The organism is Gordonia sp. CPCC 205515 (assembly GCF_048537925.1).
GTDB lineage: Bacteria > Actinomycetota > Actinomycetes > Mycobacteriales > Mycobacteriaceae > Gordonia.
On the sequence record NZ_JBCLVJ010000021.1, the window covers coordinates 55443 to 113113 of the forward strand.

A 57671-nucleotide genomic window follows, 5' to 3' on the forward strand; every position below is an offset into this window, starting at 1 on the left:
GCAGCAACACCCATCATCGATCCCCGCGACCCCGAGGTCGTCTTCGACGACGACGACTTCGAGATGGTCTCCGACGACGAGAACACCGCCGACCCCCGGGTCCGTGGGCTCGCCGATCCCACCACCGGTGAACTCCAACTCTCCGAGCGCGCATCCCTACAGCGCGTCGCGGGGCTGTCCACCGAACTCACCGACGTCACCGAGGTCGAGTACCGCCAACTGCGGCTCGAACGCGTGGTGCTCGTCGGGGTATGGACCGAAGGCTCCGCGGCGCAGGCCAAGGCCAGCATGGCCGAACTGGCCGCGCTCGCCGAGACCGCTGGCTCCCAGGTCCTCGACGCCCTCATCCAGCGTCGATCCAAACCGGACTCGTCGACCTACATCGGTTCCGGCAAGGCCGACGAACTGCGTGAGGCCGTGCTCGCCTCCGGCGCCGACACCGTCATCTGCGACGGTGAACTCACGCCCGCGCAGCTGACCGCGCTGGAAAAGGTGGTCAAGGTCAAGGTGATCGACCGCACCGCCCTGATCCTCGACATCTTCGCTCAGCATGCCACCTCCCGCGAGGGCAAGGCGCAGGTCTCCCTCGCCCAGATGGAGTACATGCTGCCGCGGCTGCGCGGTTGGGGTGAATCCATGTCCCGGCAGGCCGGTGGCCGGGCCGGCTCCAACGGCGGTGTCGGGCTGCGTGGTCCGGGTGAGACCAAGATCGAGACCGACCGCCGACGCATCCGCGAGCGAATGGCCAAGATGCGTCGCGAGATCCGCGAGATGAAGAAGTCCCGCACGGTGATGCGGGCCGCCCGTGAACGCAACGCCATCCCGCGCCTGACCGTCGCCGGCTACACCAACGCCGGCAAGTCGAGTCTGGTCAACGCGATGACCGGATCCGGTGTGCTGGTACAGGATGCGCTGTTCGCCACACTCGACCCGACCACCCGCCGCGCCACCCTCGACGACGGCCGCGCCGTGGTGTTCACCGACACCGTCGGCTTCGTCCGGCACCTGCCGACCCAACTCGTCGAGGCCTTCCGCTCGACGCTGGAAGAGGTCGTCGACGCCGATCTGGTCCTGCACGTCGTCGACGGCGCGGATCCATTTCCCGCCGAACAGATTTCGGCGGTGCGACAGGTGATCAACGAGATCGTCGCCGAGGAGAAGGTGGCACCTCCGCCAGAGTTGTTGGTGATCAACAAGATCGACGCGATCGACGGTCACCGGATGACCGAGCTGCGCGGCGCCTTCGGTGACGCGGTGTTCGTGTCCGCGCGCACCGGCGAGGGACTGCCCGAGCTGTTCGACCGCATCCGCGAGTTCGTCGGACGCGCAGATGTCGAGCTAACCATCGACGTGCCCTACACCCGAGGCGATCTCGTCTCCCGCATCCACGAAGAGGGCGAGGTGCTCTCGGCCGAGCACACCGCCGACGGCACCCGCATGACGGTGCGGGTACCGCGGGCGTTTGCCGGGCAGCTCGAGGAACTGGCGATCACGTAGTCGCCACCACTAGCGGCTCGGGCTCCCGCAACCCCGTCGACAATGCCAGCGCCACCAGTGGGATCAGCCCGAGGACGACGAACACCGCCGGCGTGCCATGCCGGTCCGCGATCCACCCCAGGATCGGCATGAACAGTCCGCCGGCGCTGACCGCGAGCCCGAGGGTCACCCCGGCCGCGGTGCCCGGCCGGTTCGGCAGATAATCCTGACCGAGTTTCACCAGCACCGCGAACGGGATGTTGGTGGCCAGACCGACCAGGAAGACCAGCGGCAGCGCGGCAATGGCGCTCTGGCAGGCCAACATGGCGAACAGTGCGGGGATCACCGCGAGGTTGCCGATCTGCACGGTGCGGACCATGCCGAACCGATCGCCCAGCCGTCCGCCGAGCAGGGTGCCGGCGACGCCGCCGACCAGTTGCAGGGTCAGCGCGAAACCGGCCAGGCCGCTCGTCGCACCCAGGTGGCGAATCCAGTACAGGGCCACAAAGGTGTTGATGCCGAACGAGATCGTCGAGCGCACGACCTCGACGGCGGTCAGTGTGCCGAACATGCCCCAGCGATCCCGTCCACCGGAGCCCATCGCCGCGCGAGTGTGCGCGTGCACCCGTCGTTGGGCCCGCCACAACACCCACGCCATCAACACGGCCGGCGGAATGAACACGGCGGTCGCACCGACACCCCACGCGTCGAGAGCGGGCGTCGCCAGCGCCGGGGCGAGGAAGAACCCGACGCTGCCGCCCGCTGCGAAGTAGCTCATCGCGCCTGCGCTGTCACCGGCGACGACCCGTGCGTCGCGTCCGGCCGGCGGATGGAACATCGCGACCCCGAAACCCGACAGCAGCAACAGGGTCCACACCGCCGCGTATGTGCCGGCCACTCCCGACAACCCCGCACCGATACCAGCCAGAGCCAGCCCGAGCGGTGACATCCACACCATGCGGCGCTTGTCGGCGATGGCGCCGATCAGGATCTGCGGCAGCGCACTGCCCAGCGTGGCCGCGAGCGCGAGACCCGATGCAGCCGTGTAGGAGTAGTGCCGTTCGAGGACGAAGAACGGGACCGCGGCGGGTACCAGCCCCTGGTAGAAGTCGTCGACCATGTGCGCGGTGGCCCACAGTCGCATGCGCCGCCAGCCCGATGGGGTGGCGGTCGCCTCGTGCTCGGCGGTGTCGCCCCCAGCTGTGTCGTCGTCAACGCTCATGGCAGACGATGCTGCCGCGTGAACCGGCTTGCTGTCTTCCGATATTCTGTCAACTCATGTCGGATAACCGCCACCACGAGGTTGCGCCCACCCAAACCTCGGTGCGGGCGGCGGGCGAGATCGTCGACCGGCACCGGCACGACGACGATCAGCTGATCTACGTCAGCAGCGGGGTCATCGCGGTGCAGACCGACGCCGGGCACTGGGTGGCGTCGTCGAACCGCGCCGTATGGGTGCCGGCCGGTGTCTGGCATCAACATCGGTTCCACGGCTCGAGCGACTTCCACACCGTCGGGTTCCTGACCGGCGATCGGGTCCTCGACGCCGCCGGGCCGGCCGTCATCTCGGTGACGCCCCTGGTGCGGGAGCTGGTGATCGCCTGCACCGACACCTCCTTGGGCGACCCGGAACTCGGGCGTATCCGTGCGGTGCTGCGCGACCAACTGCGCCGGGTGCCGCAGGAGCCGGTGTCGCTGCCGGCCCCGCGCGATCCGCGGCTCGCGGCAGCCTGCCTGGCGGTGATGGCGGATCTCTCGGTGCTACGCCCACTGCGAGACCTGGCCCGCGCTGCCGGAACCAGTGAACGGACCCTGGCGCGACTGTTCCGCACCGAGATGGGACTCACGTACCCGCAGTGGCGCAACACCATTCGCGTCTATCACGCGATGATCCACCTGGCCGAGGGGCGGTCGATCGCGGCGACCGCGCATCTGTGCGGGTGGGCCACGCCGAGCGCATTCATCGCCGCGTTTGGGCAGGCGACCGGACAGACACCGCGGGCCTACCAGCAGATGAGTGCTGGTAGGCCCGCGGTGCGATGAGGTCGTCGACTAGTCGGCGTCGAGATCCTTCGCGACGAGTCCGGCGATCTTGTCGAGGGTGTTCTGATCCTCGGCGGTGATGACCACCTTGGTGCCCTTCTCGGCGCCGAGGGTCATGATCATCAACGCCGACCCGGCGTCCACCGGATCGCCACCCTCGAGACCGATGGTCACCTCGCTGCCGGCCTCGGCAGCCGCCTCGGCGATGATCGTCGCGGGTCGGGCGTGCAGTCCGACGGCCGAACCGACGGTGACGGTGGTGCTGGGCATGGTCGCTCCTTCTGGTGTGTGGGACGTGCTTGTACTCAACCTAGCGAATCAGGCTCAGGCGGGTACGGTTTCGAGCTCGGGCGCCACCACGGCGTCCTTGCGGGTGTGTCCGACCTGCTTGGCCGCGATCACCAGGACGGCCGAGAGCACCGTGCCGGCCGCCAGTGCGACGAAGAACAGGAACCAGTGGTTCATCGTGAAGAACACGAAGATACCGCCGTGCGGAGCGCGCTGGGTGACCCCGAACGCCATGATCAGGGCGCCGGAGAGAGCGCCACCGGCCATCATCGACGGAATCACCCGGAACGGATCGGTCGCCGCGAACGGGATCGCACCCTCGGAGATGAACGACGCACCGAGCAGCCAGGCCGCCTTGCCGTTCTCGCGCTCCGGCTCGGTGAACAGGCCGGGGCGCAGGACGGTGGCCAGTGCCAGCGCCAGCGGCGGAACCATGCCGGCGCACATGACCGCGGCCATGATCTCCAGCTGTGCGGTACCGGCGATCGCGAGGCCCGCGGTGGCGAACAGGTAGGCCGCCTTGTTGACCGGGCCACCGAGGTCGAAGCACATCATCAGGCCGAGCACGATGCCCAGGATGATCTTGGACCCGCCGGACATGCTGTTGAGACCGTTGGTCATCTCGGTGGTGACCCATGCCAGCGGCTTGCCGAGCAGCATGTAGAGCAAGGCACCGACCACGAGGCTGCCCAGCAGCGGGATGATCACCACCGGCATCAGACCACGTGCCCACTGCGGCAGCTTCAGTCGTGAGATCCACAGGCAGACGAATCCGGCGATCAGACCGCCGACCAGACCGCCGATGAAGCTTGCGCCGACCGCGACCGATACCAGGCCGGCCACGAAACCGGGGGCGATACCGGGCCGATCGGCAATGGCGAACGATATGTAGCCCGCCAGCACGGGCACGAGCATGCCCATCGCCAGACCACCGATCGCGAACAACACCGCGCCGATGTACTGGCCCAGGCCACCCGGTGGTAGATCCCAGAGACTGAAGTGCAGGGCGATGAACTGGCCGTCGCTCAGCGACTTGGTCGTGTCCAGGGTCTTGTTGGCGATCTCGTATCCGCCGAGGAACGGCAGGAACGCGAGTGCGATCAGCAGGCCACCGGCCGCGACGAACGGGATCATGTAGCTGACACCGGTCATCAGGGCCTGTTGGATCTGCTTGCCCCAGCCGACGCCGCCGGCCTCGGCCGAGGCATCCGGCGCCGCGCCGCCGTCCCCGGCGGTGACCACCGTCGCGTTCGGGTTATTCGCTGCCGCAACGGCTTCGGCGATCATCTTGTCGGGCTCGTTGATTGCGCGCTTGACACCGGAGGCGATCACCGGCTTGCCGTGGAAGCGTTCCTTGCCCTTGACCCCGACGTCGGTCGCGAAGATCACCGCGTCGGCGTTGGCGATGACGTCCGAGGCGAACGGGGTGGTGGCCGACGATCCCTGCGTCTCGACGTGGAAATCGACATCGGCACGTTCGGCGGCGTACTTCAGCGCATCGGCGGCCATGTAGGTGTGCGCGATGCCGGTGGGGCAGGCGGTGATCGCGACGACCGACGGACGCTTGCCACCCGCGGTCGCCCCGGTGGTCGAGGCCGCCGCACCTGCCGCGGCCGGGGCGGCGACCGCGGTGGCCGCCGCTGCGGTGGTCGTGGCGGTGGAGCTCGTGGCCGGTGCCGGGTTGATGGCCTCCTCCACGAGTTCGACGATGCGCTCGTCGCTGTCCGCGGCACGCAGCTCGGCGACGAAGTCCGGCCGGACGAGGGCGCGGGCGAGGGCACTGAGCAGCTTCATGTGTTCGCTCGCGCCGCCTGCGGGGGCGGCGATGAGGAACACGATGTCGGCCGGTCCGTCGGGGGCGCCGAAGTCGACCTTGTTCGACAGGCGGGCCATCGCGAGGCTGGCGTCACCCACGGACTCGGCGCGGGCGTGCGGGATGGCGATGCCGCCGGGCAGTCCGGTGGCGGATTTGGCCTCGCGAGCGAGGGCCGCGCGGGTGAGCTCGGCCGGGTCGCTGGTGCGGCCGGCTGCCGCGAGCGCATCGGCGAGATACCCGATCACGGCCGCTGGGTCGTTGCCCGCGTCGACGTCGAGACTCACCGTCTGCGGCGAGATGATCTGTGTGGTCATCGGTTTTCCTTTTCCGTGGGGGAGAAGTCGGTGGGGTTGTCGGGGTGCTGCGGTGTCATCGGACCGGGGCGGCTCCTGAGAGATCGGTGATCCGCACGCCGTCGAGATCGAGTTGGTCGGGGGAGGGAGGTTGCGTGCCGGCCAGCGCTGTTGCGGCCGAGCCGTAGGCCACCGCGGTACGCAGGCGATCGGGTTCGGCGTCGCCACGGGTCTCGGCGATCAGGTAGCCGGCCAGCGAGGAGTCGCCGGCGCCGACGGTGCTGCGCGGCACGATCGGCGGGGGCGTGGCGAACCAGGTGCCGGCATCGGTGATGAGCATTGCGCCGGCCGCGCCGAGGGTGGCCAGGATCGCGGCGCCGGTGCGCTCGACCAGCGTGCGGGCCGTGTCGACCAGCGGTTCGTAGTCGCCCCGGCTCGTCGCGGAGACGAGGACATCCGGATCGGTGCCGGTCGCGGCGGCGAGTTCCTCGTCGTTGGGCTTGAGGAGATCGACCCGGCCGGTCACCGTGGCCGCGAGCGGAGAACCTGATGTGTCGACCGCGATCCGGCACTCCAGTCCGGCGAGCTCGTCGATGACGGTGCGATACCAGGAATCGGGCAGTCCCGGTGGGAGCGAACCGCACAGCGCGACCCAGGCGGCGCCCTGCGCGTGCTCGACGACGAGGTCGGTCAGACGTCGGGCCGCGGCGGCGTCGAGGGCGACACCGGGCGCGTTCAATTTGGTGGTCGTACCGTCGGGGTCGGCGATGGTGATGTTGGAGCGGACCTCCCCGTCGGTCGGCATCGCCACATACGGCAGGGCGACGTCGTCGAGGGCGGCCAGCAGCGGATCACCGACCCGCGCGGGCAGAATCGCGCGGGTGGCCAGGCCCGCCTGCGCGACCACGCGGGCCACGTTGACGCCTTTGCCGCCGGGCTCGGCGCGCACCGCGACGGCGCGCTGCACCTCGCCGTGGTGCAGCGGGGAGGCGAGTTCCAGCGTGCGGTCCAGGCTGGGGTTGGCGGTGACGGTCAGGATCATCGGGCTGCTCTCGGTCATGCGATCACCATTTCGATGCCGCGGGCGGACAGGGCGGCCGAGGTGGCGGGGTCGATCCCGGAATCGGTGATCAGTACGTCCACATCGGCCAGATCGGCAAACGAGGACAGATCCTCGCGCTCCAATTTTGATGAATCAGCAAGTACCACAACACGATTGGCGACCTTGACGATCATCGACTTGATCGCGGCCTCGTCCGGGTCGGGGGTGGAGAGTCCATGCGCTTCGCTGATGCCGTTCGCGCCGACGAAGGCCGTCGACACCCGCAGACGGGCGAGTGCGCTGGTCGTCTCCGAACCCACGCTCGCCTGGGTCAGTCCGCGTACGCGGCCGCCCAGGATGTGCAGATCGGCGGCGCCGTCGCCCGCGAGTGCGGCGGCGATCGGGATGCTGTGGGTGATCAGGGTGAGCCGACGGTCACGCGGAAGGGTGAGTGCGGCCTGGTAGGTGGTGGTCCCGGCGTCGAAGAACACCGATCCGCCGTCGGGCGGCAGAAAGCGTGTCGCGGCCCGGCCGATCGCCGCCTTCTCCTCGGTGTGGCTGCTCTGCCGCTCGTCGATGCCCTGTTCACCGAGGATCTCGGTGGTGCCGGAGCGGACGGCGCCGCCGTGGACGCGCTGGAGGTGGCCGGCCCGCTCCAGGCTGGCCAGATCACGGCGCACGGTCTCGCTGGTGACGTCGAAACGAGAGGCCAGTGCCGCCACCGACGCGCGACCGTGGGTCCGAACCTGCTCGGCGATGGCTTGTTGTCGTTCTTCGGCGTACACGTGGCCTCCTCTCTGTTGGTTTATGTGGTTTTTGATGTTGCTATGTCTTTGTTTACGCCTGTTTGTGTGGAGAAGTCAAGGATTTCCTGTAACTTGATTCACAGAAGATGCTTTTCGACACCACATGGCACACCGGGATGCGCGGGCGGTTCACCGACGCGAAGGGATGTCCGTGTGGTCGTATTGACAGGTGGCCGCAACCGGCCGACCAACGAATGTGAGAAAGGGTGCTGCGGTGGGTCAGACACAGGTACTGAACGGAACTCCGGTGGTCAGCGGAAAGGCCTACGGTCCCGCGGTCTGGCCGGGTGAACGGCCCGTCTACGACCCCGAAGCGATGGCGTCGACGATCGCCGAGGAGGAGCGCGAGGTCGAGTCGAGACGCTTCACCGACGCTGCCGCGGCCGTCGCCGGCCGGCTGCGCGATCGGGCGTCACACGCCTCCGGCGCTGCCGCCGAGGTGCTCACCGCCACCGCCGGACTCGCGGAGGACCGCGGCTGGGTGGGGGCGACCACCGCGCTGATCAAGAAGGGCACGCCGGCGCCGGCGGCGGCCATCGCGTCGACGGAACAGTTCGTCGAGATGTTCACCAAGGTGGGCGGCCTGATGGCCGAGCGGGTCACCGACCTCAAGGACGTGCGCGATCGGATCGTCGCCGAGTTGCTGGGCGTTCCCGAACCAGGAGTACCCGAACCCGACGTCGCATCGGTGCTGCTGGCCGACGACCTCGCGCCCGCGGACACTGCGGGACTGGACCCGGCCTTGATCATCGCGCTGGTGACCCGGCTCGGCGGACCCACCAGCCATACCGCCATCATCGCCCGCCAGTTGGGTATCCCGTGTGTGGTCGCGGTATCCGGCCTCACCGATGTCCCGGTCGGCGCTCCGGTGCTGGTCGATGGCACGGCCGGCACCATCGAGGTGTCCCCGGACGAGGCGACCGCGGTCGCCGCAGTCGAACAGAGCCGTAAAGAGGCCGAGGCGGTCAAGTCGTGGACGGGACCCGGTCGAACCTCCGACGGTCATGAGGTGCTGGTGGTGGCCAACGTCGCCGACGGGGCGTCGGCCCGCACGGCGACGTCGTTCCCGGTGGAAGGTGTTGGCCTGTTCCGCACCGAGTTGGCGTTCCTCGATCGGCCGGACGAACCGTCGGTGGAGGAGCAGACGGCGCTCTACAAAGAGGTTCTCGACGCGTTCGACGGCCAGAAGGTGGTCATCCGGACCCTGGACGCCGGCTCGGACAAGCCGCTGAAGTTCGTCACGAAGCTCGACGAGCCGAATCCGTCACTCGGCGTGCGCGGCAACCGTATTGCCACCGACAACCCGCAGATCCGCGAACATCAGCTCGACGCCATCGCCGCCGCAGGCAAGGCCAGCGGCAACACGCCGTGGGTGATGGCACCGATGATCGCGACGCCGGCCGAAGCCGCCGAGTTCGCGGCGCAGGTCCGGGAGCGCGGCATGATCGCCGGCGTGATGGTCGAGGTCCCGGCCGCGGCCATCTTGGCCCCCGCGATCCTGGCCGAGGTCGACTTCGTCTCGATCGGCACCAACGATCTGACGCAGTACACGATGGCCGCCGACCGCATGTCGCCGGAGCTTGCCGGGCTCACCGACCCGTGGCAACCCGCGGCGCTGCACCTCATCCACAGTGTGGGGCAGGCGGGCGTCGCGGCAGGCAAATCGGTCGGTGTGTGCGGTGAGGCAGCTGCCGATCCGCTCCTCGCGTGCGTGTTGGTGGGCCTCGGCGTGAACTCGCTCTCGGCCGCGCCGGCCGCGTCCGCGGCCGTTGGTGCACGGCTGTCGGGCGTCACTCTCGACCAGTGCCGAAAAGCCGCCGAGGCCGTGCTGGCCACCACCGATCCGGTGGCCGCACGGGCCGCCGCCACCGCCGCGCTGGCGGACTGACCCCGGGGCCGGGAATGATGCGGCGGGTGCCGGGCCGGTGGCTCAGACCCGCCGCATCACCGTGACGACCTTGCCCAGGATCGCCGCGTCGTCGCCGGGGATCGGCTCGAACAGGGCGTTGTGTGGCATCAGCCAGATGTGCCCGTTCTTGCGCTTGAACGTCTTGACGGTGGCCTCGCCATCGATCATCGCGGCGACGATGTCGCCGTTGTCGGCGACGCTCTGCTGACGCACCACCACCCAATCCCCGTCGCAGATCGCCGCGTCGATCATCGACTCGCCGACCACCTTCAACAGGAACAGCGATCCCTCGCCGACCAATTCGCGGGGCAGCGGAAAGACGTCCTCCACTGCTTCTTCGGCGAGGATCGGGCCGCCTGCCGCAATCCGTCCGAGCACCGGCACGAACGCCGGGGTCGGCAAGGGCGTGCCGTCGGCCGCAGCGCTGCCACCCGGCGGGTTGTTGTGCTCGCCGTCGGAGATGTTCACCGCGCGCGGCCGATTGTGGTCGCGCTTGAGGAGACCTTTGCGCTCGAGTGTGCGCAGTTGATGGGCCACCGACGACGTCGAGGTGAGCCCCACCGCGTCGCCGATCTCGCGGATGCTCGGCGGGTACCCGCGCTCACGCACGGATTGCCGGATGTAGTCGAGCACTCCGCGCTGGCGCGGGGTCAGGGATGCCTCGGCGGTCTCCGGGTCCTGGGCGCCGGCCGCCGGGCCGGTGGTGGCCTGGCCGGTATGCCGGGCGTCGTGCCCGCCGGACTTGTTGCTCATCGGTGAGTCCTTCCTCTCGGTCGGGAACTGGTTCGGGTTGCGAAACGGCTGGTCGTTCGAGTGGTACAGCGCCGACAGTAGCCGAAGTCACCGACATGTTCAAACATGTGTTCGAGGTGTTTTGCGGTTTGTCGCGACTTTGTCGGAGGGGCGTGCTAAAACTCGAACATACGTTTTATCGATCACGTGTTCGACGTTCACGTGTTCGAACCGACACCCTCCGGAGGACACCATGAGCACCGCCACCATCACCCGCACCGCAGCCCCGACCAGCTCCGCAGCTCTTACCGGTACCGCCGCCCCGAAGGGTCGCGTGCGCGCCACCAGGGTCGGTGATCGCCCGGTGCGGGGAGTCGAACCCGCGTTCGGTCGTCCGGCAGACGGACGGCCGCTCGGCCCGCTGCCCGCGACGCCGCGGGTGCGGGGCAGCCGGTGCGCGGCCCCGGCGTCGAGTCTGCGCGCGTCACAGCAGGCGGGTGCGGTGGCAGAGCCCCGCCCGACCGTCGCCCGCCGGGTCTACGCCCGCCGCCGCGCCGCAGCCGTGGCCGTGCTGGTCGGCGTGGCGCTCGCCGGGCTGGTGTGGGTGGTCGCGATCGTCGGTTCCGGCTACGCCGCGTCGGTCGCGCCCGCACCCATCGGCACCGAGGTGGTGCACGTGCGGTCGGGCGATTCGCTGACGTCGATTGCCGAGCGGATCGCCCCCGACGTGCCGCGGCAGGCCGTCATCGACGAGATCGTGGCCCGCAACGACCTGTCCGGCGCCGGACTGCATGTGGGGCAGGCGCTGGTCGCGCCCGCGTACCGGTGACGCGTGGGCGGTATTCTCGGGGGCATGCGCTGCCCGTTTTGTAAGAACGAGGACACCAAGGTCATCGATTCACGCGTCGCCGATGAAGGCCAGGCGATCCGTCGCCGCCGGTCGTGTGCACAGTGCGGGCGCCGGTTCTCCACCGTCGAGAGCGCCGTCCTGTCGGTGGTGAAGCGCAATGGTGTCACCGAGCCGTTCAGCCGCGAGAAGGTGATGCGCGGCGTGCGTCGCGCCTGCCAGGGCCGTGCCGTCGAAGAGGACGCGCTGGCCAAACTCGCACAACAGGTGGAGGACACCGTCCGGCAGTCCGGGTCCGCGGAAATCCCCAGCAACGAGGTCGGGCTGGCGATCTTGCGTCCCCTGCGCGACCTCGACGAGGTCGCCTACCTCAGGTTCGCATCGGTCTACCGCTCGTTCGACTCGATCGAGGACTTCCAGCACGAGATCGACGATCTGCGAGGCGTGTCCTCGTCCGTGGACGACCCGATGTCCCCGTCGGCCGACGACCAGATCTCAACCGAATCCGTCCAGAGCTCGTAACGCCCGCTTCTCCGAGATGGGGTAGGCGGTGCCCAGCCGTTGGGCGAACAGTCCGACACGCAGTTCCTCCACCGTCCAGTGAGCGAACTCGTTGAATGTGTCGCGGTGTGCCGCCGGCAATTGATTCAGTCGACGATTCCAGTGCGCGACAACCCGATCCACGGCATTGACGCCCTCCCGATCCCGAGTCGCGGCCGCCGGCAGATCGGCGAGGCGGACGGCTGCACCCTGCAGATACCGGGGCAGGTGCTGCAGATGCCTGCGAGGTGTGGCCGCGACGAATCCGTCGAACACCAGATGGTCGAGTTGGTCGGCGACGTCGTCGGCGGCGAGATGCCCGGTGAGGCGTTCGATCTCGCGCCGGACTGCGGGCAGTTCCCGCAGGGTGGCGGTGGCGAGTGCGAAATACTCGGGCGCGGTATCGCTGACCGTCGGGCGGATGGTGTCGCGCAGTTGCTCGAACTGCTGCGGTGATCGGATCGCGGACAGGTTGCGGTCCGCGACCGCGTCGCGGATGGCGCGGCGCGTGCAGTCGGCGACGAGATCCTCGATCCGCGCGTACGGACTCTGGCTCAGCGCGAGTCGGCCGGCGGGGTCGAGGCCCGAGGTGATCTTCTTGGACAGTGCCGGCAGCGCGCGTTCGAGCAGGGCGATGATCCCGCGGGTCATCCGCACGTCGCGGTCCGCCTCCGATGCGACATCGAGCACCGACACGCCGGCCGGCCGTCTACTCGGATCGGTGACGACCTGCAGCGTCGGGTAGCGGGTGATGATCTGCCCCGCGACGGTGGTGGTGGCCGTCGGCGCGAGGGTGCCGATGCCGTCGGCGGTCCAGGTGGTGAAGACGGGTCGCTGCGGGTCGTCGTCGGACCGATCACCGAAGCGCTTCTTCAACTCCGGGAGGGATTTGCCGCTGCCTTGGACGGTGCCGGAGCGGTCGACGACGGCGAAGTTCATCGTCAGGTGGGGCGGCAGGCGGGTGGCGTCGAAGTCGCCGGGGGAGATGGTCATCGTGGTGATCGTCGACAGCTCGCGCGCCAGCCCGCTGATCAGTGGTTCGGCGCGCGGGGTGAGCCGCGACAGCGCGAGGTCGGCGAAGCGTTGCGCGGGTGCCATCGACTTGCGCAGCGCCTTGGGCAGGGTCTTGACGAGTTCGGTGGCCAGGTCGGACCGCAAACCCGGTACCAGCCAATCGAATCCGGCCGGCCGGACATGTTCCAGGAGCGGCCGCGGGATGACCACGGTGACACCGTCGTCGGGATCGCCCGGCTCGAATCGGTAGCGCAACTCGAAGCGGGTCTCACCCTGTTGCCAGGCGCCGGGGAAGTCGGTGTCGGCCACCGCGACATCGGCCGCGACGTCCTCGGGCTTGAGATCCAGCAGGTCGGGCTGGGTGCGTCGGGTCTTCTTCCACCAGGTGTCGAAGTGTCGGGCAGAGACCACTTCGGCACCGACGCGCTCATCGTAGAAGTCGAACAGTTGCTGCTCGCTGATCACCACGTCGCGTCGGCGGGCACGGTGCTCGACGTCGGCGGCCGCGTCGAGGAGATCCCGATTGTGTTCGAAGAAGGCATGATTGGTGCGCCAGTCGCCTTCGACGAGGGCATGCCGCAGGAACATCTCCCGGGAGGTGACCGGGTCGATGGTGCCGAACGGCACCCGCCGCTGCGCGACGAGGGTGACCCCGTACAGGGTGACCCGCTCATACGCCATCGCCGCCCCGCGTTTGGACGACCAGTGCGGTTCGCTGTAATTGCGGCGGACCAGATCGCCGGCGAGTTTCTCCGCCCACAGCGGGTCGATGCCGGCGACCGTGTGCGCGAACAGTCGGGAGGTCTCCATGACCTCGGCCGCCATGATGAACTGCGGCGGCTTCCGCGACAACGAGGAACCGGGGAAGATCGCGACGGTGGTGTTGCGGGCGCCGGTGTATTCGCGGGAGTCGCCGTTGCGGGCGGCGATGTTGCCGAGCAATCCGGACAGGATCGAACGGTGGATGGCGTCGGCGTCGCGGCTGGTCGCCGTCGTGGCCCAGTCGAGGTCGGACACGATCCGGGAGAGCTGCCGATGGAGTTCCCGCCACTCCCGGATCCGCAGGAAGTGCAGGAACTCGCGTTCGCAGGTGCGTCGGAACTGATTGTTGGACAGCTCTTTTCGACGCTCGTCGAGATAGTCCCAGAGCTGCAGAAAGCCCAGGAACTCCGAGCCGGGTACCGCGAACCGGCGGTGGGCGGCGTCGGCGGCCTCCCGATGGTCGGACGGTCGTTCCCGGACATCGGGGATGGACAGGGCCGCCGCGATCACCAGGACGTGATCGAGACAGCCGAGTTCGTGTGCGGCGATGAGCATCCGGGCCAGCCGCGGGTCGACGGGGATGCGGGCCATGTCGCGGCCGACGGGGGTGAGGCGTGGTTCGTGGTCGTCGCGGGCGACCTCACGGATCGCGCCGAGTTCGGTGAGCACCGCCATGCCGTCGCGGATGGCCCGCTCGTCGGGTGGTTGCACGAACGGGAATGCGGACACGTCGCCGAGGCGCAGCGAGGCCATCTGCAGGATCACCGCGGCGAGGTTGGTGCGCAGGATCTCCGGGTCGGTGAACCCGGGCCGGGCGTCGAAGTCGTCCTCGCTGTAGAGCCGGATGCAGATGCCGGGTGCGACACGTCCGCAGCGTCCCGCCCGCTGCCGCGCGCTGGCCTGTGACACCGGCTCGACCGGCAGGCGATTGACCTTGGTGCGGGTGGAGTACCGGGAGATGCGTGCCGTGCCCGTGTCGATCACGTAGCGGATGCCGGGGACCGTCAGCGAGGTCTCGGCGACGTTGGTGGCCAACACGATTCGCCGACCCGACGAGGGAGAGAACACCTTCTGCTGATCGGCGATGGACAGCCGCGCGTACAGCGGCACGATCTCCGCGCCCGCCGATGCCCGATGCTTGAGGGCATCAGCGGTGTCGCGGATGTCGCGTTCGGTCGGCAGGAACACGAGGATGTCGCCGCGTTCGTGCGCCCAGAGTTCGCCGATGGCGGCGTCGATGCCCTGGATCTGGTCGAGGTCGCGGTGGTCGGAGTCGGGGTCGTCGGCACCGAGCGGTCGGTAGCGCAGCTCCACCGGATAGGCGCGGCCGGAGACCTCGAGGATCGGCACGTCATCATCGTGAACCCGATCGTCGACCGCGAAATGCCGGGCGAACCGCTCGGGTTCGATGGTGGCCGAGGTGATGATGACCTTGAGGTCGGGTCGTCGCGGCAGGATGCGTTTGAGGTAGCCGAGGATGAAATCGATGTTGAGGCTGCGTTCGTGGGCCTCGTCGATGATCAGCGTGTCGTAGGCGCGCAGAAGGGGATCGGTGGTGATCTCGCGCAGCAGGATGCCGTCGGTCATCACCTTGACGAGGGTGTCTGCGCCGGATCGATCGGTGAAGCGCACGGAGAAGCCGACGGCGTCGCCGATCTCGGTGCCCGTCTCGTCGGCGATGCGGCGGGCCACCGAACTGGCGGCGATGCGTCGCGGCTGCGTGTGCCCGATGGCGCCGCGCACCCCGCGACCGAGTTCCAGACAGATCTTGGGTAGCTGGGTGGTCTTGCCGGAGCCGGTCTCGCCGGCGACGACGACCACCTGATGGGCCGCGATGGCGGGGGCGATCTCCTCGCGTGCCGCCGACACGGGCAGATCCGGGGGATAGGAGATCGTCGGGGCCGCCGCCCGCCGCGGCTCCAGACGTTGCTGGGCGCGGGTGATGTCGGTGGTCAGCTTGTCCCAGGATTTGTCCGACGGTTGCTTGTCCGACGGCCTGCCGAGTTGGTCGATACGACGACGCAGTCGGTGTTCGTCGGCGATGGTGACGTCGGCGAGACCGTCGAACAGGGCGCGACGATCGGCTGCGGTGCGGGCGGGCATGATTTCTCCAGGATAGTGGGGTGCCGTGGCCGCCTTCTCGGTGCGCCCGGCATGATGGGCGACATGGCTCATTCTCTGTGGCACGGTTTCGCGGACATGGGTGCGGTCAGCGCCTCGGGTCCGTTCCAGGTCGCCCGCGGCAGCGGTGCACGGATCTGGGACGTCGACGGCCAGGAGTACTTGGACGCGACGGCCGGACTGTGGTTCACCAACATCGGGCACGGCCGCACCGAGGTGGCCAACGCCGTTGCCGACCAGCTCGGCAAGCTCGCGCACTATTCGGGATTCGGCGACTTCACCTCGGATGTGACCGTGGCGCTCGCCGATCGACTCGCGGACATCGCGCCGGTGCCCGGCAGCAAGATCTTCTTCACCTCCGGTGGCAGCGACTCGGTGGACACCGCCGCCAAGCTCGCCCGCCGGTACTGGCACGAGATGGGCAAGCCGGACAAGAACATCATCGTCGGGCGGACGAAGGCCTATCACGGCATGCACGTGGCGGGAACCGCGCTGGCCGGCATCCCGGTCAACAGGGAGGGCTACGGCGAACTCATGCCCGACGCCGAGTCCGTCGAGTGGGACAACGCCAAGAGTCTGCTCGGCCTGATCGAGCGACTGGGTGAGGATCGGATCGCTGCGTTCTTCTGCGAACCCATCATCGGAGCCGGCGGCATCTACCTGCCGCCGGAGGGCTACCTGGCCGAGGTGCGCCAGATCTGCCGCGACCACGACGTGCTGTTCGTCGCCGACGAGGTGGTCACCGGATTCGGCCGCATCGGCGGTGACTCCTGGTTCGCCTCAACACGTTTCGACCTGCAGCCGGACATGATGACCACCGCGAAGGGCCTGACGTCGGGTTATGTCCCGATGGGTGCCGTGTTCATCGCGCCGCGGGTCGCCGAACCGTTCTACAGCGGTGGCGTGTGGTGGCGGCACGGCTACACCTACGGCGGGCACGCCGGAGCTGCGGCCGCGGCGATGGCCAACCTCGACATCATCGAGCGGGAGAACCTGCTCGCCGAGGCGAGCCGCCTGGAAGGCGATCTGGCCCAAGCGCTCTCGCCGCTGGCCGAGCTCGACGCGGTTGCCGAGGTCCGGACCGGTCTCGGTGCGGTCACCGCCGTCCAGCTCGCCGACCCGGCGCAGGCGCTGCCGATGGTGGGCACGATGCGCGAGCACGGGGTCAGCGGTCGCGCGGCAGGCCAAGGCGCACTTCAGATCTCGCCGGCGTTCGTGATGACGACCGAGGAGGTCGGCGAACTCGCGGACAAGATGCGCGCCGCCCTGTCCTGAGTTTCGGACACGGGCGGCACGCCGTTCGGGTCAGCCCTGCGGCTCGAGCACGAACACCGGGATGACGCGGTCGGTCTTGGTCTGGTAGTCGGCGTAATCGGGGTAGGCCGCGACGGCCCGCTCCCACCATTGCGCGCGTTCGTCGCCGGTGACCTCGCGTGCGGTGTAGTCGCCGATCTGCTCGCCGTCGCGGACCTCGACGTGCGGGTTCGCGACGATGTTGTAGTACCAGACCGGGTTCTTCGGGGCGCCGCCGAGCGAGGCGACCGCCGCGTAGCTGCCGTCGTGCTCGACACGCATGAGCGGGGTCTTGCGCAACTTGCCCGACTTGCGGCCGACCGAGGTCACCAGGATCACCGGCATGCCGCGCATCGTCGTACCGTCGGCGCCGCCGGAGTTCTCGATCTTCTCCGCCTGATCGGCCGACCAGTCGGACGCTCCGCGTGCGTATTCTCCTTGGAGGGGCATGATTACCAACCTTTCTGTTGAAACACTCGGGTGATCATTCGGTTGTGGCGTGCGTCAGTTCTTCCCATTCGTCGAGCAGACTCGAGTCGACCTCGCGAACCATCGCGCCGACTTGCTCGGTGATGTCCTCGATCTCCTCCGTGACCACTGACATCGGAAGTCCCTGGCGCAGCACGCGATAACAGTCCGACAGATAGCGCAACACCACGCCCTCGCTGCGCGCGAGTCCGTAGGCGGAGATCAGTTCGGTGAAAGTCATTGCGCGCTCGAGCATCTCTCGCAGCACCGACTTCGGCGACGGCGGATACGACGACACCCACGGGTGGCCCCGGCGGTAAACGCCGAAGGCGTACTCGATCTCGTCGGCCAGCGGCCGTGGCCAGGTGATCTCCTCGAGCCGCGTCATCCGCTCTTCGTATTCGACGCCATCGGCCTTCATCTCGGCGATCGCCGCATCGCGGGCGACCTTGCGCTGCGCGAACAGCAGCGGCCGCGGGTCCTCGAGGGTGGACTCCAGGATCGACACCACATCGTGGGCGTAGGTCGACGACTCCGGGTCCAGCAGTTCGAAGGCGGCGAGCGCGAACGACGACAGGGGATTGGTCAGCGCGAAGTTCTCCGGCACATCCACCGAGAGCGTCACGTTCTTGCCGTCGGCGTCTGGTGTGTCGAGTTGCACGACTATGCCCGACTCCCGCAGACCGCGGTAGAGGGCGATGGTGTGCTTGATGTGCCGCAACTGCCGATTGCGCGGTTCGTGGTTGGCCTCCAACAGATGTCGCATCGCGGCGAAGCAGTCACCGGGCCGCGCGAGGACCTCCATGAGCATGGCAGTGGTCATCTGGAAGTGCGAGCGCAACGGCTCGTTGGGGGCGTCCACGAGCTGGGTGAAGGTCTTCTCACCCCACGACACGAAGCCCTCGGGTGGCTTCTTGCGCACCAGCTTTCGGAGTTTCTTCGCATCGTCGCCGGCCTTGGCGACGGCGCGGGCGTTCTCCACGTCGTGGTCGGGGGCCTGGGCCACCACGTAGCCGATTGTGTCGAAGCCGGCGCGGCCGGCGCGGCCCGCGATCTGGTGGAACTCGCGGGCCCGCAGTCGACGCACGCGTACCCCGTCGTACTTGGACAGACCGGCGAACAGCACGGTGCGGATCGGCACGTTGATACCCACGCCGAGGGTGTCGGTGCCGGCCACGACTTTCAGGAGTCCTTGTTGCGCAAGGCGTTCCACGAGACGACGGTACCGCGGCAGCATCCCGGCGTGGTGCACGCCGATGCCGGCGCGCAACAACTTGGACAGGGTGGAACCGAAGCCGGTGGCGAACCGGAAGTCGCCGATCGCCTCGGCGATCGCGGCCTTCTCCGACTTGTCGGTGATCCGCGCCGAGAGCAACGCCTGCGCGCGTTCGACCGCCGAGGCCTGGGTGAAATGCACCACGTAGATCGGCGCGCGGCCCTTGTCGACGAGCTCTTCGATGGTCTCGTGGATCGGGGTGATCGCGTACGAGTAGTCGAGCGGCACCGGACGCTCCGTGCCGGTGATCGCCGACGTCGGCCGCCCGGTGCGGCGACCGAGGTCGTCGACGAAGAACGACACGTCGCCGAGCGTCGCCGACATCAGCAGGAACTGGGTGTCCGGTAACTCGATGAGCGGCACCTGCCAGGCCCAGCCGCGGTCGGCTTCGCCGTAGTAGTGGAACTCGTCGGCCACCAGGGTGCCGATGTCGCTGCGTGGGCCGTCGCGGAGCGCCAGATTCGCGACGATCTCGGCGGTCGCGCAGATGATCGGTGCGTCGGCGTTGACCGCGGCGTCACCGGTGAGCAGACCGACCGATTCGGCACCGAAGATGCCGCACAGCTCGAAGAACTTCTCGCTGACCAGCGCCTTGATCGGAGCGGTGTAATAGGCGCGTTCGCCGCGGCAGCGGGCGAAGTAGATCGCTCCCGCGGCCACCAACGATTTCCCCGATCCGGTCGGCGTGACCAAGATCACATTGCTGCCGGCGATCAGCTCGAGCAGCGCCTCGTCCTGATGCGGATACAACTCGAGTCCGCGTTCGTTCCACCAGCCCGTGAAGGTCTCGAACGCGGTGTCCTCGTCGTCGGCGGCAATAAGGTGGTCGCCGGTCGTCGCGTTCACCTCAGCGATGAGGGACCACCTGTGGTGTCGTCGCCGGCGTCGGGCTGATCGCCGCGCAGCTGTTCGGCCAGGTACCGCTCCAGCTCGGCGCCGAGTTCGTCGCCGGTGGGCAGTTCATCCTCCGCGGCCAGCAGCGACGCACGTTCGGCCTGGGCGGCGGTGAAGGAGTCGTACTGGTTCTCCAGTGCACTGACCACGGATTCGATTTCGGCGTTGCCGGACACCTCGTTGTCGACCTGCGCGCGCACCTTCTCCGCGGCGTTGTCCAGCGCGGCGAGCGGCAGTTCGAGGCCGGTGAGTTCGCCGACCGCGCTGAGCAGCCGCGCCGAGGCCGCGGGGTAATCGGCCTGCGACAGGTAGTGCGGCACATGCACCGACAGCCCCGCGGTGCGGAAGTCATGGTCGGCCATGCGCAGTTCCAGCAGCATCGACGCGCTGGCGGGCAGCTTCATCGCCGAGCCCCAGCGCGGCAGATCACCGAGCCGCTCGACGTCGCTGCCGTGTGCGGTCAACGACGACGGACGGGTGTGCGGCACCGCCATCGGGATGGCGTTGAGGCCGATGACGTCGGTCACACCGAAGTGCTCGGCGAGCCTGCGGACCGCTTCGACGAACTGTTCCCAGCGCAGGTCCGGTTCGGACCCGGCCAGCAACAGGAACGGGCGGCCTGCGGTGTCGCGGATCGCGTGCATGGTCAGCGACGGCATGGTCACGTCGGTGAAGGTGTCGCCGTCGAAGGTGATGGTGGGTCGTCGCGACCGATAGTCGATCAGTTCATCGGTGGAGAAGGTCGCGACCAGCTCCGAGTCCAGGGCATCGCGCAGATGGGTCGCGGCGAGTGCCACGGCGTGACCCGCGTCGGCGAATCCGTCGAGCGCGTGGATCAGCACCGGTCCGATGCCCTCGTCGTCGGCGACCCGGGGCGCCGGGAATTCCAGCGAGTACAGCGAGCTGTGCTCGGCCGACCGCTCGTCCATGGGGTGGTCCCTCCTCGTTTGACGTTTCCTCATTCTCTCGCATCGACGGGTGGCAGGGCCAATTTCGCGCATCAATGCAGATTTGCCCCGTTCAACACCGCTTCTGCTGTTCGGATTCCCCGGTCGGGTTCTGGGGCCGTGTCGGTACGCCGGGGAGTCGGTGGTCGATGGCACAGTAAGCCCTTGTGACCGATACCCCAACGCGTGCCCGCCGACGGCACCGGCCCGTCGTCGGACCGCTCGTGGTGCTCGCGGCCTGCTTGGCCGCGATGGCGTGTACCACCGTCGATGGGAACGCCGTCGCGGGATCGTCGGATCTGAGTGCGAAGTCGGTGGCTGCCGACGTCTTCCCGGCCGGCGCCACCCGGGTGCCGACGCCGGCGGTACCCGGCGCGCTCGCCGACATCACCGGTCGTCCGCTGCACGGGACCGTCACCCCGGCCGACTGCACGCCGCCTGCGGTCCCGAGTGCCGGCGCGGTCGTCTTCGTCGGCCCCGACCCGGCGACCTCGACGGCGACCTTCACCACCGCCGTCGTACACGCCGATCAGTCACTTGACGACGTCGTGAACCAGGCGCGCCGGTGCCCGCGGTTCGTCTCCGGGGCATCACCCACCGCGTCCTCACTGGTCACCACCGATGTGCTGCCGGCGCCCAAGGTCGCCGGATCGGTGCGGACCGGAGCCTGGCAGCGGCAGGTGACGACGGGGGCCACCGGCTCCTCGGCCATGGTCACCGCCACCAAGCTGCTGATGGCCCAGCGCAACGGTGTGCGGGTTCTCGTCGAGTACCGGCAGCAGGGCAGTGACCCCATCTCTTCGGCCGCGTCCGGGCAGCTGAATGCGCTGTTCGGCAACGCCGTCGAGGCCGCGTTCGGATAGTCCCCGCACGCCCTGTCCTCGCATCCGGCAAGCGGGATCTGGGGATGGGACATCCCGGTGTGCACAACCCCGGGGACCCGGCAGCGGGCTGGATGGCACATGCCCTGTGCGGTTCGACACTGGCCGCATGACCACCACACCCAGAGCGCGCGGCGCTCGCCGGCTCACCCCATCCGCCCTGCTCACCGCCATTCCCGGCCTGATCGGCTTTCTCCCGGAACGCTCCCTCATACTGCTCGCCTTCGGAGACGACCCGCAGGAGGTGCGCACCACCATGCGCCACGACCTGGTCCTCGACGACGACGGTGCACTCGTCTCCGGCATGATCGACCTGCTCACCCAACTCGGCGACATCACGGTCCGGCACGACGCCCGCAGTGTCGTCGCGGTCATCGCCGACGATCGCTACCCGACGAACAGCCTGCGCTACCGGCGGATCTGCGAGATCGTCGACGCCCACTTCGAGGAGGCCGGTGGCATCCTCGCCGGCTTCGTGGTGCCGCGTTTCGCCGCCGGCGCGCAGTGGCGGACGGTATGGAATGCACGCCGCGACACCCCGCGCATGAACGGCCGACGTCTCACCGAGATGTTCGGCACACCGCTGCCCGGCACCGGCGTCCTCGGTGACCCGCACTCGAGTCCGACCGCGCTGGCCGCGGCCGTCAAACACGGCCGTCGGGTGCTGCACAAGCGATCTGACATCGCCGCCGGCCTTACCCCGCTCGACCATTGCGTGGGTGCCCACCGCGACGACGTCGACACCGCAGGTCTCGACGAGGCCACCGTGCTGCGCACCATCGTCGACCACGTCGTCGGCGGACGCACCGACGACGACCTGGACTGCGCCACCGTCACCGCGATGGGCGCCGGCCTCACCGATCTGAACGTACGAGACGCAGCACTTGTGTTGGCGGTCACCGACTTCCGGCACGAGGCCGAGAAGCTGTGGAGTTCGCTGGCGCGCCGCTTGCGTGGCGCCCAGGCGGCCAGCGCCGCAACGATGCTCGGTCACCTGTACTACGTCGCCGGCGAGGGTGCTTACGCCGGAGTCGCGCTCGACCACGCCCTCGACGCCGAGCCCACCTGGAACTTCGCGATCCTGCTCGACACCGCGCTGCGCAACGGCCTACCGCCGCAGACCCTTTCGGGCACGATCCCGGCATGCTACGAGGTCGCCGAGCAACTCGGCGTGCACCTACCGCCGCCGTCGACCGCGCAACGGGCGTGCTGACGATCCCACCGGATGCGGTGGGATCAGATCTTCTCGACGAAGATGGCGTGTGCCATCTCCTCGTTCATGTCGAGGCCGGCATGCCCGGGGGTGGTCACAGTGACACTCTGTGCGCTGACGGTGACCGTGACACGGGCGTTGGGGACCACACCGGCATCGCGCAGCGCGGCGATCAGCTCGTGGTCGGACTGCGCGTGCTCGGCCAGCCGGCGCACGATCACCACGACCGGCTCGCCCTGCGGCAGGTCGGAGAGTCGGGTCGCGCCGTCGGTCAGCGGTGCGCGCTCGGCGCCGAGCAGTTCGAGGCCCGGGATCGGGTTGCCGTACGGCGAGGTGGTGGGGTTGTCGAGCACCGCGAGGAGCCGTCGTTCGACATTCTCGCTCATGACATGTTCCCAGCGGCACGCCTCTTCGTGGACCTCGTCCCACGGCATCCCGATGACATCGACGAGCAGACGCTCGGCGAGACGGTGCTTGCGCATGACCGCGACCGCGAGTTCGCGGCCCTTGTCGGTCAGTTCGAGGTGGCGATCGCCGGCCACGCGCAGCAGGCCGTCGCGCTCCATCCGGGCCACCGTCTGCGACACGGTCGGGCCGCTCTGTTCGAGGCGTTCCGCGATCCGGGCGCGCAGGGGCACGATGCCCTCTTCTTCGAGGTCATAGATCGTCCGTAGATACATCTCAGTGGTATCGACCAGATCGTTCACAGTGCGCAGTCCCTTCGTCCCCACAAGGGTACCCTGACCTGGCGCGGGGGCCCTTATGCCCGCGTGTCGGAGTCGTGGCCCGCCGCGTCTGTCCATACCCTAGCCTGAGGACGTGACACAGACCACGCGCGACGAGTCGGCGGCAGTCATCTGGAGCGAGGACTTCCTGTCGTACAAGTGGGCCCACACCCACCCGATGAATCCGGTACGACTCGCACTCACCATGACCCTCGCCCAGAGCCTGGGCATCCTCGAGGGCGTCGACACCATGGCCCCGCTGCATGTCGACGACTCGGTGCTCACCACGGTGCACTCGACCGACTACATCGACGCGGTGCGCGCCGTGGGTTCGGGCACCGCCGCGCTCTCCGGTCCGTTGCTCGAACGGCTCTTCGGCCTCGGCGACGCCGACAATCCGATCTTCGAGGGCATGCACGAGGCCGCCCGGCTCCTGGTCGGCGGGACGCTGGCCGCTGCCCAGGCGGTGGCGTCGGGTTCGGTACGACGCGCGGTGAACATCGGCGGTGGCATGCATCACGCGATGCGCTCGCGCGCCGCAGGCTTCTGCATCTACAACGACTGCGCCGTCGCCATCGACTGGCTGCTGAACAACGGCTATGACCGCGTCGCCTACATCGACATCGACGCCCATCACGGCGATGGGGTGCAGGTTGCCTTCCAGGCGGATCCGCGGGTGCTGACCGTCTCGATTCATCAGCATCCGGCGACGCTGTGGCCCGGCACCGGATGGCCCACCGAGGTCGGCGACGACGACGCCGCAGGCACCGCGGTCAACCTGGCGTTGATGCCGGATGTGTCGGACCGATTGTGGCTGAGAGCTTTTCATGCGGTGGTGCCGTCGGTGCTGGAACAGTTCCGACCGCAGATCCTGATCAGTCAGTGCGGCGCGGACAGTCATCGGGCAGATCCGCTGACCGATCTCGCGCTCACCGTCGACGGGCAGCGCGCGGCGATGCAGGCCATGCGGGGCTTTGCCGACAAGTACTGCGACGGCAAATGGGTCTCGGTCGGCGGTGGCGGGTACGGCGTGGTCAACGTGGTGCCGCGCAGCTGGTCGCACCTCATCGGTGTCACCCTCGGCAAGGACGTCGCGGTCGACACCAAGATCGATGAATCCTGGTGCGCCACGGCCGAAGACGTCGCCGAACATGTCTACTCCGAATACTCTCGGCCACCGGTCGGCGTGATGGGCGACGGGGGAGATGTCGAGTACGTACCGTGGGATGGCGACACCGGCCAGCAACCCCCCGCGGGCATCAACGAGTCCGCACAACGGCAGACCGACCGCGCGATCCTGGCCACCCGTCGTGCGGTGTACCCGCTGCACGGTCTCGATCCGGAGGACCCTCGTGACTGATGTGACCGAACCGCAGGACACGACCGAGCACCCGGCTGATCAACCTGCTGATCAACCCCAACCGCGGGAACCGTGGGATTACCCGCGGCACTGGATCGCCGACGTCCTCGCCTCCGACGGCGGGGTGGTGCATCTGCGGCCGATCGTGCCCGACGACGCCGATCGGGTCGTCCGGTTCCACGGCGGACTGTCCGAACGCACCCGCTACATGCGGTATTTCGGTCCGACGCCGACCCTCCCGCCGCGTGAGGTCGCGCGGATGACGACGGTCGACTACCAGACCCGGGTGGCGATCGTCGCGGTCCTCGGCGGCGACATCATCGCCATCGGCCTCTACGAGGGACTCGGCTTCGACGGCCGCCCCGAATCGGCGGAGGTCGCCTTCGTCGTCGCCGACGAACACCAGGGTCGCGGCCTCGGACCGATCCTGCTCGAACACCTCGCCGGGGCGGCCGCCGAGAACGGATTCACCCGCTTCGAGGCGGAGGTGCTCAGCGAGAACCCGAACATGGTGGCGGTGTTCCGCGACGCGGGCTACCAACTCTCCCGCAGCTTCGACGGCAGTACAGTGCACGTCGAGTTCCTCATCGACCCGACCGAGGCGCTGACCTCGGTGCGCAACGCCCGGGAGCGGGCGTCGGAGGCGCGTAGCGTCGCCAACCTGCTGCGGCCGTCGTCGGTCGCGGTGATCGGCGCCTCCACCGATCCGAAGAAGGTCGGTAATGCGTTGCTGGCCAACATCATCGCGGGTGGTTTCACCGGGCCGGTGTTCCCGGTGAACGGCCCCGCACCGGCCGAGGAGGCCGACAGCGACGACGGGCACCAAGCCGGTCACGGCGGCCGGCACGGACCCGGCCCGGCGCGACCCACCCCGGCCCAGCGACGAGCACATCCGCGGCCGCCGTCGGTCCGCGGTATCCGCGCCTACCGCACCGTGCGCGACATCCCCGACCCGATCGACCTCGCGGTCGTCGCGGTGCCTGCGGAGATCGTCGGCGAGGTGCTCGACGATTGTCTGGTGAAGGGGGTGCGCACCCTGGTCGTCGTGTCGTCGGGATTCGGCGAGGCCGGCATGGCAGGACTGGAGAGCGAACACCGCCTCGTCGAACAGGTTCGGGAACACGGGATGCGACTGGTCGGCCCGAACGCGCTGGGGGTGGCCAACAACGATGCCGGCGTCGCCCTCAACGCGACGCTGGCGCCGCGTATCCCCGCGGCCGGCCGGGTCGGCTTCTTCTGCCAGTCCGGTGCGTTGGGCATCGCCATCCTCGACACCGCCGCCCGCCGTCAGATCGGCCTGTCCACCTTCGTCTCCGCGGGCAACCGCGCCGACGTCTCCGGCAACGACCTGCTGCAGTACTGGGACACCGACACCGCGACCGACGTGGTGCTGCTCTATCTGGAGAGCTTCGGTAACCCACGGAAGTTCTCCCGCATCGCCCGGCGGGTGTCCCGGTCCAAGCCGATCGTCGCGGTCAAGTCGGGCAAGGGTGCGATGAGTCCGGTGCGGGCCGCGCGGTCGGCGGCGGCGAGCCTCGACGATCAGATCGCGGCCATGGTGCTCGAGCAGGCCGGTGTGATCCAGGTCAACACCATCTCCGAATTATTCGACTGCGCAACGATTTTCGCGTATCAGCCGCTGCCCCGCGGGCCGCGGACCCGGATCATCGGGAACTCGTCGGTGCTGGGCAGCCTGGCCGCCGACACCGCACGCAGTGGTGGCCTCGAGGTGACAGACACGATCGATCTCGGTGCCGGTGCCTCCGAGGACCAGTTCGAGACGGCGGTCGCCGAGGCGATGGCCGACGAGACCGTCGACGCGGTGCTGGTGGTGTTCGTGCCGCCGGTGGCGGTCGACGCCGACTGGCATGCGCGGGCGTTGATGGCCGCCGCCAACAGCCAGCAGCCCGACCAACCCAAGCCGATCGTCTCCACGTTCCTCGCGGTCGAGGGCATCCCGCCGGGATTGATGAAGCCCGGACCCAATGGGCTGCCCGAGGCGGGCTCGATCCCGTCCTACGGCAGTCCGGAACGGGCCGCGGTGGCGCTTTCGCGAGCGTGGCAGTACGCCCGGTGGCGGCAGCGCCCCGAAAGCGAGGTGCATCGCCCGGTCGGCACCGACCCGGAGGCGGCGCGTGCCGACGTGCGGGAGGCGCTGGCCGACCTCGTCGGCGACGACACCGCCGACGTGACGGTCCGGCACGTGCTCGGGCATGTGCAGTCGGCGGCGATCCTGGCCCACTACGGCGTGGCAGTCGTCCCGTTCCGCGAGGTCCGCACCATGCACGAAGCGTCCGCGGCAGGTCATGACCTGGGTTTTCCGGTCGCGGTCAAGGCCACTTCGGAGGTGTGGCGGGGCCGCCTCGACCGCGAGGGCGCGCGCCTCGATCTGCCGGATGCCACCTCGGTGATCACCGCCTTCACCGAGCTCACCGAACTCACCGGCGATCAGGTCATGCACGTGCAGAAGATGGCTCCGAAGGGCATCGGCACCGTCATCGGCGTGCGCGACGACCCGTCGTTCGGGTCGCTGATCTCGTTCGGACTGTCCGGACGCACCTACGAACTGCTCGGTGACCACGGCTATCGGGCGGTGCCGCTGACCCCGCTCGATGCCGCCGAGTTGCTCGACGAGCCGCGCTCGGCGCCGTTGCTGGCCGGATATGGCGGGGAGGCGCCGGTCGACCGCGAAGCGCTGATCGATCTGCTGATGCGGATCTCCACCCTCGTCGACGACATCCCGGAGGTCCGGGAGGTCAGCTGTGACCCGATCCTGGTGTCGCCGGACGGCGTCGCGGTGCTCAATGCCCAGATAACGATCGGTCCGGTGCCCACACGTGCGGACACCGGACCGAGGAGGCTGAACTAGCGCATCAGCTGGCTGGCTGATCAGCTGGCATAGGCGCGCAGACGTTCGGCGCGGTCTCCCTGGCGCAGCTTGGTCATGACCTCGCGCTCGATCTGCCGGACCCGTTCGCGGGACAGGCCGAACATGCGTCCGATCTGATCGAGGGTGCGCGGCTGACCGTCGTCGAGGCCGTATCGCATCCGGATCACCTGCTGCTCGCGCTCGTCGAGCGTCGAGAGCACTGAGCGGATGTCGGAGTGCAGCAGACCGGCGATGACGGCGTTCTCCGCGGAGGTGGCCTCGGCGTCCTCGATGAAGTCACCCAGCGGTGCCTCCTCGTCGCTGCCGACCGGCATGTCCAGGCTCACCGGGTCGCGGCTGTGGTCGAGCAGGTCGGCGATCTTCTCCGCCGGGATGCCCGACTCATTGGCCAGCTCGTCGTCGGTGGCCTCGCGGCCGAGCTGCTGATGCAGTTCCCGCTTGATCCGCGCCAACTTGTTGACCTGCTCCACGAGGTGGACGGGCAGCCGGATGGTGCGGCTCTGGTCGGCCATGCCGCGGGTGATCGCCTGCCGAATCCACCACGTTGCATACGTGGAGAACTTGAAGCCCTTCGCATAGTCGAACTTCTCCATGGCGCGGATCAGGCCGAGGTTGCCCTCTTGGATGAGGTCCAGCAGTGGCATCCCGCGGCCCGTGTAGCGCTTGGCGAGCGACACGACGAGACGGAGGTTGGCTTCCAGCAGGTGCGACCGTGCATATTCGCCCTCGCGGACGATGATGCCCAGATCACGCTTCTTGGCGGCCGAGAGGCGCTTCTTGGTGGCCAGGACATGCTTGGCGTACAGACCCGCCTCGATCTGCTTGGCGAGTTCGACCTCTTGTTCCGCATTGAGCAGCGCGGTCCGGCCGATGCCGTTGAGGTAGACGCGCACCAGATCGGCGGCGGGGGATTGAGCGTCGAGATCCTGCTCGGTCATGGCAGGTCGGGTCCCGGTGGCTTCGGGATCGTCGGTATATCGGGTAGTCGTGGTAGGGCGTGCAATTGTCGAGCGTGACATTCGGCCTCCTGACTTGAGTGCGTTCACAGGGTCCAACGCGCTCGGAGGGTCGAAAGTTCCCGGGACCAGTGCGACCTTCGACCCGGCACGGGCCGCTGACCTGTGCTTTCCTCGACGCCCTCGGTCGGCTACATGAGAAATCGCTGAGAGTCTTACCTCGATGGAACTAGTGGCGAATCACACTTGGCGAATCACACCGCGTCGTCGCGGCGGTCCGGATCGACCGTCGTCGAGTCGATGACGCGGCCGTCGGGCGAGAGCGACGGCGGTCCGACGACCGTGTGATCGTGCCCGTACAGGTAGTGCGGCACCTCACCGCGCTTGCGTGGCGGTCGGTCGTTGGCGACCAACACCGCGATCCAGGGCAGTGGGATGGACAGGGCGACGATCGCCAGCGCGAGCAGCCCGTTGGCGGTCGCGCCGTAGACGATACCCGCTATGACCAGTGCGGGAACGCGAAAAGCCATGAGCGTCAGGTATTTTCGCACCCGTGCCCGGTGCTGGTCATCGAGCGACTGTTGCGCATCGGTGATCAGGACGGCGTCCCGGAGCTCGGCATGATCGTGCCGGGTGCCGCCGAAACCGCCGTCGGCGGAGTGTGCAGAAAATCCTTCGCGGCCCATCTGTCCACTGTCCCACTTTCACCCGGCGAATGCAGCGACGGGATTGGTTGGTCGCAACAGGACTACCTGGCGCACAATGGTCGGCATGGGAACCGAGACGATCGAGCGGCCAGATCTCGACGAACGTACCGATGTCGATGTCGACGAACGGCCGGACGCCGACACCACCGACCAGGGCGACGACGATCGCCCCAAGTTCTTTCACTACGTCCGCAAGGACAAGATCGCCGAGAGTGCGGTCATGGGCAACTTCGTGGTGGCGCTGTGCGGTGAGACCTTCCCGGTGACCCGCTCGGCCAAGCCCGGTTCCCCGGTCTGCCCGAAGTGCAAGAAGATCTACAAGCGGATGCGCAAGGGCGACTGAGCGGCTCTGCGCACGATCACCCGCGCACGATCACCTGCGCCGGATCGGCCCGGTGGAGAGCCGGTCCGGCAGCGACTTGAGCTGGCCGGTGATGTCGGAGGTCTGCGACGACATCCACTCGCGCACCTGCACCGACGCTGTCGGCTTGGCCGGCCACAGCGACTGCACGGCCGCGTTGAACTCGGCGCCGATGACGATGGCGAAGCCGAGGAAGAACGCGAACAGCAGGAACGCGATCGGGGTCGCCAGTGCGCCGTAGGTGTAGCCGGCGCGGGTGATCACCGTCAGATAGATACGCAGCAGATAGCTGGCCACCCAGAAGAAGATGCCGGCGACGACCGCGCCCCCGGCGAGCCGATGCCAGGGCAGCGGGTTGGGCAAAGCCAGGTGATAGAGCGTGGTCAGCACGATCAGCATCAGCACCGCGACGAACGGGAAGTAGCCGTAGTCGATCAGGTTGGTGATGATCGGATCCCACGAATCGGGCACGATCTCGTGCAGGTAGTTCGGACCCAGCGCGACCAGCGGCAGGATGAACACCGACACCACCAGGAACACCACGTAGAGCAGCAGCGCGAAGATGCGCTGCCAGACCGGGTTGCGGACCTCGTGCTGATCGTGGGCGCGCACGATCGAGGCGACGAAGCAGGACACCGCCGCCGACCCGGCCCACAGCGACAGGATGAAACCCACCGAGATGACGCCGACGCGTCCGCGTCCGAGCACGTTGTCGACGGTGGGCTTGATCAGGTCGCCGACCACATTCGCGGAGAACGTCCGGTTGGCGAACGCCAGGATGCGCTCGTAGATGACCTCGACGGTGTCCGGTCCGAACCAGCCGGCGACGTATCCGACCGAGCCGAGCAACCCGAGCAGCAGCGGCGGCAGCGACAACACCTGCCAGAACGCGGCCTGCGCGGCCCAGCCGACGATCCCGTCGTCCCAGGCCTTGACGATTGTGCGCCACACCAGCCGGTGCAGATTCGGCAGCACCGGCAGCCCGGGTCCGCCGGTCACCTCGGCGGTCGGGTTGTGGTGCCCCTCGCGCGGATCGACGACCGGGGTGTCGCGGGTGGCTTCGATGGGTACGGTCGCGGCATCGGCCGACGACGCGAGGTCGTCGGTGATGGGCGCTGGGTTCCGGTGACTGCTGACTATGGCTCTAGCATCCACGATTCGCTGCGGAAACGGGTGACCGGCCCTGGGCGTGTGCCGAATAGTGAGCCGATCGCGGGCCGCAGGGCGGTGTCGCGGTGAGATCCTGTCGGCGTCCGGCGGTAGGATTGCCCGCGTCCCCTTGGCCTGCGATGGCGATCCCGTGCGGTTGCGATCTCTGTCACTGACCGTGCTCACCGTCGGCGCTTGGGGATCTTTCATGCCGGTCGAGGGAACTCAGGAGCAGTGCACAGGTGACTTCAGCAGCCGAAAACGGTGTCGAGACGCCGGAGGCCAAGCCGGCGGGACCACCACTTCGGGCCTGGCAACGACGCGCCCTGACGAAGTACCTGACGCGCCGTCCCGTCGATTTCCTCGCGGTCGCCACCCCGGGGGCCGGTAAGACCACCTTCGGGCTGCGGGTGGCGCGCGAACTCCTCGACGACCGCACCGTGGACCAGATCGCCGTCGTGACCCCCACCGAACACCTCAAGCATCAGTGGGCGCAGGCCGCCGCCCGCGTCGGTATCGCCCTGGATTCGCGCTTCAGCAACGCCACCGGCCAGACCAGCTCGGACTATCACGGCGTCGCGCTGACCTACGCACAGGTCGCGGCGCACCCGTCGCGGCACCGGGTACGCACCGAGAACCGGCGCACACTGGTCATCCTCGACGAGATCCATCACGGCGGTGACGCGAAGTCGTGGGGTGACGCGATCCGCGAGGCGTTCTCCGACGCCACGCGACGTCTGGCGCTGACCGGTACCCCGTTCCGCTCCGACGACTCACCGATCCCGTTCGTCACCTACGAGCCCGAACCCGGGGGCGTGCAACGGTCGAAGGCCGACCACACCTACGGCTACGCCGATGCCCTCGCCGACGGCGTGGTGCGGCCCGTCGTGTTCCTCGCCTACAGCGGTCAGGCGAGCTGGCGCACCAGCGCCGGTGAGGAGTTCACCGCGCGCCTCGGCGAGCCGCTGTCGGCCGAACACACCGCCCGGGCGTGGCGCACCGCGCTCGACCCGCACGGCGACTGGATTCCGTCGGTCCTGCAGGCAGCCCACACGCGGCTGCGGCAGTTACGTGCCAAAGGCATCCCCGACGCCGGTGGGCTGGTCATCGCCACCGATCAGACCACCGCGCGCGACTACGCCGAACTGCTCACCGACATCAGCGGCAAGAAGGTCACCGTCGTCCTCTCCGACGACCCGAAGGCGTCGGGCCGCATCGCCGAGTTCTCCGCCTCCGACGACGAGTGGATGGTCGCGGTGCGGATGGTGTCCGAAGGCGTCGACGTGCCGCGGCTTGCGGTCGGGGTGTACGCCACCAGCGCGTCGACGCCGCTCTACTTCGCGCAGGCCATCGGCCGGTTCGTGCGGTCGCGTCGGCCGGGCGAGACCGCCAGTGTGTTCCTGCCGTCGGTGCCGGTGCTGCTGAATCTGGCCAGCCAGATGGAGGCCGAGCGTGATCACGTGCTCGGCAAACCGCACCGGGAGAGCGAGGGTCTCGACGACGCCCTGCTCATCGACGCGAACAAGCAGAAGGACGAACCCGGCGAGGAGGAGAAGGCGTTCCAGTCGCTACACGCCGACGCCGAGCTCGATCAGGTCATCTTCGACGGCGCGTCGTGGGGCACGGCCACCTTCGCCGGCAGCGACGAGGAATCCGACTATCTGGGGCTGCCCGGCCTGCTCGACGCCGATCAGGTGCGCGAACTGCTGCGCAAGCGGCAGGACGAGCAGGTGACCGTCCGAACCACAACGGCCGCCGCACCTGCTGCCGCGCCCGCAGAGCGACCGGCGGGGGAGAACCTGCACGCGTTGCGCAAGGAGCTCAACACGCTGGTCGCGATGCACAACCACCGGACCGGCAAACCGCACGGCATGGTGCACAACGAATTGCGCACCCGCCTCGGCGGGCCGCCGACCGCGATGGCCAGCGCCGATCAGCTACGCGAGCGGATCGCCGCGCTGCGCGAGTGGCGCTGACGCCCTGCCGTCCCTCGGATATGCGACGACCCGGCCGGAGTGTTCCGGCCGGGTCGCGACACATGTGCTCGGTCTCTAGACCAGTTCGCCCGCGGATTCGACGACCGTGGCGGAGAGCTCGACGAGCTTCGCCTCGTGATCGTTGAAGTGATGACGGCAGAAGAGAAGTTCTCCGCCCGCGGGCAGCACGGCCCGTACCTTGGCGGCCGCACCGCAGCGGTCACAGCGGTCGGCAGCGGTGAGCGGCATGTAGATCGGGGATGTGGTGGCGGTGTCTGACATGGTTCCTCCGTCCCGGTCCGGCGTCGGCGCAGTGCGCTTTCGCCATTCCCTTCCTGAGCCGACACATCCGTAGTGATGTGTCGCCTTCACTCTTTCAGACGTTTGGGGGCTCCGTATTGTTCCGCGGGTCCCCCGGGTGTGTCGTCATTCACCCGTAACACCAGGATCGGCAGCCGCAACACACGCACAATCTGCCGTTACCTACAGTGCGACGCAGATCACACGCGCGAGCGGTCCGGATCGGCGTCGGCCGCGGCCGCCACCTCGATCTCCCGGCTCTCGCGCAGCGCGCTGATGGCATCCGACGACTCGTGGTCCCGGTCGCGCAGGTACTGACGCAGCGAGTACGCGAACGCGGCGGCCCAGGCGACGACGATCAGCGCGTACACCCCGGTCTGCACGGGCTGCGGCACGTCGAGCAGATCGCTGCGGAACAGGCTGCGGGTATTGGTGAGCACGATCAGTCCGCCGACCGAGGCGCCGAGCAGTCGCGGCGGGATGTGCCGGACCAACCAGGCGGCGATCGGTGCGGCGAGCACGCCGCCGACCAGGATCGCGCCCACCCAGGCGAAGTTGATGCCCTGGGAGCCGAGGCTCAGCAGGAAGCCGAGGCTGGCGGCGAGCGCGATGATGAACTCGCTGGTGTCGATCGATCCGATCACCTTGCGGGGTTCGAGGCGGCCGCTGGCCAGAATCGCCGGAGTGCCGACCGGACCCCAGCCACCGCCGCCGGTCGCGTCGACGAAGCCGGCGACGAACCCCAGCGGTCCCAGGAATCGCTTCCGCAGCGGCTTACCCAGGTTGTGGCGCGGGATCCCGGAGAAGGTGAACCGCACGAGGATGTAGACACCGAGCAGCAGCAGGATGATCGCCATGATCGGCGCCGCCGCCTCGGTGGACAGCTTCGACAGGATCGTCGCACCCAGGAACGCGCCGATCGCGCCCGGAATGGCGATGCGGCGCACCACCTTCCAGTCGACGTTGCCGAACTTCCAGTGCGAGACACCGGACACCAGGGTGGTGCCGATCTCCGCGAGGTGGACGGTCGCCGACGCCGCGGCCGGATTGGTGCCGATGGCGAGCAGCAGGGTGGTGGTCGTGACGCCGTAGGCCATGCCCAGGCTGCCGTCGACGAGTTGGGCGGCAAAGCCCACCAAGCCGATCAGGACGATGGTTCTCATGAGGGACCACTGTGCCGGAAAGCGACATTACCGGCCCAACCGAGAATCGCCCTGCGTCCAACCCTTGACATCTGCCGGTTTGTCCGGCATGGGTCTAGTCGAGGTAGTCGCGCAGCACCTGCGAACGGCTGGGGTGCCGCAGCTTGGACATCGTCTTCGACTCGATCTGCCGGATGCGCTCGCGGGTCACCCCGTAGACCTGGCCGATCTCGTCGAGCGTGCGGGGCTGTCCGTCGGTGAGACCGAACCGCAGTCGCACCACACCGGCCTCGCGCTCGGACAGGGTCTCGAGCACTGACTGCAGCTGATCCTGCAGCAGGGTGAAGCTGACCGCGTCGACCGCGACGACGGCCTCGGAGTCCTCGATGAAGTCACCGAGCTGGCTGTCGCCCTCGTCGCCGATGGTCTGGTCCAGGGAGATCGGCTCACGCGCGTACTGCTGGATCTCGAGGACCTTCTCCGGCGTGATGTCCATTTCCTTCGCGAGCTCTTCCGGAGTCGGCTCGCGGCCGAGATCCTGGAGCAGCTCACGCTGGATACGGCCGAGCTTGTTGATGACCTCGACCATGTGCACCGGGATGCGGATGGTGCGGGCTTGGTCGGCCATCGCACGGGTGATGGCCTGACGAATCCACCAAGTCGCGTACGTGGAGAACTTGTAGCCCTTGGTGTAGTCGAACTTCTCGACCGCGCGGATCAGACCGAGGTTGCCTTCCTGGATGAGGTCGAGGAAGGCCATGCCGCGGCCGGTGTAGCGCTTGGCCAACGAGACCACGAGACGCAGGTTGGCCTCGAGCAGATGATTCTTGGCGCGGTTGCCGTCGCGGGAAATCCAGTTCAGGTCGCGCTTGGCCGCGGTGCTGAGCTTCTCCGACGACTCCATCATCCGGCGCAGTCGCTCGGTCGCGAACAGGCCGGCCTCGATGCGCTTGGCGAGTTCGACCTCTTCCTCGGCGTTGAGCAGCGCAACCTTGCCGATCTGCTTGAGGTAGGCGCGCACGGAGTCGGCCGACGCGGTGAGTTCGGCGTCCTTGCGGGCCTGCCGCAGCGCCTCGGACTCCTCCTCGTCCCAGACGAAGTCCCCGGAGGACTTGTCCTTCTCGGACGGTTCGTCGTCCTTGGCCTTGTCGGCGGGCTTGGCGGCAGTCGACGCGCCCGCGGTGGCGGGGGTGCTCTCCGCGTCGTCCTCGGAGTCGTCGTCCGACTCGTCGTCCTCGGCGGTCAGATCGTCGTCGTCATCGTCGTCGATCTCGACGTCGTCCTCGAGCTCCACATCGGCATCGTCGATGTCGTCGATCGAACCGGCATCGGCGTCGTCGTCGAGATTCTCCTCGGCGTCGGCGCCGTCGGCACTCTTGGCGCCCTTCTTCGCGGGGGCTTTGCGTGCGGCTTTCTTGGCGGCGGCCTTGCGCGGACCGGCCTTCTTGGCGGCCTTCTTGGCCGGTGGCTTTGCCGGCGCGTCCTGCGTGGTGGTCGTCGCGTCGACCGACTCGTCGGTGTCGGCCTGCTGGGTCTGGGTGGCTGCCACGTACAACCTTTCGAACTGACTCGTGATTTCTCACACGACAGCATGCGCTGCCGCGGATCAGGGCTTGATGTCTCGGCGATTGCGCACCGATTCGACCATTGTAACGACATCGCATCGTCAGATGTGGCAATGCGCAGGTCAGTCGGGCCGGGGAGGGGCCTCAGGTGCGCAATCCGGTGTCCACGGCCATCGCCGCGCCGACGATGCCCGCAGTGTTGCGCAACGTGGCCGGCACGACGGGGGTCGAGTTGGTCAGCAGCGGAATCCACTTGTCGGATTTGCGGCTGATGCCGCCGCCGACGATGAACAGCTTCGGCCAGAACAACGCCTCGTAGGCCTCGAGAACGCGGGAGAGCTTATGGGTCCACTTCTCATACGACCAGCCCTTGTCCTCCTTCACCTTCGACGACGCCTGATGCTCGGCCTCCTTGCCGTGGATGATCATGTGCCCGAGTTCGGTGTTGGGGACCAGGGTGCCGTTGATCAGGATCGCGCTGCCGATGCCGGTACCCAGTGTCAGCAGCATCACCACGCCGTCGACGCCCGCGCCACCGCCGAACCGGTCCTCGGCCATGCCCGCCGCGTCCGCGTCGTTGAGCACCGAGAGTCGGCGGTCGCCGAGCGTCGTGCCGAAGAGTTGGTAGACGTCGGTGCCGATCCAGCCCTTGTCGATGTTGGCCGCGGTGCGCATCGTCCCGTCGGTCACCACACCGGGCAGTGTGATGCCCACCGGGCCGGTCCAGTCGAAGTGCTCGACGACCTCGGCGACCCCGGCGGCCACGGCCTCCGGGGTGGATGGCTGCGGGGTGAGCACCTTGTGCCGGTCGCCGACCATCTCTCCGGTATCGAGGTCGATGATGCCGCCCTTGATGCCGGAACCACCGACATCGACACCGAAACTGAGGTTGGTTGCGTCGGGCATGTGAGGCGTCCTCTCCGGTCAAGCCAGGCAGAAGGTGGGGTAGTGCGGCAGTACCGGATCTCAGGCTATCCACCGCGACGGCGCAGCGCTGGGCCGCATGGCAAAGTGGTTGCAGTGAGCGAAGATTCTCCCGAGCTGTCGGAGCCCGAGCTGTTGGAGGCGGTGGCGATCGAGGTGGCGCGCAGCGCCGCCGATCACGTGCGCCGTCGGCGGCCGGAACTGTTCGGGGTGGTGGGCACCACGGTGGGCAACGATGCGGTCGCCACCAAGTCCACCCCGACCGATCCGGTCACTCTGGCCGACACCGAAACCGAGAAACTGATCCGCGCGGAACTCCATGCCCGGCGACCCGACGACGAAGTGCTGGGCGAAGAGGCCGGCGGCACGATCGACGTGCCCACCGGGGTCCGGTGGGTGGTCGACCCGATCGACGGGACCGTCAACTTCATGTACGGCATCCCCGCCTATGCGGTGTCGGTGGCCGCGCAGATCGACGGCCGCTCGGTGGCCGGCGCGGTGGTCGACGTCGCCCGCGGTGTCACCTACTCCGCCGCACTCGGGCACGGTGCGCACGTGGACGCCGGTGATGGTCGAATTCCGTTGTCCTGCAACCCAATCGATGATATCGGCCTGGCTCTGGTGGCCACCGGCTTCTCCTACGACGCGGATCGTCGGGCCGCCCAGGGGACGATCATCGCCGACATGCTGCCCCGGATCCGCGACGTTCGGCGGGTCGGGGCGGCCGCCCTGGATCTGTGCATGGTGGCCAGCGGGGCCGTCGACGCACACTTCGAGCACGGACTCTCACCATGGGACTGGGCGGCCGGCGGACTGATCGCCGCCGAGGCCGGCGCGCTGGTCGACACGCCGCCGCCGGACTCACGATCCACCGACGGTCATCCGACGATCGCGGTCGCCCCCGGTATCGCCGACGACTTCCTCGGCATGCTCGACGACCTCGGAGCGCGGACGGCACTCCCGACCCGTTGACGAGCCCGGACCGGGGTCAGCAGGTCTGGCTGTGTACGGCCTTCACCAGCGTCGGATCGGCGCCACTCTTCGGGTTGGTGGCATCCGGCGACCGCAAGGCCTCCAGTACCGCCTGCGCGTCCTGGGACTGTTCGCGGCTCTCGTAGTACTCGCCGAGGGCGACATCCACCGCAGTGCCCTGACGACCGTCCTCGATCAGCTGGGCGCACGGCAGGGCAACCCACACCGCGGCGGCGGAGGCCTTGCCCGCCGGCCCGAACCGGATCTGCGCGACGCAGTTGAGGTCGCGATTGGGGTAGAGCGCGTCGTCGGCGTACGGATCGTTCGGCGTCGGGTTGAAGCCGATCGCGGTCAGGTCATCGGAGACCGAGCGCGCCGCGCCGCGCTGTGACGACGCATTGAGCACCCGGACCTGGAAGGTGGACAGGGCGGCCGGCGCCACCTCGAGCATCTGTGTGCGGTCGGCGGCGGTGAGCTTCGGTGCCGGGGCGGCGGGGGTGGCCGGTGCGGGGGGCGGCGGTGCGGCCGGAGCTGACGCCGCGCTCGCCGACGGATCGACCGACGCCGGAGTCGGCTGGTTGCAGGCGGTGGGCACGGTGGCCGAGCCGGATCCGGCCAACGCCACGATCCAGGTGACCACGCCCACGAGCAGAAGTAGCACGGCGACGATGATCGCCGGGCGGGCGCGGCGCCGGCGGAACGGCCGGCCTTGCGGGTCGACGGGCGAACCCGTCGTAATCTGCGACACCACCGTGAACAGGCTCCTTCTCCACCGCATCGGGCAGCCCCCACTGTAAGGGGTCCGGCCCGCGGGATATCGGTTCGGACACGCCGGGAATGATCCGCGAAAGGTTGTCGTTGACCCGACGGCACCGGTGCACTATGCTTCGGGCGCCCGCTCTCCCAGAGTCGGGAGAGCAGTCGGATCAAATGTGACGAATGTCACACGGGTCCGGCGGGTTCCGGGTAACGAATTGCACCGGTCACGACGTTGTAGTGACGCCGTCGGCAAGACAATCCCGGCGGACTCGCGCACCCTACGTTTGCCCGGCCACAAGCCGGCATCCGAGAGCGCCCCTCACACTCTCAACCAGGTAGGTAGGTACACACAATGGCTACTGATTACGACGCGCCACGACGCACCGAGACCGAGGACATGAACGAGGACTCCCTCGAGGAGTTGAAGGCACGACGCAGCGAAGCGCAGTCGTCGGCCGTCGACGTCGACGAGAGTGACACCGCGGAATCGTTCGAACTGCCGGGCGCGGACCTGTCCGGCGAGGAACTGTCGGTGCGGGTCATCCCCAAACAGGCCGACGAGTTCACCTGTACCAGCTGCTTCCTCGTCTATCACCGCAGCCGGCTGGCCCGCCAGAACGGCAACTCGATGATCTGCGTCGACTGCGCCTGAGTAGCACGGTCTGAGCTCTCCGGCCCCCTCGGGCCGGGCCGGCCGGTCTACTTGTCGAGACCGGCCTCCGCTGCGGCATCGGGCACCTCGAGCGCCGCGAGCAACGCCGACGGATTCCGGGTCGACACCAGCCAATACGGTGTCGGGTCGTCCGGATCGTCGAGCACCAACAGCACCATGGTCTTCACCCACGCGCGATGGACCAGATACGCCGCCGGGTCGAGCTGACGGCCCAGCGCGGCACTCTTCGCAGTCGCCGGGACGGTGGCGCCACGCGCGATCACCGACCGCGGCAGACGCGCCCGATGGGCGACGAGTTCACCATCGGCGGTGACCCGCACCTGCACCCGCCCCATCGACCACAGCAGCCACGCGATGAGCACCGCGGTCACGATGTAGCCGGCGAAGCTCCAGGACGCGCGATGCGCGGAGAGCTGGATCTCGTATCCCATCACCCCGGTCGCCACCGCACCGGCCAACCACCACCACCACGGCACCCGCAGCCGCTCGTGGTACTTGTCCGAGGCCGAGTTGTGTTCGGACACTGGCTGGTCCGCGTGTGGTGCAGGGGGAGTCACGCGACCAGCGTAGTCTGCCCTCGTGAGTGACATTCCCGCCGTTGCCGTCCGGCGACTCGATCCGGACATCGACCTACCCGCCCGCGCGCATCCCGGCGATGCCGGCGTGGATCTCTGCTCGACCATCGACCTGGAACTACCGCCCGGACGTCGTCAGCTCGTCGGCACCGGCATCGCGATCGCCCTGCCGGTCGGCACCGTCGGGCTCATCCACCCGCGGTCCGGCCTGGCGGCGCGCGCCGGGCTGTCCATCGTCAACACCCCCGGCACCATCGACGCCGGCTACCGCGGCGAGATCAAGGTGTGCCTGATCAATCTCGACCCGGCCGAACCGATCTCCATCGCGCGCGGCGACCGCATCGCGCAGCTGGTGGTCCAGCGGGTGGAACTCCCGAAGTTCGTCGAGGTCGACGAGCTCGACGACACCAGCCGCGGGGCCGGCGGGTACGGGTCCAGCGGCGGCCACGCGATACTCGCCGAGACCCCGGCCACCACGAGGAGCACAGACCATGGCCAGTGACGACCTGACGATCGGTTCCGCGCAGGGGCCCTACGACATCGACGCGCTGGCCACCTCCGCCGACGACCTGGCGAACTCGCACCTGGACCTGGGCTCGGTGCTGGTGCCGGTGGTGGAGGGCGGTCAGGTGACCGTCGAGATGACCGCCGATCACCAACCCGAGGCCGTCTACCTCGTCACCCCGCACGGCCGCATCAACGTGACGGCCTTTGCCGCCCCCAAGTCGCCGGGACTGTGGCGTGAGGTGGTCACCGAACTCGCCGAGTCGTTGCGCGACGAGGGTGCCCGGGTGTCCATCGAGGACGGACACTGGGGCCGCGAGGTGGTCGCCGACGTTCCCGGCGCATCGCACAGGTTTGTCGGGGTCGACGGCCCGCGCTGGATGATCCGTTGTGTCGCAAGCGGACCCGACACCGATGCCGAGGAACTGTCCCGGCTCGCGCGGGCGGTGCTCGCCGAGTCGGTGGTGCGACGTGGCAGCGACCCGTACCCGCCGCGTGAACCGCTGCCGGTGGTCTTGCCGCCGGTGCTCGCCGAACAGGTGGCCGCTGCCCAGCAGCAGATGTTCGCCGAGGGGGCCGAGGGGATACCGGAAGGCCTCGAGCCACCGCCCGGCCTCGTCGACGAGGAACCCGCGCCGCCGCCGTCGTCGGGGTCGGCGATGCAGCAGTTCCGCAATCGCAACCGCAACTGACGCCGAGGGGGCACCCTTCGACACGCTCGGCTCCTCCGTCGCCGGGCTGCTCAGGGAGCGGTCCGGGGCAACTGACTGTCTCTAGCGAAGCGCGAGCCATCCTCGCGCACAACCGAATCCGAGTACCGATGGGTCGTGACCCCACTCGGCGAGCGTGACTTCGGACACCTCAGACCGCGGTGCCGCGGCCGCCCAGTCGCGCCCGACCTGCAGCGGATGCACCAGGTCGTCGACGGCGGCGGTGATCGCCAGCGGGGCGGTCAGCGTGGCGATCTGCGCCGACTCGGGGGAGCGGTAGCCGGCCGCCTGCCTCAGGTGATCGACGAGACCCGGGTACAGCGACCGCCAGGAGCGGTCCAGTTCGGCGGCCAGCCACGGCGGGCTCGACGCCGCCATGCCGGCGATCGTCGCCTCGAGCCCGTCGGCCACCAGGGCGTCGGCGGTGACGATGGCGCTGAAGGCCGCAGGCGCGGTCGCGGGATCACCGGTCCAGGCCGGCAACGCCGCCCACACCCCGGCGCAGTCGGCGCCGCGACGCAGCGCCCACTCGAGCGCGATGGCCGCCCCGATCGACACCCCGCCCACGACGATCGGTTCATCCGCGTCGTCGGCGAGGTGGTCGAGTTGCTGGAGATAGCCTCTGACCAGGTCGGATGACGGCTCCAGGGCGATCAGATCCAAGTGCAGCGACGCGGCGGCGGGACCGAAAGCGCGGTGGACGTAATCGCCGTCGGAACCGGTGCCGGGCAGGGCCACGAGTGCGGGCATAGACCGATCTTGCCCGGCGTTTGATGAGGTGCAGCGTTGGGGTTTACGCTGACGGTGAATGCGGAGCCACCCGCCCCGCCCGACAGCTCAAAGCCCCACGAGGCGCTCAGGAGTGTGTGATGCCTACCAGCGGTTATCTCAAGCGGTTGACCCGCCGGTTGACCGAGGATCTCGGGGATGCCGACGCCGAGCAGATCGCCGAGGAATCCCGTGCGACCGGTGCCCAGCGCGCGTCCGAATGTTGTCGTGGTGACGAGGTCACCATGCATGGCGAGCTGCGATCGGTGGAGACCTGTTCCCGCACCGCCAAGGTCGGGGTGAAGGCGGAGTTCTTCGACGGCTCCGACACCGTGCTGCTCAAGTGGCTCGGCCGCAATCGCATCCCGGGCATCGAACCGGGACGCAAGATGACCGTACGGGGACGCCTCGCCGAGTACGACGGCGGCAAGGTGATCTACAACCCGTACTACGAGCTGTATGGCGAAGACGACTGACCCCGCCGACGGCAGCCACAATCCCGCCGACGGCAACCACAATCCCGCCGACGGCAACCACAATCCTGCCGACAGCAACCACAATCCCGCCGACAGCAACCAAGATCCCGCCGACAGCAACCCCGAGGACGCGGCGACACCCTCGATGCTCGAGCAGATGGGCGGCGTCTCCGGCCTGATCTACTCCACGGTGCCCGTCATCGTGTTCGTCCCGGTCAACTCCATCTGGGGCCTGATACCGGCGATGATCGCGGCACTCGTGGTCGCGGTGGCGGTCTTCGCGATCCGCCTCATCCGACACGAACCGCTGAGCCCCGCGATCTCCGGCCTCATCGGCGTCGCGATCTGCGTGTTCATCGCCCACCGGGTGGGAAATGCCAAGGGCTACTTCCTGTTCGGGATCTGGACCACCCTGGTGTACGCGATCGTATTCGTGGCGTCGATCATCGTGCGCTGGCCACTGGTCGGTGTCGCCTGGAACCTCATCAACGGTGAGGGGATGGCCTGGCGGAAGCATCGCCGGACCCTGCTCGCCTACGACATCGCCACCGCGTTCTGGGCGTTGGTGTTCTTCGCCCGCTACCTCACCCAATCCGAGCTCTATGACCACGACCAGACGGGGTGGCTCGCGGTGACCCGCATCGCCATGGGCTGGCCGTTGACCGCGCTGTCGGTCCTCGCGACAGTGCTGCTCGTGCGCTGGGCGACCCGCGAAGAGCACGTCGACGAGGCACGTGAGGAACGCGAACTCAGCTGAGCTGCATGGCTTCCCGCAACGCCGCCTCGGCCTCGTCGGGGGCGATGAAGATCAGTTCGTCCCCGCCCTCGAGCGGGTCGTCCTGTTGCGGGACGATCACCCGGCCGCCGCGCAGGATCGTCACGAGCGCCGCGTCCCGGGGCAGCGACAGCCGGCGGACCGGCTTGCCCGCCAGTGGAGTGTTCGGCGGCAGGGTCAGTTCCACCAGATTGGCCTGTCCCTGGCGGAAGGTCATCAGCCGCACCAGTTCGCCGACCGAGACCGCCTCCTCGACGAGCGAGGCCAGGATGCGTGGCGTGGACACGGCGACGTCAACGCCCCAGTCCTCGCCGAACAACCATTCGTTGCGTGGATCGTTGACGCGGGCCACGACGCGGTTGATCGCGAATTCGGTCTTGGCGAGCAGGCTGACGACCAGATTGGCCTTGTCGTCGCCGGTCGCGGCGATCATCACATCGTAGGTCTGCAGCGACGCCTGCTCGAGGTTGCTCAGTTCACAGGCATCGGCGAGAACCCAGGTGGCCTCCGGGACTGCGTCTCGGTCGAGGTGGCGATTGTCACGTTCGAACAGGGTCACTGCGTGGGCGTTCGCGATCAGCTCGCGGGCGATCGAGCGTCCGACCGCACCGGCCCCGGCGATGGCGACCTTCATGATGGTCCTGCTTTCCGTCGGTGGGATGGTCGGTCAGTCGGTGGCGGTGTGCGGGGAGCGTGCCATGGCCCGCGCATCCTTGAGATTGTCGGTCAGGATCGCGGCGAACACCTGATCATCTTGCTGCAGAACCGTTTTCACGTCCGGGATGATCGGATGGCCGACCCGGTTGAGGAACGCGACGCGCGCGCCGGTCGACTCCTGGAACTTGCCGACGGTGAGTCCGATCCAGGATTCGTGGATCTCGAGCTGGGCAATCGCGATGGTGCCCGAGGGGTCGCGCCACTCGGTGGTGGTGGAGGTCTCGCCGAGCGCAGAGACGAATCGTTCGGTGGTCCACGGCACGGTGGCCACGGTCGGGATGCCCAGCCGCTCGTACACCTGGGCGCGCTTCGCGTCGTAGATACGGGCGACCACCCGGCCGACGTCGAACGTCTCGCGCGCGACTCGTGCGGAGATGATGTTGGAGTTGTCGCCGGAGGACACCGCGGCGAACGCATCCGCGGTTTCGATGCCCGCGCGGATCAGGACATCGCGGTCGAATCCGACGCCGATCACCGTGGTGCCGCGGAAGTCGGGGGACAGTCGCCCGAATGCGGTCGGGTCGCGGTCGATGACGGCGACCTGATGGCCACGTTTCTGCATCGCCATCGCCAACGACGACCCGACGCGGCCGCATCCCATGATGACTACCTGCACGTTCACCCACTTTCGGATATTGCCTCGTAGTCCATGATTCTGCACCGAACGCATCGAACCTACCCGTAGGAGGGATCGTTATGGCGCCGAACCACACCACGCTCTAGTGTTGCCTGGTGTCCACCGTGTCAAAGGTGTCGGTCGCGACGAAACGGTTGCTGCTCGGGCGTCCGTTTCGCAGCGACAAACTCGGTCACACCTTGCTGCCCAAGCGGATCGCGCTACCGGTCTTCGCCTCTGACGCGATGTCGTCGGTGGCGTACGCGCCGCAGGAGATCTTCCTGGTCCTGTCCATCGCCGGACTGAGCGCCATGACGCTGAGCCCGTGGATCGCGCTGGCGGTCGCGGTGGTCATGACCGTCGTCGTCGCCAGCTACCGGCAGAACGTGCACGCCTATCCGTCCGGCGGCGGTGACTACGAGGTCGCCACGGTCAACCTCGGCCCCAACGCGGGTCTGACGGTGGGCAGTGCGTTGCTGGTCGACTACGTGCTGACGGTGGCCGTCTCCATTTCCTCGGCCGCGGAGAACATCGGCTCGGCGATCCCGTTCGTGTCGCATCACAAGGTGTGGTTCTGTGTCGCGGCGATCCTCCTGCTCGCCGCGGTCAACATGCGCGGCATCAAGGAATCCGGGTCCATCCTGGCCATCCCGACCTACGCGTTCATCGTCAGCGTGCTGGCGATGCTCATCTGGGGATTCTTCAAGATCTACGTCCTCGGCGACGACGTGAAGTCCGAGACCGCCGACTTCGGCATCCACGCCGAACACGGTCACCTCATGGGCATCGCGTTCATCTTCCTGGTCGCCAAGGCCTTCTCGTCGGGCTGTGCGGCGCTGACCGGTGTCGAGGCGATCAGCAACGGGGTGCCCGCCTTCCGGAAGCCGAAGTCGCGCAATGCCGCCACCACCCTGCTGCTGCTCGGCAGCTTCGCGATCGTGCTGCTGCTGGGCATCGTCCTGCTTGCCGAACGCATCGGCGCCAAGTACGTGATGAACCCGGAGACCGACCTGATCGGCGCGCCCGAGGGCTATCAGCAGAAGGCGATGATCGCCCAACTCGCGCACGCCGTGTTCGATTCGTTCCCGATCGGCTTCTACTTCGTCGCGACCGCCACCGCGCTGATCTTGATGCTCGCCGCCAACACCGCGTTCAACGGGTTCCCGGTGCTCGGTTCGGTACTCGCGCAGGACCGGTATCTGCCGCGGCAGTTGCACACCCGCGGCGACCGGCTCGCGTTCAGCAACGGCATCCTGTTCCTCGCACTGGCCGCGATCATCTTCGTGGTGGCTTTCGGCGCGCAGGTCACCGCACTCATCCAGCTCTACATCGTCGGCGTGTTCGTCTCGTTCACCCTCAGTCAGACCGGCATGGTGCGACATTGGACGCGGCACCTGCGGACCGAGACCGACCCGCGGGCACGCCGAAAGATGAAGCAGTCGCGGGTGATCAACTCGATCGGTCTGGTGATGACGGCGACGGTGCTGGTCATCGTGCTCATCACCAAGTTCACCGCCGGTGCCTGGATCGCCATCATCGCGATGGTCGCCATCTTCATCCTGATGAAGCTGATCCATCATCACTATGCGACGGTGCAGCGTGAACTCGAACGGGTCGAGGAGGACGGCGCCGTGCTGCCCAGCCGCACGCACTCCATCGTGCTCGTCTCGACCCTGCACATGGCCACCAAACGCGCCGTGCTCTACGCCCGCGCCACCCGACCCGACGTACTCGAGGCGATCACGGTCAATGTCGACGACCGCGACACCCGCAAACTCGTCTCCCAGTGGGAGGCCAGTGAGATCACCGTCCCGCTCAAGGTCATCGCCTCGCCCTACCGCGAGATCACCCGCCCGGTCATCGAATACGTGCGCCGCGTGCGCCGCGAATCGCCGCGCGACGTCATCACGGTGTTCATCCCGGAGTACGTGGTCGGGCATTGGTGGGAGCAGATCCTGCACAACCAGTCCGCGCTGCGGCTCAAGGGCCGGCTGCTGTTCGAGCCGGGCGTGATGGTGACCTCGGTGCCCTGGCAGCTGTCGTCGTCGGATCGCCGCAAGGACGACCTCGTCTACACCGCGCCCGGCGACACCCGCCGCGCCTTCGACACCCGCGCCATCGACGACGACGTCGAGCGTCGCCGGTGACCACGATCGAGGTTCGGCCCGACCGGCCGGCGAACGGCGGTGCGGCGGTCGGCCGGGTGGACGGCCGGGTGGTGTTCGTCGACGGCGCCATCCCCGGCGAACTCGTGCGCGCACAGGTCACCGACGAACGGCAGCAGAGTTTCTGGAAGGCCGAGGTCGTCGAGATCCTGGAACCCTCGCCGCACCGGATCGACCCCGCGTGCCCCGCGGCGCGGCACGGCGCAGGGTGCTGCGACCTGGGCTTCGTCGACCTCGCGCACGCCCGGACCCTCAAGGCGCAGGTGCTCTCCGACGCGTTGACCCGCATCGGGGGGCTCGACGCAGCCGACGTCCCGGTGGCGCCCCTCGGCGACGGGGCGGGCGCAGACGGCACCCGGTGGCGGGTGCGCACGCGACTCGGCGTGGACGGCTCCGGCCGGGTCGGCATGCGACACCGCCACGGATCCGCGATCGTCGCGGGATTTGATTGTGCTGCACCGGAATCCGGCATGCTTGACCGGCTCGACGACCTCGGTCCGACGCCGGGCGCCGACCTCGCCGTCGTCGCCGACGCGGACGGCCGTCGGCATGTGACCGAACTCGCACCACCCCGGCGCGGTTCGGGTCGTGGGTCGCGCGCCCGCGCCCAGTCGGCGCGCCGCCGTCGCGATGCACCCCGCGCCGAGCGGGTCCTCGACGGGGACGCGGTGGCGGTGCACCGGGTCGGGGAGCGGACGTGGCGGATTCCGGTGACCGGATTCTGGCAGGCGCATCGGGCGGCCCCGGCGACCTACTCCCGCGCCGTCGTCGACCTTCTCGCGGCCGCCGAGCCGACCGCAGGCGGCCTGGTCGCCTGGGACCTCTACGGCGGGGCCGGGGTGTTCGCCGCGGCGCTGCTCGACGACCCCGCGGCGTCGGTGGCCGCGGTGCACGTCGTCGAATCCGATGCGGCGGCACTGGCCGCGGCAGCCGAGACCTTCGACGGTGACGATCGGGTCACCCTGCACCGGGGCGAGGTCGCCGCGGCTGTGCGCGATCTGCCCACCCCCGACGTGGTGGTGCTCGATCCGCCCCGCACGGGTGCCGGTGCCACGGTGATCGAGGCCATTGCCGACGCCGACCCGCCAACGATCATCCACGTCGGTTGTGACGTCGGTCGCTTCGCGCGGGATCTGGCTTTGTTCGCTGAGCACGGTTATCACCCGCGGGAGATCCGTGGGTTCGATGCTTTTCCGGCGACCCATCATGTCGAGGCCATCGCGGCTCTGGTCCCGGTCCGTAGACTATGAGGATCTACAGAAGTGGTCGGGCGGTGCAAGCGCCCCGGGGAGAGATGATGGAGGGACTCGATGGGCGTGCTGGACGCAATCGATTCACCCGATGACCTGCGCAGCCTGTCGGACGACGAGATGGTCGCGCTGGCCGGTGAGATCCGTGAGTTCCTGATCGAGAAGGTCTCGGCGACCGGGGGACACCTCGGCCCCAATCTCGGTGTCGTCGAACTCACCCTGGCCCTGCACCGCGTGTTCGATTCGCCACAGGACCCCGTCATCTTCGACACCGGTCACCAGAGCTACGTGCACAAGATCGTCACCGGCCGCAAGGACGGCTTCGACCAGCTGCGCCAGAAGGACGGGCTGACCGGCTACCAGGATCGCGCCGAGAGCGAGCACGACTGGGTGGAGTCCTCGCACGCGTCAGCGGCGCTCTCGTATGCCGACGGGCTGGCGAAATCCTTCGAGCTGACCGGCGCCGACGACCGCACCGTGGTCGCGGTGGTCGGCGACGGTGCCCTCACCGGCGGTATGTGCTGGGAGGCGCTCAACAACATCGCGGCCGCCGACCGGCGCGTGGTCATCGTGGTCAACGACAACGGCCGCTCGTACGCCCCGACCATCGGTGGACTCGCCCGGCACCTGTCCGGGCTGCGACTGCAGCCGGGATATGAGCGTTTCCTCGACGAGAGTCGCAAGGTGGTCAAGCAGGTGCCGGTCGTCGGTCCGCCCGCCTACGCCGTGCTGCACGGGATGAAGAGTGGACTCAAGGATCTGCTCGCCCCGCAGGCCATGTTCACCGATCTCGGCATGAAGTATGTCGGACCGGTCGACGGCCACGACATCAGTGCCTTGGAATCAGCGCTGCGCCAAGCGCATTCGTTTGGTGGTCCGGTGATCGTGCACACCGTCACCCGCAAGGGCATGGGGTACGCGCCGGCCGAGAACCACGAGGCCGACCAGATGCACGCCACGGGCATCATCGATCCACGGACCGGCCGCGCCACCAGCGTCTCGCCGCACGACTGGACCTCGGTGTTCTCCACCGCCCTGGTGGACGCCGGAGCCCGACGCCGGGATGTCGTTGCGATCACCGCCGCCATGCCCGGACCCACCGGCCTGACCCCGTTCGGCGAGAAGTTCCCCGACCGCATGTTCGACGTGGGGATCGCCGAGCAACACGCGATGACCTCGGCGGCCGGGCTGGCGCTCGGCGGGCTGCATCCGGTGGTCGCGGTCTATTCCACCTTCCTCAACCGGGCCTTCGACCAGTTGCTGATGGACGTCGCCCTGCTCAAGCTGCCGGTCACCCTGGTCCTCGACCGCTCCGGCATCACCGGCCCCGACGGCCCGAGCCACCACGGCATGTGGGATCTGTCACTGATGGCGCTCGTGCCCGGGCTGCGGGTCGCCGCACCGCGCGACGCCGTCCGGCTCCGCGAGGAGTTCGACGAAGCGCTCGCCGTCGCCGACGGCCCGACCGCCCTGCGCTTCTCCAAAGGCGCGGTGCCCGAAGACATTCGGTCCATCGAACGGCTCGACGACGGCGTCGACGTGCTGCACCGTAGCGCACCCGGGATCGGGCCGGCCGCTGGAGACGTGCTCATCGTCGCGGTCGGCGCGTTCTGCGGACTGGCCGTGGACACCGCCGAACGTCTTGGGCGCCAAGGGATTGACGCCACCGTCGTGGACCCGCGGTGGGTGCTGCCGGTGCCGGCGTCGATCGCCGCCCTGGCCGGACGTCACAGACTGGTGGTCACCCTCGAGGACAGCGGGGTACGTGGCGGCGTCGGGTCGGCGGTCAGCGACGCGCTGTCCGACGCCGAAGTAGCGGTGCCGGTACAGCACCGCGGTATCCCTCAGGAGTTCGTCACGCACGCCTCGCGCGGCGAGTTGCTTGCCGAATTCGGGCTCACCGCACAGGATCTCGCGCGGTCGATCACCGCTACGGTATCGGGGATGAGCTCGGTTCCGGCGGTGGCGGAACCGAACTCGCGGCTGCCGCGTTGAGTGCCTGGGCGACCGGAGCCGCGCACAGGTCGCGTTGCCAGCGTCGTGCGTCCTCGGCGGCCATGCGCGCGTCCACCGTTTCGGCGGTGGCCGGCAAATCCACACCGTCCCAACAGATCTGACGCACCACGTCCGGGGCGAGCAGATTTTCCACCGGCAGATTGTGCGTCTCGGCGATCTCCCGGATCACCGGGCGCACCTGCGCGGCGCGGGCCGCGCCGTCGGGGTTGCGCTGATCCCATCGGTTGAACGGCGGTAATCCGGTCCCCGGCGACTTCCGCGGTGGCAGTTCGTTGTCGGACAGTTCGCGGGCCCGGTCGAGCGCCGAAAGCCACAAACCCGCCTGCCGTTTCTGCTTCGGCCCGCCGAACACCGGCAGCCGGGTGAGCTCGGCGGTGGTCGACGGGTTCGCCGTCGCCGCGGTGACGATCGCCGAGTCGGGGAGCACCCGCCCCGGTGCGACGTCGCGTCGTTGCGCGAGTTCCTCACGCGCCGTCCACAATTCGCGGACAGCGGCCAGCGCGCGCGGATTCTTGATGGTGTGGATGTTCGATGTCTTGCGCCAGCGGTCGGTGCGCGGCGGCGGTGCCGGACGGTCCAGGATGAACCGGAACTCCTCGCGTGCCCACGCATCCTTGCCCGCCGCGGCGAGGGCGGCATCCATCGCGTCGCGCAGTTCGACGAGGACCTCCACGTCGAGGGCGGCGTAGTTGAGCCAGTCGTCGGGCAGCGGCCGACGCGACCAGTCGGCGGCGCCGTGCCCCTTGACCAGTCCGAGGCCGAGGAACTCGGCGACCATCGCTGCCAGGTTCACCTTCGCCAGGCCCAATAACCGTCCGGCCAGTTCGGTGTCGTAGAGCTCGCGGCAGACGAAGCCGAGTTCACGCAGGCAAGGCAGATCCTGGTCGGCGGCGTGCAGCACCCATTCGGGGCCGTCGAGTGCCTCGATCACCGGGGCCAGCGCCTCGGGATGCTCGATCGGGTCGAGCAGGAACGACCCCGAACCGCCGAGTCGTCGGATCTGGATGAGGTAGGCGCGCTGCGAATACCGGTAGCCCGAGGCGCGTTCGGTGTCCACGGCGATCGGTCCGCTGCCCTCGGCGATCTGGGCGGCGGCCTCGGCGAACTCGCGCGGGGTGGAGAGCACCTCCGGCACGCCGTCGGCCGGATGCAGCAGGGGAGTGGTGTCCGGCTCGGTCGGCTCGGCTGACTCGGTCGGCTCGGTCATGGCGAACCCGGCGCCATCAGACGGCCCCGAGTTCGGTGACACCGGCCGGCGGGAGTCCGGCGGCGGCGGACAACACCTCGCAGAACGCCTCGAGATGCCCGCCGAGATCGAGACTGTTGACCGCCGTCCACGACGCCCGCAACTCCAGTTGATGGGCGCGTGGGGGGCCGGCGATGTCGCCGTAACGCACCGACGTCGTCGACGTGACGGTGCCACCGAGGGCGGTCACCTCGATCGACCGGTCGTGGTTTGCCTCCGGGCTGCTCGACGTCTCGCCCGGCGGTACGCCGAGCGCGTCGGCCAGCCAACTCCACGCGACCTCGGGCAGCAGCGGGTCCATCGCGAGTGCCGCCTCGACCTCGGCCTGCACGTAGGCGACCATGCGCATGGTGCCGTTCCAGGCCTCCTGGCCGTCGGGGTCGTAGAGCAGGATCAGGCGGCCGAAGGAACTTCCGGTCGAGTCCACGGGTACGTCGTCGGTATCGTCGGCGGTCCCGACCTCGGCGCCCACCGCGTAGCTGTACGGCGCGAGCCGTTGCGGGGGCCGGATCGGTCCGACCTCGATCTCCGGCCGGATCCGCGCGGCGGTCAGCGACGCCACCGCAGCGCGGAAGTCAGCAGGCTCCGTCGGAGCTCCAGAAGAGGTCACGGTTCGACGGTAAAACCGGACGTTGCGGCATGGGCGGAGGCGCGCCGAGCGAGCCCCGAGTCGCATGGCATGCTGGGCATTGATGTCCGATACAGCCCGCCTCCGCCCGCATCGTGCGCACCTGCCGCTGGTCGCCGCCGCCACCGGAGCCACCCCGAGTCGTCGTCCGGTCTGGTTCATGCGTCAGGCCGGTCGGTCGCTGCCGGAATACCGGGCGATCCGCGCCGACCACGGCATGCTCGAATCCTGCTTCGATCCGGCCCTGGTCTGCGAGATCACCATGCAGCCGGTCCGCCGCCACGACGTGGACGCGGCCATCCTGTTCTCCGACATCGTCGTCCCCCTCAAGGCCGCGGGCATCGACCTCGACATCGTCGCGGGCACCGGGCCGGTCATCGCGCATCCCGTCCGCACCGCCGACGACGTGACCGCGCTGCCGCGACTGGAACCTGGTTCGGTCGGGGCAATCGGCAAGGCCATCGAGCTCATCCTGGCCGAACTCGGCGACGACACCGCACTCATCGGTTTCGCCGGCGCACCCTTCACGCTCGCGTCGTACCTCATCGAGGGCGGACCGAGCCGCAACTACGAGCGCACCAAGGCGATGATGCACGGCGATCCCGCGCTGTGGAACGTGCTCATGGGTCGGCTCACCGACATCACCATCGGCTTCCTCACGACCCAACTCGAGGCCGGCGTCGACGCCGTGCAGCTGTTCGACTCGTGGGCGGGTGCCCTGTCGGATGCCGACTACCGCACCTACGTCGCGCCGCACAGCGCGCGGGTGTTCGCCGAGGTCGCGTCGTACGCGGTGCCACGTATCCACTTCGGCGTGGGCACCGGTGAGCTGCTGGCGTCGATGGCCGGGGTCGGCGCCGACGTGATCGGCGTCGATTGGCGGGTACCGCTCGACGAGGCCGTCCGCCGCGTCGGGCCGGGTAAGGCGGTGCAGGGCAACCTCGATCCGACCATGCTGTTCGCCGGGCCGGAGGTCATCGACCGTGAGGTGCGTCGGGTGGTCGCCGACGGCGAGCGGGCCGTGGCCGCTGGTGCGATCGGCCACATCTTCAACCTCGGTCACGGGGTGCTGCCCGGGACCGATCCCGATGCGATCACCCGCGCGGTCGAGCTGATCCACAGCCTGTAATGCCTTCGCGGATCGCGGTTGTCGGCGGCGGGATCTCCGGTCTTACCGCCGCCTACCGGCTGCGTCAGGCGCTCGGCGCGGACGCACAGATCGATCTGTATGAGGCCGGTGAACGACTCGGCGGGATTCTGCACACCGCCCGGGTCGGCGGCCGCCACGTCGACGTCGGCGCCGAGGCATTCATCATCCGACGACCCGAGGCCCGCGACCTGGTCACCGAACTCGGCCTCGGCGATCGGGTGGTGTCGCCGACCGCCCGCCGTCCGGCCGTCTGGTCGGGTGGCCGATTGCACCCGCTGCCCGCCCCGGCCCTGATGGGGATTCCCGCGTCGTCGGACGTGGTTGTGGGACTGGCTGATCCGGCCGACATCGGGCGGATCGCCGGGGAACCCGACCGGCCGTGGCGCTGGACGCCCGACGACAATCCGTCGGTGGGTGCGTTGGTCGCCGACCGCTTCGGAGAGTCCGTCGTGGCCCGCAGCGTCGACCCGATGCTCGGCGGTGTGTATTCCAGCCTCGCCGGTGCCATCGGGGTGCGAGAAGCGTTGCCCGCGTTGGCCACCCGACTCGACGCGGGAGCGCCGAACCTGACCGCCCCGGTCGCCGAACTCACCGCCGCGGGGGCCGGTGGCGGTCCGGTGTTCGGGGCGTTGATCGGTGGCTACCGGGTGTTGATCGACACCCTCGCGCGGGCTGCCGGGGTCACGCCCGAGTTCTGTTCGTACGTGATGCGCGCCGACTCGCGACCCGGCGGATGGACACTGCAGGTCTCCGGCGATCGTTCCGTCGACTACGACGGAGTGGTGCTCGCTGTGCCCGCCTGGGTGGCCGGCCGATTGCTGCGCGAATCAACGCCCGACCTGGCCGCGCCACTGAGCGCGGTGCAGGGGGCGTCGTCGGTGGTCGTGTCGATCGCGCTCGACGGCGGCACCCCACTGCCCGAGCATTCCGGCGTCCTGGTGGCGACCGGAGAATCCTTGCACGCCAAGGCGTTCACCTTCAGCTCGCAGAAGTGGGCACACCTCGCCGGAGACGGACCGGTGTCGGTGCGGGCGTCGTTCGGCCGGTTCGGTGCGCCGGTGCCCGACGACTGCATCGAACCCGGCGTCGACGACCGCATCCGCGCCGAAGCGCTCGCCGACCTGGACGAGGTGTGCGCCGCCGCAGGAGTCCCGGCCGCCTCACCACACGTGATCGACCTGAAACTGCAGCGGTGGACGAACGGGTTGCCGGTGTACGCGCCCGGCCACCTGACCCGGATGGCCGACGTGGCGCGCGCGCGGCCGCCGCGGCTCGCGCTAGCCGGTTCGGCGTATGCCGGCGTCGGTGTTCCCGCGTGCATCGGACAGGCGGGACGAGCGGTGGCCGGACTGCTCGCTGATCTCGACATGAAAGAATGACACCCATGAGCCGCCTGGACTATGCCGAACTGAACTCCACCGTCCGCTACCTGATGTTCTCGGTGTTCGCGGTGCGCCCCGGAGAGTTGCCCGCCGAGCGTGACGAGGCGAAATCCGACGCGACCGATTTCTTCAAGTCCCTGGAGGACAGCGGCGTCGTCGTGCGCGGCGTCTACGACGTGTCGGGTCTGCGCGCCGACGCCGACTACATGATCTGGTGGCACGCGGAGAAGGTCGAGGAACTGCAGGCGGCCTACGCGCGATTCCGGCGCGAGACCATCCTGGGTCGGGCCAGCAACGCGGTGTGGAGCAACGTCGCGCTGCACCGGCCGGCCGAGTTCAACAAGAGTCACATCCCGGCGTTTCTCGCCGGTGAGGACCCCGGCAACTACATCTGCGTCTACCCGTTCGTCCGGTCCTACGAGTGGTACCTGCTGCCCGACGAGGAGCGTCGCAAGATGCTCGCCGATCACGGCATGGCCGCCCGCGCCTACAAAGATGTGCGCGCCAACACCGTGTCGTCGTTCGCCCTCGGCGACTACGAGTGGCTACTCGCGTTCGAGGCCCCCGAACTGCACCGCATCGTCGACCTCATGCGTGACCTGCGCGCCACCGAGGCGCGGCTGCATGTGCGCGAGGAGACCCCGTTCTTCACCGGACCGCGCGTCGAACCCACCGCGTTGATCGACGCGCTGCCCTGAGCCGGCGCCCTTCGTGGCTCGGCTGGCGCCTCGCACCTCAGGGAGCGGGTGGCTCGGCTGGCGCCTCGCACCTCAGGGATCGGGTGGCTCGGCCGCACCTCAGGGAGCGGTGGTGCCCGGCTCCAACTTCAGGCTGATGGAGTTGATGCAATACCGCAGGTCGGTGGGGGTGTCGTAGCCCTCACCGGAGAAGACGTGCCCGAGGTGGCTGCCGCAGTTGGCGCACAGCACCTCGACGCGGCGCATGCCCAGGGTGTCGTCGGCGCGCTCGATGATCGCGTCGCCGGCGAGCGGGGAGAAGAACGACGGCCAGCCGCAGTGTGACTCGAATTTCTGCTCACTGCGGAACAGTTCGGCGTCGCAGGCGCGGCAGCGGTAGACGCCGACGGTCTTGGTGTCGGTGTACTCCCCGGTGAACGGGGCTTCGGTGCCCGCCTGGCGCAGCACACGGTACTCGGCCGGGGTCAGACGCTCGCGCCACTGGGCATCGGTCAGGTCTGCGGCGTTGGATTGTGGGGCGTTGGTTTCGCTCATTTCTCCACGGTAGCCAACAGTTCGGGGTCGGGGGTGCCGCCGCCCGGCGGATCGGCTTCGAGGTGGGCGACGCCGTCGTGCCGCATGTCGAGGTAGCGGAACAGGAGCGAGCAGAACACCGCGATCATCAGCAGCGACCAGCCCCAGGTCACCTTGTTGTACTCCAGCCACCAGCCGGGCCACTCCCAGCGTTTGGAGTAGAACGAGTCGAACGCCATGCACCCGTAGACACCGAGCCAGGCGGGCCAGTTCCGGACGGTCGAGCCGGGCAGGAACACCGTCATCAGCAGCGGGAACAGCAGCATCGAGTAGTAGCCCTGGCCCAGCGCGCCGACCAGGAACGTGGTGAGCAGCAGCACGCCGGTCGACGTGGTCAGCCACAGCAGTTCGTCGGCGCGCCGGTAATAGCGGTAGAGGAACCACAGCGAGAACACCGCCATCGCGACGAAGGCGATGCGCAGCAGGATGATCAGCCAGTCGGCGACCCCGAAGTACGCGCCGTTCCCGGCGATCGAACTGTTGTAGTAGTCGCGGGCCTCGTTCAGGTACGGGAAGGTGCGGGTCAGGAACGAGTGCGAATCGACGATCAACGGCCACGCGATGATGTTCAGCACGATCGGAATGCTGATGGCGGTGACCAGGACGCGCCACTGACGATTGAGCAGTGGCAGTAACAGCAGGGGTGCGAGCACCGGTTTGACCGCGATGGTCAGGGCAAGCGGTACGCCCGCCCACAGGTCGTGGCGGCGCATCATCAACAGCAGGAAGGCCAGCATGCCGAGCAGTACGAACGAGTTGAAGTTCGTGAAGATCAGGGTGTGCGCGACGGTCTCGGTGCTGAAGAAGAAGAACAGGATCACCGGGATGACCCAGGATCGCGCGGAGTAGTTGAACAACCGTGCCAGCAGATAAGCGCTCACAACCAGCGCGATCACGCTGATCGCGATGAAGATCCATCGCGATCGTTCCGGGTCGATGAGTGCCATCGGCGCCATGAGCAGGGTGCCGGCCGGTGGATACAGGTAGTGCGGATCGACGGTGTTGAGGTTCTCGGCATACACCGGCTGCCGGTTCAGAAACCGCAGCGCGGCCTCGTAGACGGGCGCGAAGTCGTTGGTGCGATCACCGTTGACGGCGAGGATCACCGAACGATGAAAGATCATCATGATGCTGATCGGCCACAGCACCATCGGGATGATCCGCTGCGCGCTCATCTGCGGGTACAGGTGCCTGTCGAGAACTGCCACCCGCGAACCGTACTACGTTGTCGGGCACCCGCGGTTGCGCGGCTCGCCCAGCGGAGCATCCCCCAGATAGTCGACGATGATGTCGGCTGCGCAGGCACTCCGCGCTGCGACGGAGTACCCGATTCCGTCCCACGAGACCACCGTCGGCTGGGTCCCGGCCTTGATGAACATGGGCTGCAGCGCGTCCGCGCCGCCGCCACCATTGATCGGATCGTTCGCCCCGTCGAGGACCAGGGGAGCGACGGCAAACGCGTTCGGCGCCTTCGTCGGGGTGCTCGATGACCACGACGAGCACCGCATCAACGACAGCGCCGCGTTGGTGCCGGTCAGCGGATTCTGTTTGGTCCACGCATCGATCAGCCCGGGGATCTCGTTCTGGCCCACCGGTCCATTGACGTCGTTGCAGCGGCCGACCACCTGACCGTCGGTGGTGCGCAGGTCGGTGGCCCGGTCCGACAGTGCGCGCAACGCCCCGGTGTCGCCGCGGTCGGCGGCGGCGACCGCGGCGGCGACCGCGGTGAGACCCTGCGGTCCGGCCGGCGCGACGGCCAGTGCGGTGGTGATCGCCGACAACGCCTGCGTATCTGACAACCCGTCGAGCTGCCCCGTGCGTCCCTTGGTCAGCACGGACCCGATGGTGGCGGTGCCGTCGGCGCCGAGCGCACACGATCCGGTCGCCGAGCAGCGCTGCACGAACGTCCGCAGCGCGGCCTGCACACCGGTGGCCTGGGTTCCGGCGCGGTCCTTGCTGTTCGCGCCGAACGGGGTGGGGGTGTCGAGAATGATCCGCCCCGCCCGGCCGGCGTAGTTCGCCGCGTAGGTCAGGACGACGTCGGACCCCTCGCCGACCCCGAGCAGGGCGAGCCGGTCGACGCCCCACTTGCTGCGCAGTGCTTCGAGGTCGGCGGCGGCGAAGCTTGCCGCGTAGTCGAGTTGATGCGGACTGAGGGTCTCGGTGCAGCCGTCGGCGGCCGACGAGGCACTCCGCGCCAACAGCGCGATCCGATCCGATTGGGTTGCCGCGGCGCGTCCGGCCAGACCGTTGGTGACCATCGCGGTCCGCTCGGCGCGGGTCATGCAGTCGATCGGGCTCG

The 57671-nt window shown here is 68.5% G+C and carries 52 protein-coding genes (1 of these 52 only partly in view); 24 read left to right on the forward strand and 28 right to left on the reverse strand.

Annotation, left to right across the window (positions count from 1 at the left end; all coding sequences use genetic code 11):
• Positions 1–63 precede the first annotated feature (63 nt).
• Complete coding sequence (hflX, locus tag AAFP30_RS26390; protein WP_419233080.1) at positions 64–1497, forward strand: GTPase HflX; 1434 nt, start codon at positions 64–66, stop codon at positions 1495–1497.
• On the opposite strand, the gene AAFP30_RS26395 is transcribed toward hflX, so the two are convergent.
• Positions 1490–2620, reverse strand: coding sequence for an MFS transporter (locus AAFP30_RS26395; protein ID WP_419233081.1), 1131 nt, complete (start codon positions 2618–2620; stop codon positions 1490–1492). The two genes, hflX and AAFP30_RS26395, sit on opposite strands and share 8 nt — an antisense overlap.
• Before the next feature lie 134 nt (positions 2621–2754).
• On the opposite strand from AAFP30_RS26395, the gene AAFP30_RS26400 reads away from it, so the two are divergent.
• Positions 2755–3519, forward strand: coding sequence for an AraC family transcriptional regulator (locus AAFP30_RS26400; RefSeq protein ID WP_419233020.1), 765 nt, complete (start codon positions 2755–2757; stop codon positions 3517–3519).
• Between the two features lie 9 nt (positions 3520–3528).
• Here AAFP30_RS26400 and AAFP30_RS26405 read toward each other — a convergent pair whose 3' ends face one another.
• The 4 genes from AAFP30_RS26405 to AAFP30_RS26420 are packed head-to-tail and all read right to left on the reverse strand — an operon-like array spanning position 3529 to position 7743.
• Complete coding sequence (locus AAFP30_RS26405) at positions 3529–3789, reverse strand: HPr family phosphocarrier protein (protein WP_419233021.1); 261 nt, start codon at positions 3787–3789, stop codon at positions 3529–3531.
• Between the two features lie 54 nt (positions 3790–3843).
• Positions 3844–5937: a PTS fructose transporter subunit IIABC gene (locus tag AAFP30_RS26410; protein WP_419233022.1), complete on the reverse strand. Its 2094-nt coding sequence runs from the start codon at positions 5935–5937 to the stop codon at positions 3844–3846.
• Positions 5938–5992: 55 nt separating this feature from the next.
• Positions 5993–6958: a 1-phosphofructokinase family hexose kinase gene (locus AAFP30_RS26415; RefSeq protein WP_419233082.1), complete on the reverse strand. Its 966-nt coding sequence runs from the start codon at positions 6956–6958 to the stop codon at positions 5993–5995.
• 14 nt (positions 6959–6972) lie between these two features.
• Positions 6973–7743 carry a DeoR/GlpR family DNA-binding transcription regulator gene (locus tag AAFP30_RS26420; protein WP_419233023.1) on the reverse strand — a complete coding sequence of 257 codons (771 nt, stop codon included), beginning with the start codon at positions 7741–7743 and terminating at the stop codon, positions 6973–6975.
• A gap of 235 nt (positions 7744–7978) precedes the next feature.
• Here AAFP30_RS26420 and AAFP30_RS26425 point away from each other — a divergent pair, with 235 nt between their 5' ends.
• Positions 7979–9652: a phosphoenolpyruvate--protein phosphotransferase gene (locus AAFP30_RS26425; protein WP_419233024.1), complete on the forward strand. Its 1674-nt coding sequence runs from the start codon at positions 7979–7981 to the stop codon at positions 9650–9652.
• A 42-nt stretch (positions 9653–9694) separates the two neighbouring features.
• Here AAFP30_RS26425 and lexA read toward each other — a convergent pair whose 3' ends face one another.
• Complete coding sequence (lexA, locus tag AAFP30_RS26430; protein WP_419233025.1) at positions 9695–10426, reverse strand: transcriptional repressor LexA; 732 nt, start codon at positions 10424–10426, stop codon at positions 9695–9697.
• A gap of 232 nt (positions 10427–10658) precedes the next feature.
• Here lexA and AAFP30_RS26435 point away from each other — a divergent pair, with 232 nt between their 5' ends.
• Positions 10659–11234 carry a LysM peptidoglycan-binding domain-containing protein gene (locus AAFP30_RS26435; protein ID WP_419233026.1) on the forward strand — a complete coding sequence of 192 codons (576 nt, stop codon included), beginning with the start codon at positions 10659–10661 and terminating at the stop codon, positions 11232–11234.
• A 24-nt stretch (positions 11235–11258) separates the two neighbouring features.
• Positions 11259–11774, forward strand: coding sequence for a transcriptional regulator NrdR (nrdR, locus tag AAFP30_RS26440; protein WP_419233027.1), 516 nt, complete (start codon positions 11259–11261; stop codon positions 11772–11774).
• Here the strand turns inward: nrdR and hrpA are convergent.
• The gene (gene hrpA / locus AAFP30_RS26445; protein WP_419233028.1) at positions 11748–15671 is read right to left on the reverse strand and encodes an ATP-dependent RNA helicase HrpA; all 3924 of its coding nucleotides are present in this window, start codon (positions 15669–15671) and stop codon (positions 11748–11750) included. The genes nrdR and hrpA overlap by 27 nt on opposite strands.
• Before the next feature lie 63 nt (positions 15672–15734).
• Between hrpA and AAFP30_RS26450 the strand changes: the two genes are divergently transcribed.
• On the forward strand, positions 15735–16964 hold the full coding sequence (locus tag AAFP30_RS26450) for an aspartate aminotransferase family protein (protein ID WP_419233029.1): 1230 nt from the start codon (positions 15735–15737) through the stop codon (positions 16962–16964).
• A gap of 30 nt (positions 16965–16994) precedes the next feature.
• Here AAFP30_RS26450 and AAFP30_RS26455 read toward each other — a convergent pair whose 3' ends face one another.
• From AAFP30_RS26455 to AAFP30_RS26465, 3 genes are read right to left on the reverse strand one after another with little or no spacing between them, the layout of a single operon-like run.
• A complete protein-coding gene (locus tag AAFP30_RS26455; protein WP_419233030.1) occupies positions 16995–17432 on the reverse strand; it encodes a nitroreductase family deazaflavin-dependent oxidoreductase in 438 nt (145 codons plus the stop codon).
• 34 nt (positions 17433–17466) lie between these two features.
• Positions 17467–19545, reverse strand: a complete 2079-nt coding sequence (locus AAFP30_RS26460) for a DEAD/DEAH box helicase (protein ID WP_419233083.1) — start codon at positions 19543–19545, stop codon at positions 17467–17469.
• Positions 19546–19568: 23 nt separating this feature from the next.
• Complete coding sequence (locus AAFP30_RS26465) at positions 19569–20549, reverse strand: PAC2 family protein (RefSeq protein ID WP_419233031.1); 981 nt, start codon at positions 20547–20549, stop codon at positions 19569–19571.
• Positions 20550–20734: 185 nt separating this feature from the next.
• Here AAFP30_RS26465 and AAFP30_RS26470 point away from each other — a divergent pair, with 185 nt between their 5' ends.
• Together AAFP30_RS26470 and AAFP30_RS26475 are read left to right on the forward strand one after the other, a co-directional pair.
• Entirely contained in the window at positions 20735–21430 is a 696-nt protein-coding gene (locus tag AAFP30_RS26470; RefSeq protein ID WP_419233032.1) for a hypothetical protein, read from the forward strand.
• A 127-nt stretch (positions 21431–21557) separates the two neighbouring features.
• Positions 21558–22661: a DUF4192 domain-containing protein gene (locus tag AAFP30_RS26475; RefSeq protein WP_419233033.1), complete on the forward strand. Its 1104-nt coding sequence runs from the start codon at positions 21558–21560 to the stop codon at positions 22659–22661.
• Between the two features lie 23 nt (positions 22662–22684).
• On the opposite strand, the gene AAFP30_RS26480 is transcribed toward AAFP30_RS26475, so the two are convergent.
• Positions 22685–23368: an iron dependent repressor, metal binding and dimerization domain protein gene (locus tag AAFP30_RS26480; protein ID WP_419233034.1), complete on the reverse strand. Its 684-nt coding sequence runs from the start codon at positions 23366–23368 to the stop codon at positions 22685–22687.
• Between the two features lie 112 nt (positions 23369–23480).
• On the opposite strand from AAFP30_RS26480, the gene AAFP30_RS26485 reads away from it, so the two are divergent.
• Together AAFP30_RS26485 and AAFP30_RS26490 are read left to right on the forward strand one after the other, a co-directional pair.
• The gene (locus tag AAFP30_RS26485) at positions 23481–24746 is read left to right on the forward strand and encodes an acetoin utilization protein AcuC (protein WP_419233035.1); all 1266 of its coding nucleotides are present in this window, start codon (positions 23481–23483) and stop codon (positions 24744–24746) included.
• Between the two features lies 1 nt (position 24747).
• A complete protein-coding gene (locus AAFP30_RS26490; protein ID WP_419233084.1) occupies positions 24748–27615 on the forward strand; it encodes a GNAT family N-acetyltransferase in 2868 nt (955 codons plus the stop codon).
• A gap of 20 nt (positions 27616–27635) precedes the next feature.
• On the opposite strand, the gene AAFP30_RS26495 is transcribed toward AAFP30_RS26490, so the two are convergent.
• On the reverse strand, positions 27636–28655 hold the full coding sequence (locus AAFP30_RS26495; RefSeq protein WP_419233036.1) for a sigma-70 family RNA polymerase sigma factor: 1020 nt from the start codon (positions 28653–28655) through the stop codon (positions 27636–27638).
• 191 nt (positions 28656–28846) lie between these two features.
• The gene (locus AAFP30_RS26500) at positions 28847–29278 is read right to left on the reverse strand and encodes a DUF3099 domain-containing protein (RefSeq protein WP_419233037.1); all 432 of its coding nucleotides are present in this window, start codon (positions 29276–29278) and stop codon (positions 28847–28849) included.
• An 85-nt stretch (positions 29279–29363) separates the two neighbouring features.
• Here AAFP30_RS26500 and AAFP30_RS26505 point away from each other — a divergent pair, with 85 nt between their 5' ends.
• Positions 29364–29642 carry a DUF3039 domain-containing protein gene (locus AAFP30_RS26505; protein ID WP_419233038.1) on the forward strand — a complete coding sequence of 93 codons (279 nt, stop codon included), beginning with the start codon at positions 29364–29366 and terminating at the stop codon, positions 29640–29642.
• A gap of 30 nt (positions 29643–29672) precedes the next feature.
• Here AAFP30_RS26505 and AAFP30_RS26510 read toward each other — a convergent pair whose 3' ends face one another.
• Entirely contained in the window at positions 29673–30818 is a 1146-nt protein-coding gene (locus AAFP30_RS26510) for a YihY/virulence factor BrkB family protein (RefSeq protein ID WP_419233085.1), read from the reverse strand.
• A gap of 233 nt (positions 30819–31051) precedes the next feature.
• On the opposite strand from AAFP30_RS26510, the gene AAFP30_RS26515 reads away from it, so the two are divergent.
• Positions 31052–32785, forward strand: coding sequence for a DEAD/DEAH box helicase (locus AAFP30_RS26515; protein ID WP_419233039.1), 1734 nt, complete (start codon positions 31052–31054; stop codon positions 32783–32785).
• A gap of 75 nt (positions 32786–32860) precedes the next feature.
• On the opposite strand, the gene AAFP30_RS26520 is transcribed toward AAFP30_RS26515, so the two are convergent.
• The 4 genes from AAFP30_RS26520 to ppgK all read right to left on the reverse strand — a co-directional run bounded on the left by AAFP30_RS26520 (position 32861) and on the right by ppgK (position 36698).
• Positions 32861–33067: a DUF7455 domain-containing protein gene (locus AAFP30_RS26520; RefSeq protein ID WP_419233040.1), complete on the reverse strand. Its 207-nt coding sequence runs from the start codon at positions 33065–33067 to the stop codon at positions 32861–32863.
• Positions 33068–33285: 218 nt separating this feature from the next.
• Positions 33286–34248, reverse strand: coding sequence for a sulfite exporter TauE/SafE family protein (locus AAFP30_RS26525; RefSeq protein ID WP_419233041.1), 963 nt, complete (start codon positions 34246–34248; stop codon positions 33286–33288).
• 94 nt (positions 34249–34342) lie between these two features.
• The gene (locus tag AAFP30_RS26530; RefSeq protein WP_419233042.1) at positions 34343–35776 is read right to left on the reverse strand and encodes an RNA polymerase sigma factor; all 1434 of its coding nucleotides are present in this window, start codon (positions 35774–35776) and stop codon (positions 34343–34345) included.
• Between the two features lie 160 nt (positions 35777–35936).
• Complete coding sequence (ppgK, locus tag AAFP30_RS26535) at positions 35937–36698, reverse strand: polyphosphate--glucose phosphotransferase (protein WP_419233043.1); 762 nt, start codon at positions 36696–36698, stop codon at positions 35937–35939.
• A gap of 114 nt (positions 36699–36812) precedes the next feature.
• Between ppgK and AAFP30_RS26540 the strand changes: the two genes are divergently transcribed.
• On the forward strand, positions 36813–37688 hold the full coding sequence (locus AAFP30_RS26540; RefSeq protein ID WP_419233044.1) for an inositol monophosphatase family protein: 876 nt from the start codon (positions 36813–36815) through the stop codon (positions 37686–37688).
• Between the two features lie 16 nt (positions 37689–37704).
• On the opposite strand, the gene cei is transcribed toward AAFP30_RS26540, so the two are convergent.
• Complete coding sequence (gene cei / locus AAFP30_RS26545) at positions 37705–38439, reverse strand: envelope integrity protein Cei (RefSeq protein ID WP_419233045.1); 735 nt, start codon at positions 38437–38439, stop codon at positions 37705–37707.
• 360 nt (positions 38440–38799) lie between these two features.
• On the opposite strand from cei, the gene AAFP30_RS26550 reads away from it, so the two are divergent.
• Positions 38800–39099: a DUF4193 domain-containing protein gene (locus tag AAFP30_RS26550; protein ID WP_419233046.1), complete on the forward strand. Its 300-nt coding sequence runs from the start codon at positions 38800–38802 to the stop codon at positions 39097–39099.
• Between the two features lie 47 nt (positions 39100–39146).
• On the opposite strand, the gene AAFP30_RS26555 is transcribed toward AAFP30_RS26550, so the two are convergent.
• A complete protein-coding gene (locus tag AAFP30_RS26555; RefSeq protein WP_419233047.1) occupies positions 39147–39644 on the reverse strand; it encodes a DUF3093 domain-containing protein in 498 nt (165 codons plus the stop codon).
• 55 nt (positions 39645–39699) lie between these two features.
• Here AAFP30_RS26555 and dut point away from each other — a divergent pair, with 55 nt between their 5' ends.
• Both dut and AAFP30_RS26565 read left to right on the forward strand, forming a co-directional pair.
• Positions 39700–40197, forward strand: coding sequence for a dUTP diphosphatase (dut, locus tag AAFP30_RS26560; RefSeq protein WP_419233048.1), 498 nt, complete (start codon positions 39700–39702; stop codon positions 40195–40197).
• A complete protein-coding gene (locus tag AAFP30_RS26565) occupies positions 40187–40891 on the forward strand; it encodes a DUF3710 domain-containing protein (protein ID WP_419233049.1) in 705 nt (234 codons plus the stop codon). The genes dut and AAFP30_RS26565 overlap by 11 nt, the downstream gene beginning before the upstream one ends.
• An 81-nt stretch (positions 40892–40972) precedes the next feature.
• Here AAFP30_RS26565 and AAFP30_RS26570 read toward each other — a convergent pair whose 3' ends face one another.
• Positions 40973–41659: an alpha/beta fold hydrolase gene (locus tag AAFP30_RS26570; protein WP_419233051.1), complete on the reverse strand. Its 687-nt coding sequence runs from the start codon at positions 41657–41659 to the stop codon at positions 40973–40975.
• Between the two features lie 119 nt (positions 41660–41778).
• Here AAFP30_RS26570 and AAFP30_RS26575 point away from each other — a divergent pair, with 119 nt between their 5' ends.
• Together AAFP30_RS26575 and AAFP30_RS26580 are read left to right on the forward strand one after the other, a co-directional pair.
• Positions 41779–42153: an OB-fold nucleic acid binding domain-containing protein gene (locus tag AAFP30_RS26575; RefSeq protein WP_419233052.1), complete on the forward strand. Its 375-nt coding sequence runs from the start codon at positions 41779–41781 to the stop codon at positions 42151–42153.
• A gap of 145 nt (positions 42154–42298) precedes the next feature.
• Entirely contained in the window at positions 42299–42910 is a 612-nt protein-coding gene (locus AAFP30_RS26580) for a DUF3159 domain-containing protein (RefSeq protein ID WP_419233086.1), read from the forward strand.
• Here AAFP30_RS26580 and AAFP30_RS26585 read toward each other — a convergent pair.
• Both AAFP30_RS26585 and AAFP30_RS26590 read right to left on the reverse strand, forming a co-directional pair.
• On the reverse strand, positions 42903–43562 hold the full coding sequence (locus tag AAFP30_RS26585) for a potassium channel family protein (protein WP_419233053.1): 660 nt from the start codon (positions 43560–43562) through the stop codon (positions 42903–42905). The genes AAFP30_RS26580 and AAFP30_RS26585 overlap by 8 nt on opposite strands.
• Before the next feature lie 33 nt (positions 43563–43595).
• The gene (locus AAFP30_RS26590; RefSeq protein ID WP_419233087.1) at positions 43596–44261 is read right to left on the reverse strand and encodes a potassium channel family protein; all 666 of its coding nucleotides are present in this window, start codon (positions 44259–44261) and stop codon (positions 43596–43598) included.
• Between the two features lie 116 nt (positions 44262–44377).
• Between AAFP30_RS26590 and AAFP30_RS26595 the strand changes: the two genes are divergently transcribed.
• Genes AAFP30_RS26595 through dxs form a run of 3 tightly spaced genes read left to right on the forward strand, consistent with a single transcriptional unit; the run spans position 44378 to position 49671 of the window.
• A complete protein-coding gene (locus AAFP30_RS26595) occupies positions 44378–46408 on the forward strand; it encodes an APC family permease (protein WP_419233054.1) in 2031 nt (676 codons plus the stop codon).
• The gene (locus tag AAFP30_RS26600) at positions 46405–47676 is read left to right on the forward strand and encodes a class I SAM-dependent RNA methyltransferase (protein WP_419233055.1); all 1272 of its coding nucleotides are present in this window, start codon (positions 46405–46407) and stop codon (positions 47674–47676) included. Before AAFP30_RS26595 ends, AAFP30_RS26600 begins: the two co-directional genes overlap by 4 nt.
• 60 nt (positions 47677–47736) lie before the next feature.
• Positions 47737–49671, forward strand: a complete 1935-nt coding sequence (gene dxs, locus AAFP30_RS26605) for a 1-deoxy-D-xylulose-5-phosphate synthase (protein WP_419233056.1) — start codon at positions 47737–47739, stop codon at positions 49669–49671.
• Here dxs and AAFP30_RS26610 read toward each other — a convergent pair.
• Positions 49607–50899 carry an HRDC domain-containing protein gene (locus AAFP30_RS26610; RefSeq protein WP_419233057.1) on the reverse strand — a complete coding sequence of 431 codons (1293 nt, stop codon included), beginning with the start codon at positions 50897–50899 and terminating at the stop codon, positions 49607–49609. The two genes, dxs and AAFP30_RS26610, sit on opposite strands and share 65 nt — an antisense overlap.
• A 16-nt stretch (positions 50900–50915) precedes the next feature.
• Positions 50916–51548: a DUF3000 domain-containing protein gene (locus AAFP30_RS26615; RefSeq protein ID WP_419233058.1), complete on the reverse strand. Its 633-nt coding sequence runs from the start codon at positions 51546–51548 to the stop codon at positions 50916–50918.
• A gap of 82 nt (positions 51549–51630) precedes the next feature.
• Here AAFP30_RS26615 and hemE point away from each other — a divergent pair, with 82 nt between their 5' ends.
• From hemE to hemQ, 3 genes are read left to right on the forward strand one after another with little or no spacing between them, the layout of a single operon-like run.
• The gene (gene hemE / locus AAFP30_RS26620; protein ID WP_419233059.1) at positions 51631–52695 is read left to right on the forward strand and encodes a uroporphyrinogen decarboxylase; all 1065 of its coding nucleotides are present in this window, start codon (positions 51631–51633) and stop codon (positions 52693–52695) included.
• Positions 52695–54095 (forward strand): protoporphyrinogen oxidase, encoded by a 1401-nt coding sequence (gene hemG / locus AAFP30_RS26625; RefSeq protein ID WP_419233060.1) that lies wholly within the window; start codon positions 52695–52697, stop codon positions 54093–54095. Before hemE ends, hemG begins: the two co-directional genes overlap by 1 nt.
• A gap of 5 nt (positions 54096–54100) precedes the next feature.
• A complete protein-coding gene (gene hemQ, locus AAFP30_RS26630) occupies positions 54101–54796 on the forward strand; it encodes a hydrogen peroxide-dependent heme synthase (RefSeq protein ID WP_419233061.1) in 696 nt (231 codons plus the stop codon).
• A 99-nt stretch (positions 54797–54895) separates the two neighbouring features.
• On the opposite strand, the gene msrB is transcribed toward hemQ, so the two are convergent.
• The 3 genes in view from msrB to AAFP30_RS26645 are tightly spaced (at most 12 nt apart) and all read right to left on the reverse strand, a layout consistent with a single transcriptional unit that may run on beyond the window.
• Positions 54896–55330 (reverse strand): peptide-methionine (R)-S-oxide reductase MsrB, encoded by a 435-nt coding sequence (gene msrB / locus AAFP30_RS26635; RefSeq protein ID WP_419233062.1) that lies wholly within the window; start codon positions 55328–55330, stop codon positions 54896–54898.
• Positions 55327–56577: a glycosyltransferase family 87 protein gene (locus tag AAFP30_RS26640; RefSeq protein ID WP_419233063.1), complete on the reverse strand. Its 1251-nt coding sequence runs from the start codon at positions 56575–56577 to the stop codon at positions 55327–55329. Before AAFP30_RS26640 ends, msrB begins: the two co-directional genes overlap by 4 nt.
• A gap of 12 nt (positions 56578–56589) precedes the next feature.
• On the reverse strand, positions 56590–57671 hold the 3' portion of the coding sequence (locus tag AAFP30_RS26645; RefSeq protein ID WP_419233064.1) for an alpha/beta hydrolase. The gene runs 529 nt beyond the window's last position; 1082 of the gene's 1611 nt are visible here — the last part of the coding sequence; its start codon lies beyond the right edge, outside the window; its stop codon occupies positions 56590–56592.

What these genes read in the sequence shown, in the direction of transcription:
- AAFP30_RS26580 (WP_419233086.1), top strand. Translation starts at nt 42,299, where the DNA reads ATGCTCGAGCAGATGGGCGGCGTCTCCGGCCTGATCTACTCCACGGTG.
- AAFP30_RS26585 (WP_419233053.1), bottom strand. Translation starts at nt 43,562, where the DNA reads ATGAAGGTCGCCATCGCCGGGGCCGGTGCGGTCGGACGCTCGATCGCC.
- AAFP30_RS26465 (WP_419233031.1), bottom strand. Translation starts at nt 20,549, where the DNA reads ATGGACGAGCGGTCGGCCGAGCACAGCTCGCTGTACTCGCTGGAATTC.
- AAFP30_RS26505 (WP_419233038.1), top strand. Translation starts at nt 29,364, where the DNA reads ATGGGAACCGAGACGATCGAGCGGCCAGATCTCGACGAACGTACCGAT.
- AAFP30_RS26410 (WP_419233022.1), bottom strand. Translation starts at nt 5,937, where the DNA reads ATGACCACACAGATCATCTCGCCGCAGACGGTGAGTCTCGACGTCGAC.
- hrpA (WP_419233028.1), bottom strand. Translation starts at nt 15,671, where the DNA reads ATGCCCGCCCGCACCGCAGCCGATCGTCGCGCCCTGTTCGACGGTCTC.
- AAFP30_RS26450 (WP_419233029.1), top strand. Translation starts at nt 15,735, where the DNA reads ATGGCTCATTCTCTGTGGCACGGTTTCGCGGACATGGGTGCGGTCAGC.
- AAFP30_RS26575 (WP_419233052.1), top strand. Translation starts at nt 41,779, where the DNA reads ATGCCTACCAGCGGTTATCTCAAGCGGTTGACCCGCCGGTTGACCGAG.
- hemQ (WP_419233061.1), top strand. Translation starts at nt 54,101, where the DNA reads ATGAGCCGCCTGGACTATGCCGAACTGAACTCCACCGTCCGCTACCTG.
- dxs (WP_419233056.1), top strand. Translation starts at nt 47,737, where the DNA reads ATGGGCGTGCTGGACGCAATCGATTCACCCGATGACCTGCGCAGCCTG.
- AAFP30_RS26405 (WP_419233021.1), bottom strand. Translation starts at nt 3,789, where the DNA reads ATGCCCAGCACCACCGTCACCGTCGGTTCGGCCGTCGGACTGCACGCC.
- AAFP30_RS26435 (WP_419233026.1), top strand. Translation starts at nt 10,659, where the DNA reads ATGAGCACCGCCACCATCACCCGCACCGCAGCCCCGACCAGCTCCGCA.
- AAFP30_RS26400 (WP_419233020.1), top strand. Translation starts at nt 2,755, where the DNA reads ATGTCGGATAACCGCCACCACGAGGTTGCGCCCACCCAAACCTCGGTG.
- hemG (WP_419233060.1), top strand. Translation starts at nt 52,695, where the DNA reads ATGCCTTCGCGGATCGCGGTTGTCGGCGGCGGGATCTCCGGTCTTACC.
- AAFP30_RS26500 (WP_419233037.1), bottom strand. Translation starts at nt 29,278, where the DNA reads ATGGGCCGCGAAGGATTTTCTGCACACTCCGCCGACGGCGGTTTCGGC.
- nrdR (WP_419233027.1), top strand. Translation starts at nt 11,259, where the DNA reads ATGCGCTGCCCGTTTTGTAAGAACGAGGACACCAAGGTCATCGATTCA.
- msrB (WP_419233062.1), bottom strand. Translation starts at nt 55,330, where the DNA reads ATGAGCGAAACCAACGCCCCACAATCCAACGCCGCAGACCTGACCGAT.
- AAFP30_RS26455 (WP_419233030.1), bottom strand. Translation starts at nt 17,432, where the DNA reads ATGCCCCTCCAAGGAGAATACGCACGCGGAGCGTCCGACTGGTCGGCC.
- AAFP30_RS26570 (WP_419233051.1), bottom strand. Translation starts at nt 41,659, where the DNA reads ATGCCCGCACTCGTGGCCCTGCCCGGCACCGGTTCCGACGGCGATTAC.
- AAFP30_RS26525 (WP_419233041.1), bottom strand. Translation starts at nt 34,248, where the DNA reads ATGAGAACCATCGTCCTGATCGGCTTGGTGGGCTTTGCCGCCCAACTC.
- AAFP30_RS26495 (WP_419233036.1), bottom strand. Translation starts at nt 28,655, where the DNA reads ATGTCACGCTCGACAATTGCACGCCCTACCACGACTACCCGATATACC.
- AAFP30_RS26610 (WP_419233057.1), bottom strand. Translation starts at nt 50,899, where the DNA reads ATGACCGAGCCGACCGAGTCAGCCGAGCCGACCGAGCCGGACACCACT.
- hemE (WP_419233059.1), top strand. Translation starts at nt 51,631, where the DNA reads ATGTCCGATACAGCCCGCCTCCGCCCGCATCGTGCGCACCTGCCGCTG.
- AAFP30_RS26415 (WP_419233082.1), bottom strand. Translation starts at nt 6,958, where the DNA reads ATGATCCTGACCGTCACCGCCAACCCCAGCCTGGACCGCACGCTGGAA.
- AAFP30_RS26475 (WP_419233033.1), top strand. Translation starts at nt 21,558, where the DNA reads ATGACCACCACACCCAGAGCGCGCGGCGCTCGCCGGCTCACCCCATCC.
- ppgK (WP_419233043.1), bottom strand. Translation starts at nt 36,698, where the DNA reads ATGCCCGACGCAACCAACCTCAGTTTCGGTGTCGATGTCGGTGGTTCC.
- AAFP30_RS26550 (WP_419233046.1), top strand. Translation starts at nt 38,800, where the DNA reads ATGGCTACTGATTACGACGCGCCACGACGCACCGAGACCGAGGACATG.
- AAFP30_RS26565 (WP_419233049.1), top strand. Translation starts at nt 40,187, where the DNA reads ATGGCCAGTGACGACCTGACGATCGGTTCCGCGCAGGGGCCCTACGAC.
- lexA (WP_419233025.1), bottom strand. Translation starts at nt 10,426, where the DNA reads ATGAGCAACAAGTCCGGCGGGCACGACGCCCGGCATACCGGCCAGGCC.
- hflX (WP_419233080.1), top strand. Translation starts at nt 64, where the DNA reads ATGGTCTCCGACGACGAGAACACCGCCGACCCCCGGGTCCGTGGGCTC.
- AAFP30_RS26520 (WP_419233040.1), bottom strand. Translation starts at nt 33,067, where the DNA reads ATGTCAGACACCGCCACCACATCCCCGATCTACATGCCGCTCACCGCT.
- AAFP30_RS26395 (WP_419233081.1), bottom strand. Translation starts at nt 2,620, where the DNA reads ATGCGACTGTGGGCCACCGCGCACATGGTCGACGACTTCTACCAGGGG.